At 42.7% G+C, this 57,671-nt stretch carries 52 protein-coding genes and 3 tRNA genes (2 of these 55 running past the window's edge); 14 read left to right on the top strand and 41 right to left on the bottom strand.

Translation table 11 applies throughout. The annotated features are described in order from the left end of the window. On the bottom strand, positions 1-11 hold the 5' end (the start) of the coding sequence (locus D3222_RS01955) for a DNA-binding protein (RefSeq protein ID WP_118984611.1). It extends 337 nt beyond the left edge of the window; the window shows 11 of its 348 coding nt (coding positions 1-11); its start codon is at positions 9-11; the stop codon falls past the left edge of the window. Between the two features lie 186 nt (positions 12-197). On the opposite strand from D3222_RS01955, the gene D3222_RS01960 reads away from it, so the two are divergent. Then, on the top strand, positions 198-464 hold the full coding sequence (locus tag D3222_RS01960) for a helix-turn-helix domain-containing protein (protein WP_118984612.1): 267 nt from the start codon (positions 198-200) through the stop codon (positions 462-464). A 101-nt stretch (positions 465-565) separates the two neighbouring features. On the opposite strand, the gene mdh is transcribed toward D3222_RS01960, so the two are convergent. Further along, on the bottom strand, positions 566-1,504 hold the full coding sequence (gene mdh / locus D3222_RS01965) for a malate dehydrogenase (RefSeq protein WP_118984613.1): 939 nt from the start codon (positions 1,502-1,504) through the stop codon (positions 566-568). Between the two features lie 455 nt (positions 1,505-1,959). Here mdh and argR point away from each other — a divergent pair, with 455 nt between their 5' ends. Further along, positions 1,960-2,430 (top strand): transcriptional regulator ArgR, encoded by a 471-nt coding sequence (gene argR / locus D3222_RS01970; RefSeq protein ID WP_011148624.1) that lies wholly within the window; start codon positions 1,960-1,962, stop codon positions 2,428-2,430. Between the two features lie 44 nt (positions 2,431-2,474). On the opposite strand, the gene mpl is transcribed toward argR, so the two are convergent. Next, on the bottom strand, positions 2,475-3,845 hold the full coding sequence (mpl, locus tag D3222_RS01975) for a UDP-N-acetylmuramate:L-alanyl-gamma-D-glutamyl-meso-diaminopimelate ligase (RefSeq protein WP_118984614.1): 1,371 nt from the start codon (positions 3,843-3,845) through the stop codon (positions 2,475-2,477). 165 nt (positions 3,846-4,010) lie between these two features. On the opposite strand from mpl, the gene fbp reads away from it, so the two are divergent. Then, positions 4,011-5,015: a class 1 fructose-bisphosphatase gene (gene fbp / locus D3222_RS01980; RefSeq protein WP_118984615.1), complete on the top strand. Its 1,005-nt coding sequence runs from the start codon at positions 4,011-4,013 to the stop codon at positions 5,013-5,015. Between the two features lie 13 nt (positions 5,016-5,028). Here the strand turns inward: fbp and D3222_RS24925 are convergent, their stop codons facing one another. From D3222_RS24925 to D3222_RS01990, 3 genes are all read right to left on the bottom strand, one after another. Next, positions 5,029-5,190 (bottom strand): hypothetical protein, encoded by a 162-nt coding sequence (locus D3222_RS24925; protein ID WP_157975271.1) that lies wholly within the window; start codon positions 5,188-5,190, stop codon positions 5,029-5,031. Positions 5,191-5,359: 169 nt separating this feature from the next. Then, on the bottom strand, positions 5,360-5,659 hold the full coding sequence (locus D3222_RS01985) for a helix-turn-helix domain-containing protein (RefSeq protein WP_118984616.1): 300 nt from the start codon (positions 5,657-5,659) through the stop codon (positions 5,360-5,362). Beyond that, on the bottom strand, positions 5,646-6,026 hold the full coding sequence (locus D3222_RS01990; protein WP_441339090.1) for a type II toxin-antitoxin system RelE/ParE family toxin: 381 nt from the start codon (positions 6,024-6,026) through the stop codon (positions 5,646-5,648). The genes D3222_RS01985 and D3222_RS01990 overlap by 14 nt, the downstream gene beginning before the upstream one ends. Positions 6,027-6,580: 554 nt before the next feature. Between D3222_RS01990 and ppa the strand changes: the two genes are divergently transcribed. Next, entirely contained in the window at positions 6,581-7,111 is a 531-nt protein-coding gene (gene ppa / locus D3222_RS01995) for an inorganic diphosphatase (protein ID WP_118984617.1), read from the top strand. Between the two features lie 100 nt (positions 7,112-7,211). Here the strand turns inward: ppa and D3222_RS02000 are convergent, their stop codons facing one another. From D3222_RS02000 to tamA, 3 genes are read right to left on the bottom strand one after another with little or no spacing between them, the layout of a single operon-like run. Further along, positions 7,212-7,559, bottom strand: coding sequence for a gamma-glutamylcyclotransferase family protein (locus D3222_RS02000; RefSeq protein ID WP_118984618.1), 348 nt, complete (start codon positions 7,557-7,559; stop codon positions 7,212-7,214). Between the two features lie 2 nt (positions 7,560-7,561). After that, a complete protein-coding gene (gene tamB / locus D3222_RS02005; RefSeq protein WP_118984619.1) occupies positions 7,562-11,335 on the bottom strand; it encodes an autotransporter assembly complex protein TamB in 3,774 nt (1,257 codons plus the stop codon). Further along, positions 11,332-13,074 (bottom strand): autotransporter assembly complex protein TamA, encoded by a 1,743-nt coding sequence (tamA, locus tag D3222_RS02010; protein WP_118984620.1) that lies wholly within the window; start codon positions 13,072-13,074, stop codon positions 11,332-11,334. The genes tamB and tamA overlap by 4 nt, the downstream gene beginning before the upstream one ends. Positions 13,075-13,189: 115 nt before the next feature. On the opposite strand from tamA, the gene msrA reads away from it, so the two are divergent. Continuing rightward, the gene (gene msrA / locus D3222_RS02015; RefSeq protein ID WP_118984621.1) at positions 13,190-13,837 is read left to right on the top strand and encodes a peptide-methionine (S)-S-oxide reductase MsrA; all 648 of its coding nucleotides are present in this window, start codon (positions 13,190-13,192) and stop codon (positions 13,835-13,837) included. 154 nt (positions 13,838-13,991) lie between these two features. Continuing rightward, positions 13,992-15,323, top strand: coding sequence for a hemolysin family protein (locus D3222_RS02020; RefSeq protein WP_118984622.1), 1,332 nt, complete (start codon positions 13,992-13,994; stop codon positions 15,321-15,323). 119 nt (positions 15,324-15,442) lie between these two features. On the opposite strand, the gene D3222_RS02025 is transcribed toward D3222_RS02020, so the two are convergent. Continuing rightward, a complete protein-coding gene (locus D3222_RS02025) occupies positions 15,443-15,649 on the bottom strand; it encodes a DUF1107 domain-containing protein (RefSeq protein WP_118984623.1) in 207 nt (68 codons plus the stop codon). Positions 15,650-15,939: 290 nt separating this feature from the next. Here D3222_RS02025 and D3222_RS02030 point away from each other — a divergent pair, with 290 nt between their 5' ends. Further along, positions 15,940-16,494, top strand: a complete 555-nt coding sequence (locus D3222_RS02030; protein ID WP_118984624.1) for a YtfJ family protein — start codon at positions 15,940-15,942, stop codon at positions 16,492-16,494. Positions 16,495-16,589: 95 nt separating this feature from the next. On the opposite strand, the gene cysQ is transcribed toward D3222_RS02030, so the two are convergent. The 4 genes from cysQ to D3222_RS02050 form a co-directional block, all read right to left on the bottom strand. Beyond that, positions 16,590-17,333: a 3'(2'),5'-bisphosphate nucleotidase CysQ gene (gene cysQ, locus D3222_RS02035; RefSeq protein ID WP_011148635.1), complete on the bottom strand. Its 744-nt coding sequence runs from the start codon at positions 17,331-17,333 to the stop codon at positions 16,590-16,592. A gap of 175 nt (positions 17,334-17,508) precedes the next feature. Further along, complete coding sequence (locus D3222_RS02040) at positions 17,509-18,882, bottom strand: MFS transporter (protein WP_118984625.1); 1,374 nt, start codon at positions 18,880-18,882, stop codon at positions 17,509-17,511. A 122-nt stretch (positions 18,883-19,004) separates the two neighbouring features. After that, positions 19,005-20,108, bottom strand: a complete 1,104-nt coding sequence (locus D3222_RS02045) for a hypothetical protein (protein WP_157975272.1) — start codon at positions 20,106-20,108, stop codon at positions 19,005-19,007. A 687-nt stretch (positions 20,109-20,795) separates the two neighbouring features. Further along, complete coding sequence (locus D3222_RS02050) at positions 20,796-21,416, bottom strand: peptidylprolyl isomerase (protein ID WP_118984627.1); 621 nt, start codon at positions 21,414-21,416, stop codon at positions 20,796-20,798. A gap of 269 nt (positions 21,417-21,685) precedes the next feature. On the opposite strand from D3222_RS02050, the gene D3222_RS02055 reads away from it, so the two are divergent. After that, positions 21,686-22,402 (top strand): helix-turn-helix transcriptional regulator, encoded by a 717-nt coding sequence (locus D3222_RS02055; protein ID WP_118984628.1) that lies wholly within the window; start codon positions 21,686-21,688, stop codon positions 22,400-22,402. 36 nt (positions 22,403-22,438) lie between these two features. Here the strand turns inward: D3222_RS02055 and D3222_RS02060 are convergent, their stop codons facing one another. The 22 genes from D3222_RS02060 to tsaE all read right to left on the bottom strand — a co-directional run bounded on the left by D3222_RS02060 (position 22,439) and on the right by tsaE (position 46,385). Continuing rightward, a complete protein-coding gene (locus D3222_RS02060) occupies positions 22,439-23,734 on the bottom strand; it encodes an ATP-grasp domain-containing protein (RefSeq protein ID WP_118984629.1) in 1,296 nt (431 codons plus the stop codon). Between the two features lie 10 nt (positions 23,735-23,744). Further along, positions 23,745-24,932: an MFS transporter gene (locus D3222_RS02065; protein ID WP_118984630.1), complete on the bottom strand. Its 1,188-nt coding sequence runs from the start codon at positions 24,930-24,932 to the stop codon at positions 23,745-23,747. Between the two features lie 124 nt (positions 24,933-25,056). Continuing rightward, the gene (locus tag D3222_RS02070) at positions 25,057-26,754 is read right to left on the bottom strand and encodes a carbamoyltransferase family protein (RefSeq protein WP_118984631.1); all 1,698 of its coding nucleotides are present in this window, start codon (positions 26,752-26,754) and stop codon (positions 25,057-25,059) included. 148 nt (positions 26,755-26,902) lie between these two features. After that, a complete protein-coding gene (locus D3222_RS02075; RefSeq protein WP_118984632.1) occupies positions 26,903-27,706 on the bottom strand; it encodes a dimethylarginine dimethylaminohydrolase family protein in 804 nt (267 codons plus the stop codon). Further along, positions 27,703-28,893 (bottom strand): argininosuccinate synthase, encoded by a 1,191-nt coding sequence (argG, locus tag D3222_RS02080; RefSeq protein ID WP_118984633.1) that lies wholly within the window; start codon positions 28,891-28,893, stop codon positions 27,703-27,705. The genes D3222_RS02075 and argG overlap by 4 nt, the downstream gene beginning before the upstream one ends. Next, entirely contained in the window at positions 28,883-29,911 is a 1,029-nt protein-coding gene (locus D3222_RS02085; RefSeq protein WP_118984634.1) for a PLP-dependent cysteine synthase family protein, read from the bottom strand. Before D3222_RS02085 ends, argG begins: the two co-directional genes overlap by 11 nt. 745 nt (positions 29,912-30,656) lie before the next feature. After that, positions 30,657-31,109: a 50S ribosomal protein L9 gene (rplI, locus tag D3222_RS02090; protein ID WP_118984635.1), complete on the bottom strand. Its 453-nt coding sequence runs from the start codon at positions 31,107-31,109 to the stop codon at positions 30,657-30,659. 38 nt (positions 31,110-31,147) lie between these two features. Then, complete coding sequence (gene rpsR, locus D3222_RS02095) at positions 31,148-31,375, bottom strand: 30S ribosomal protein S18 (RefSeq protein WP_000135199.1); 228 nt, start codon at positions 31,373-31,375, stop codon at positions 31,148-31,150. Between the two features lie 4 nt (positions 31,376-31,379). Beyond that, positions 31,380-31,697: a primosomal replication protein N gene (gene priB, locus D3222_RS02100; protein WP_021322928.1), complete on the bottom strand. Its 318-nt coding sequence runs from the start codon at positions 31,695-31,697 to the stop codon at positions 31,380-31,382. A 5-nt stretch (positions 31,698-31,702) separates the two neighbouring features. Next, complete coding sequence (gene rpsF, locus D3222_RS02105) at positions 31,703-32,098, bottom strand: 30S ribosomal protein S6 (RefSeq protein ID WP_118984636.1); 396 nt, start codon at positions 32,096-32,098, stop codon at positions 31,703-31,705. Between the two features lie 156 nt (positions 32,099-32,254). Beyond that, positions 32,255-32,992, bottom strand: a complete 738-nt coding sequence (gene rlmB / locus D3222_RS02110; RefSeq protein ID WP_118984720.1) for a 23S rRNA (guanosine(2251)-2'-O)-methyltransferase RlmB — start codon at positions 32,990-32,992, stop codon at positions 32,255-32,257. 118 nt (positions 32,993-33,110) lie between these two features. Beyond that, entirely contained in the window at positions 33,111-35,549 is a 2,439-nt protein-coding gene (rnr, locus tag D3222_RS02115; protein WP_118984721.1) for a ribonuclease R, read from the bottom strand. Between the two features lie 44 nt (positions 35,550-35,593). Further along, complete coding sequence (gene nsrR / locus D3222_RS02120; RefSeq protein ID WP_118984637.1) at positions 35,594-36,019, bottom strand: nitric oxide-sensing transcriptional repressor NsrR; 426 nt, start codon at positions 36,017-36,019, stop codon at positions 35,594-35,596. Positions 36,020-36,210: 191 nt separating this feature from the next. Continuing rightward, positions 36,211-37,509, bottom strand: coding sequence for an adenylosuccinate synthase (locus tag D3222_RS02125; protein WP_118984722.1), 1,299 nt, complete (start codon positions 37,507-37,509; stop codon positions 36,211-36,213). 148 nt (positions 37,510-37,657) lie between these two features. After that, complete coding sequence (hflC, locus tag D3222_RS02130; protein ID WP_118984638.1) at positions 37,658-38,668, bottom strand: protease modulator HflC; 1,011 nt, start codon at positions 38,666-38,668, stop codon at positions 37,658-37,660. A 2-nt stretch (positions 38,669-38,670) separates the two neighbouring features. Further along, on the bottom strand, positions 38,671-39,876 hold the full coding sequence (gene hflK, locus D3222_RS02135; protein ID WP_118984639.1) for an FtsH protease activity modulator HflK: 1,206 nt from the start codon (positions 39,874-39,876) through the stop codon (positions 38,671-38,673). Positions 39,877-39,981: 105 nt separating this feature from the next. Then, positions 39,982-41,262: a ribosome rescue GTPase HflX gene (hflX, locus tag D3222_RS02140; protein ID WP_118984640.1), complete on the bottom strand. Its 1,281-nt coding sequence runs from the start codon at positions 41,260-41,262 to the stop codon at positions 39,982-39,984. A 96-nt stretch (positions 41,263-41,358) separates the two neighbouring features. Continuing rightward, positions 41,359-41,667 (bottom strand): RNA chaperone Hfq, encoded by a 309-nt coding sequence (gene hfq, locus D3222_RS02145; RefSeq protein ID WP_011148654.1) that lies wholly within the window; start codon positions 41,665-41,667, stop codon positions 41,359-41,361. Between the two features lie 110 nt (positions 41,668-41,777). After that, the gene (gene miaA / locus D3222_RS02150; RefSeq protein WP_118984641.1) at positions 41,778-42,719 is read right to left on the bottom strand and encodes a tRNA (adenosine(37)-N6)-dimethylallyltransferase MiaA; all 942 of its coding nucleotides are present in this window, start codon (positions 42,717-42,719) and stop codon (positions 41,778-41,780) included. Beyond that, positions 42,712-44,613: a DNA mismatch repair endonuclease MutL gene (gene mutL, locus D3222_RS02155; RefSeq protein ID WP_118984642.1), complete on the bottom strand. Its 1,902-nt coding sequence runs from the start codon at positions 44,611-44,613 to the stop codon at positions 42,712-42,714. Before mutL ends, miaA begins: the two co-directional genes overlap by 8 nt. A gap of 9 nt (positions 44,614-44,622) precedes the next feature. Continuing rightward, positions 44,623-45,882, bottom strand: a complete 1,260-nt coding sequence (gene amiB / locus D3222_RS02160) for an N-acetylmuramoyl-L-alanine amidase AmiB (RefSeq protein ID WP_118984723.1) — start codon at positions 45,880-45,882, stop codon at positions 44,623-44,625. A 38-nt stretch (positions 45,883-45,920) separates the two neighbouring features. Further along, positions 45,921-46,385, bottom strand: a complete 465-nt coding sequence (gene tsaE / locus D3222_RS02165) for a tRNA (adenosine(37)-N6)-threonylcarbamoyltransferase complex ATPase subunit type 1 TsaE (protein ID WP_118984643.1) — start codon at positions 46,383-46,385, stop codon at positions 45,921-45,923. Positions 46,386-46,563: 178 nt separating this feature from the next. Here tsaE and queG point away from each other — a divergent pair, with 178 nt between their 5' ends. Continuing rightward, a complete protein-coding gene (queG, locus tag D3222_RS02170; protein WP_118984724.1) occupies positions 46,564-47,721 on the top strand; it encodes a tRNA epoxyqueuosine(34) reductase QueG in 1,158 nt (385 codons plus the stop codon). Positions 47,722-48,569: 848 nt separating this feature from the next. On the opposite strand, the gene D3222_RS02175 is transcribed toward queG, so the two are convergent. Then, complete coding sequence (locus D3222_RS02175) at positions 48,570-49,487, bottom strand: LysR family transcriptional regulator (RefSeq protein WP_118984644.1); 918 nt, start codon at positions 49,485-49,487, stop codon at positions 48,570-48,572. Between the two features lie 147 nt (positions 49,488-49,634). Here D3222_RS02175 and D3222_RS02180 point away from each other — a divergent pair, with 147 nt between their 5' ends. Together D3222_RS02180 and D3222_RS02185 are read left to right on the top strand one after the other, a co-directional pair. Further along, on the top strand, positions 49,635-50,825 hold the full coding sequence (locus D3222_RS02180; protein WP_118984645.1) for a tetratricopeptide repeat protein: 1,191 nt from the start codon (positions 49,635-49,637) through the stop codon (positions 50,823-50,825). A gap of 18 nt (positions 50,826-50,843) precedes the next feature. After that, complete coding sequence (locus D3222_RS02185; RefSeq protein WP_118984646.1) at positions 50,844-51,839, top strand: DMT family transporter; 996 nt, start codon at positions 50,844-50,846, stop codon at positions 51,837-51,839. 307 nt (positions 51,840-52,146) lie between these two features. On the opposite strand, the gene D3222_RS02195 is transcribed toward D3222_RS02185, so the two are convergent. The 4 genes from D3222_RS02195 to orn all read right to left on the bottom strand — a co-directional run bounded on the left by D3222_RS02195 (position 52,147) and on the right by orn (position 53,233). Continuing rightward, positions 52,147-52,222: transfer RNA gene (locus tag D3222_RS02195), tRNA-Gly, on the bottom strand. A 59-nt stretch (positions 52,223-52,281) separates the two neighbouring features. Next, positions 52,282-52,357 (bottom strand) — tRNA-Gly (locus D3222_RS02200). 55 nt (positions 52,358-52,412) lie between these two features. Then, positions 52,413-52,488, bottom strand: a tRNA-Gly gene (locus D3222_RS02205). Between the two features lie 199 nt (positions 52,489-52,687). After that, positions 52,688-53,233 carry an oligoribonuclease gene (gene orn / locus D3222_RS02210; RefSeq protein ID WP_118984647.1) on the bottom strand — a complete coding sequence of 182 codons (546 nt, stop codon included), beginning with the start codon at positions 53,231-53,233 and terminating at the stop codon, positions 52,688-52,690. A 219-nt stretch (positions 53,234-53,452) separates the two neighbouring features. Here orn and rsgA point away from each other — a divergent pair, with 219 nt between their 5' ends. The 3 genes from rsgA to mscM all read left to right on the top strand — a co-directional run. Then, a complete protein-coding gene (rsgA, locus tag D3222_RS02215) occupies positions 53,453-54,508 on the top strand; it encodes a small ribosomal subunit biogenesis GTPase RsgA (protein ID WP_118984648.1) in 1,056 nt (351 codons plus the stop codon). Between the two features lie 74 nt (positions 54,509-54,582). After that, positions 54,583-55,476: an archaetidylserine decarboxylase gene (gene asd, locus D3222_RS02220; RefSeq protein ID WP_198672725.1), complete on the top strand. Its 894-nt coding sequence runs from the start codon at positions 54,583-54,585 to the stop codon at positions 55,474-55,476. A gap of 26 nt (positions 55,477-55,502) precedes the next feature. Beyond that, a protein-coding gene (gene mscM / locus D3222_RS02225; protein ID WP_118984649.1) for a miniconductance mechanosensitive channel MscM crosses the window boundary here: on the top strand, positions 55,503-57,671 show its 5' portion. It continues 1,167 nt past the right edge of the window; only the first 2,169 of its 3,336 coding nucleotides appear in the window; the start codon lies at positions 55,503-55,505; its stop codon lies off the right edge, out of view.

Consider the following 57,671-nt stretch of genomic DNA (forward strand, 5'->3'; position numbering starts at 1 on the left):
TCTTTTTTCATCGCGTTTCTCTATTTTTGTAACCAAGTTCAAAAAAGAAGCTTTTAAGAAAAAAATTGGAAATATTTTTAGAAAAATAATGCTATTTTATTTCTCAATAACAGGTTTAAGTTCGTTATTACTCTCATGCGTACCTGTTATTTATACCACTAATATGGCATCAAATTTAATAAAAATAAGGATTAAAAATGATTTCAAGGAAATCTGATTGGCATCCTGCCGATATAATTGCAGCTTTACGCAAGCGGGGAACAACTTTAGCTGAAGTATCACGCAGAGCCGGGCTCAGCTCATCGACCTTAGCGAATGCACTATCTCGCCCGTGGCCAAAGGGAGAATGGATAATTGCAAATTATCTAGGAATACACCCTTCAGAAATTTGGCCAAGTCGTTATTTTGATCCAAATACTGGAGAATTATTAGAAAGGAAAGTACGTGAACAAACAAATAATTAGCTAACGAATTACATGAGTTAAATAAAAACCGCTGGTATAGCGAATTACCAGCGGTTTTATTGTTTCATAGATATATATTGTTTATTTATAAAATATATTAATTAGTTATTAATAAATTTTTCGCCTAATTCTATATCTTTTCTCAATACATCTAGCATGCCTTCCAGTGCTTTCTGTTCAAAATCACTCAGCTCACCAATATCCAAACGCTCTTCTACGCCATTTTTACCCAAACGAACCGGCTGAGCGAAGAAACGAGCATATTTGCCATCACCTTCAACATAAGCACATTCCACAACATCACTTTCACCTTGTAAGCCACGGACCAAAGAGAGACCCAAACGAGCCGCAGCTTGCCCCATGGACAGAGTTGCAGATCCTCCCCCCGCCTTAGCTTCAACGACTTCTGTACCGGCATTCTGAATACGATTAGTTAAGGCAGCCACCTCTTCATCAGTAAAGCTCACACCAGGGATCTGAGATAACAGGGGCAGGATTGTCACACCAGAATGACCACCGATAACGGACACTTCGATTTCCTGTGGTTTTTTACCTTTCAATTCAGCAACGAAAGTATTAGAACGGATAGCATCCAGGGTTGTGACACCAAACAGGCGGTTTTTGTCATATACACCCGCTTTTTTCAGCACTTCGGCTGCAATAGCTACAGTTGTGTTGACTGGGTTAGTAATAATCCCAATCAGTGCTTTCGGGCAAGTTTTAGCCACTTGTTCTACCAAGTTACGAACGATCCCCGCATTAACATTAAACAGATCTGAACGATCCATGCCTGGTTTACGGGCAACCCCCGCGGAAATCAATACAACATCTACTCCTTCCAACGCTGGAGTTGCATCTTCACCAGCAAAGCCTTTAATTTTCACTTCCGTTGGAATGTGGCTCAGATCAACAGCCACCCCAGGTGTTACTGGAGCGATATCATATAAAGAGAGTTCTGAACCTGAAGGAAGCTGGGTTTTTAGTAGAAGAGCAAGAGCCTGACCAATACCACCGGCTGCACCGAGAACTGCAACTTTCATCCTGATACTCCTTAAATCGTTTATACTTTAAAATACTGTAAATTCATCTAGTTAAGAACCATAGATTACTGCGTTTTTGAAAACAATCTGTTAACAGCCAAATTGTGGACTTACGCTCTAATAGTGGGACGCAAAAGTCGCCGTATTCTAGGCAAAATGCTTATCTGTTAATGAGATAACGGACACTATTTTGAGAATTTCCCTATGATTTTACGAAATAATCGGCTAAATACCTTACACCCAACAACAACGCCAAACAACATCATTTGATTAACAATATATTTACCTGATAACCAGCTAAAAAAAGCAAATTTCCATATTCATATTTTATGAATTTATATATAACATAAGACCAATTTTGCACGGTTCAAATTGGCTATAAAATCATTATTATTGCATAAAAATTCATTTATATGCATAATAAAAGCTTCATAGCTGATTGAATATGGTGAAATATGCGCACTCCCTCTAAACAGGAAGATTTAGTAAAAGCTTTCAAGGCGTTATTGAAAGAAGAAAAATTTAGTTCTCAAGGTGAAATTGTCACTGCTTTACTGGAAGAAGGTTTTGAGAACATTAACCAATCCAAAGTCTCTAGAATGCTCACTAAATTTGGTGCTGTTCGCACCCGTAATGCTAAAATGGAGATGGTTTACTGTCTGCCTGCCGAGCTTGGTGTTCCTACTGCTACTAGCCCACTAAAAAATCTAGTACTGGATGTTGATTACAACCATCCTATAGTTGTGATTCGCACAAGCCCTGGTGCTGCTCAACTTATTGCTCGTCTGCTAGATTCTCTTGGTAAATCAGAAGGTATACTCGGCAGTATCGCAGGTGATGACACCATCTTCGTTACACTCACCAGAGATTCCACAACAGAACAGCTGCGTGGAGCCATCCTTGGGTTGTTCGAGCAAGAGCTTTAAATGAACGCGCCAACATGGCGCGATTCATTTTCCTGCTGCCATTCTCAGGATTGATCAGCTTTTTTATTCAGCTTAGAGAGTAATTTTTCATGAATATCACCAAACTCTCCATTACTCATAACCAGAATATGATCCCCCTGCTGCGCCTTATCAACAATCATATGCACCAGTGAATCTATATCAGCACTCCAATACGCAGGCTGAACACAGTGATCTGCAATTTCTGATACGTGCCATTTAATATTAGCTGGCTGGAATAAGAATACTTCATCCGCACGCCCCAACGCTGGTGCGATCTCATTCTTACTCACACCCATTTTCATCGTATTTGAACGCGGTTCCAGTACGGTAATAATACGGGCTGTTCCTCCAACCTTACTACGCAGGGCCTCGAGTGTTGCCAGAATTGCTGTCGGGTGATGAGCAAAATCATCATAAACAGTAACGCCGTTTTCCTCACCACGTAGTTCAAGGCGACGACGGGCATTAATAAATTCACTTAAAGCACAACAGGCATCTGCTGGCTGGACACCAACATGATGTGCAGCGGCAATTGCAATCAGCCCATTGCGCATATTATGTTCACCCACCAGCGACCAGTTCACTTCTCCAACAACTTTACCACCATAAAACACCTGATAATTACGGCTGTCCGTACTGATCTTTTTTGCCTGCCAGTTACCGGTTTCACCCACTAGTTCCAACTCACTCCAACAGCCCATAGACAAAACCTGTTTCAGGTTAATATCGTTATCTGGGACAAGGATCTTACCACTACCCGGAACGATCCTGACAAGATGATGGAACTGTCTTTGAATAGCAGCCAGATCGCCAAAAATATCGCCATGATCGAATTCCAGATTGTTCATGATCAGCGTACGTGGGCTGTAATGCACAAACTTAGATCGTTTATCAAAAAAAGCACTGTCATACTCATCAGCTTCTATTACAAAAAACGGGCTTTCCCCGATCTGAGCTGATGTTTCAAAATTCCCCGGAACACCACCGATTAAGAAACCTGGTTTATAACCACAAGCTTCCAAAATCCAGGCTAACATACCTGCGGTTGTTGTCTTGCCATGCGTCCCTGCAACCGCCAGCACCCAACGTTCTGGTAAAACAGAATCATGCAGCCATTGTGGGCCAGAAGTATAAGGGAGCCCACGCTCCAGCACAGCTTCCACACAAGGATTCCCACGGCTCATAATGTTACCGATGATGACCATATCTGGCGCAGAATCCAACTGTGCCGGGTCATATCCCTGAATCAGATTAATCCCATGTTTTTCCAGTAAAGTACTCATTGGTGGATAAACATTGGCATCAGAACCAGTCACTTCATGACCAAGAGAACGAGCCAAAATTGCCAGTCCACCCATAAAAGTGCCGCAGATACCAAGAATATGAATACGCATTGATTTCCTATTCCATAGCATAAAGTTAGCCACTATTCTAACCATCAAAAGCAAGATAAGAAATGGAATAGCCTATGAATCATGCCTTTCTTTGGCTAAACTGCCCGCGTAAGAGTGCAATGGACACTCTAAAACCACTATCAAATCACATTCAGGACTTTCGTCATGAAAACATTAGGCGAATTCATCGTCGAAAAGCAGCATGATTTTTCTCACGCTACGGGTGAACTTACTGCATTACTTTCCGCTATTAAGCTCGGAGCAAAAATCATTCACCGTGATATCAACAAAGCCGGTTTAGTGGATATTTTAGGCACCAGCGGTGTGTCCAATGTCCAAGGCGAAGTGCAAATGAAACTGGACCTGTATGCTAATGAAAAACTCAAAGCAGCACTGAAAGCACGCGGTGAAGTTGCCGGTATCGCTTCCGAGGAAGAAGACGACATCGTTATTTTCGAAGGCGACCGCGCTGAAAATGCAAAATATGTTGTTTTGATGGACCCATTGGATGGTTCTTCAAATATTGATGTAAACGTTTCCGTTGGTACTATCTTCTCTATCTACCGCCGTATTACACCTGTTGGCAAACCCGTCACTGAAGAAGATTTCCTGCAACCGGGTAACCGCCAAGTCGCAGCCGGATATGTTGTTTATGGCTCTTCAACTATGCTGGTCTATACAACCGGCTGTGGTGTGCACGCCTTTACTTACGATCCATCTCTTGGGGTGTTCTGCTTGTCCCATGAAAAAGTACAGTTCCCTTCAAAAGGCAATATGTACTCCATCAACGAAGGGAACTACATCAAATTCCCTATGGGAGTAAAGAAATATATCAAATATTGTCAGGAACAGGATGAAGCGACTCAACGCCCGTATACTACTCGTTATATCGGTTCACTGGTTGCTGATTTCCACCGCAATTTACTGAAAGGCGGCATCTACATTTACCCAAGCACCGCCAGCCACCCATCAGGAAAATTACGCCTGCTGTATGAATGTAACCCAATGGCATTCCTAGCCGAACAAGCTGGTGGTAAAGCCAGTGATGGCGCCAACCGCATTCTGGATATCATTCCATCCAAACTGCATCAGCGCATACCTTTCTTTGTGGGTAGTAAATCGATGGTGGAAAAAGCAGAGAGTTTTATGGCTGAGTTCCCTGATGAATAATTTCATCGGTTAATTACGGATAAGCGGCGGGATTTTTCGTCGCTTTTTTAATTTTAACTAATGAGGCTAAAATATCCCAACTATCCTTTGTCATAAATCTCTCAACAACGTCATCCAAACATTCCACAAAAAACGCAAAATGTTCGTCAGATGATTCTTTAAAATCTATGGTCACCAACTGGTAACCCAAGCCACCTCGAAGAAGTGAACGATACTATTGTGTGATTTACGTTATAGTGATGAATTACTTTATTACTGATTGGTAACCACCTAACAGATCACCTTCAATAAAATGGCGACTACACAAAATCGTGCGCAGACTTGAGGAGTAGTCACCACTTCTGTTAGATATGAAAAATTCGCCCATCTCCAGTTGGGAGTTCTACGGTTAAGCTGAGTTTGCCTCCCATAGCTTCAACATAACGCTTTAACGTAGCTAGTTTTATATCATTACCCCGTTGCTCTATTTGCGTAATTGCAGGCTGACTAACACCTAAACTGTCCGCTAGTTTTTTCTGAGAGATATTCAACTCTTCTCTCATCAGTTGCAAACCAGTTTCTAAAATCACTTCATCAGCCATCTGTTTTATATCTGCTCGATCTTCAACAGAAAATTCTCGTATCTTATCTTTAAGAGTTTTCATTTTTACCCTCCAAACTCGCTAAGTGAGCTTCATACTCAGCATCAGCCACCGGGATCATTTCTTTGTAAAAATGCTTTTCGTTCCCTGTCTTATCACCAGCACATAGAACAATAGCCCGTCTTAATGGGTCAAAAGCAAAAAATGCTCTTATTGGCCTCCCCTTACACTGAATTCTTAACTCTTTCATATTGCTAAATTTTGAACCATACAAAGAGTCAACAGCAGGGCGGCCTAGTTGAGGACCAAACACTTCTAACACACTAAGATTTGCCAATATTTTTTTCTGGGTGCTGATATCTTGCTCATCAAGCCAATCTTCAAATCGACGAGTTAAAATTATAGTCCACACAACAACCTCATAAGTCATGACTTATAATAACATAATATAACCCACAACTTATATATCAATATGTAAATACAAAAAATGCCCCTATACAGGCTAACTGCACCTTTGTCATGTGTGGTAATGAGCATGTCACTGGTTATTATGCTCTCGCTAGTGGCAGTGTTAAACGACCTTTTGCTCTAGGTTTTATAGCAAGGAATGAATTATGGTTGAACCAACTCCTGTGATCGTGCCAGGTAGGGATAGTGATTACCAGAAACGTGGGTTAAGAGCAGCTTTATTAAAAGTTCCATCTCAATAGATTATCAATTGCACTTTTAAAAAAATTATCCTAAAAATTTCAGTATATACAGCAAGATTATATACCAGTCCAAATAGCAGGGAAAATCGGACCTTATCGAGAGCTAAGTGGACAACCTGTATTATCCGTTAGTGACTGCACTGCGGGACTATCATCAAACTCAGAAACTGCCTCAACCAACAAGCTACTTGTCAGAAAAATGGAGAGTACTTTAAAAAATGTTTTGGCTATAATACCCCCCACTCCATTCTGGTTTGAAATAAAGGAAACTTTCATGAGCCTGAACTTAGTACCGGCAGGAAAAGAACTGCCTGAAGATATCTATGTCATTATTGAGATCCCTGCCAACGCAGATCCCATTAAATATGAAGTTGATAAAGAATCCGGTGCGCTGTTTGTAGACCGTTTTATGTCTACCGCAATGTTCTATCCATGCAACTATGGTTACATCAACAATACTCTGTCTTTGGATGGTGACCCGGTTGATGTTCTGGTTCCCACGCCATACCCACTACAACCAGGTTCTGTGATCCGTTGCCGTCCGGTTGGCGTTCTGAAAATGACTGATGAATCAGGTGAAGATGCCAAACTGGTTGCAGTTCCGCACAGCAAATTGACCAAAGAATATGATCACATTAAAGATGTGAACGATCTGCCAGAATTGCTGCGCGCTCAGATCACTCACTTCTTTGAGCACTACAAAGATCTGGAAAAAGGTAAGTGGGTTAAAGTTGATGGTTGGGATAATATCGAAGCTGCTAAAGCAGAAATTATCTCCTCTTTCGAACGTGCCGCTAAGAAATAGCTTTTCTCTGTTCAAATAATTAAAAAACCTCTGGGGAACATCACCGGCAGAGGTTTTTTAATACCATACTCCCTTTTTATGACAAAAAAGGGATTTTTATTTACTCTTCCACATGGCGCTTCAACCAATCACCGCTTTTTATCCGCCGTAAACCGGTTATTGGAAGCTGATAAAGATATATCCATGCATTGCCATACGGTGTCTGAATCAATTCCCTTACATACTCCCGCGAATTATCTTTCAAATCGTCTAATTCTGTCAGGATAGTAGAATTGATTCGATATACCTCACATTCAATACTTCCGTCACCACGGATAACCGCAGGATAATGCCCAAGGTCATATAGCTCATAGCCTTCCAGCCAATGATCACCCAACCATTGAGCATCAGTCATCCAGTGATGATTGCCCTGTTTGCGCCGTAAGCTGCCATAAACAATAATTCGCATTTTTAAAACTCAAACTGATAGAGCAAATCCAATGTCTGATCAATACCAGACACCGCTTCCAGATACAATCTAGGCATTAACCTATAACGTAAGGTTAATGTTGCCAGTGAATCAAATATACCAACACCATACTTAACTTGCAGATCTTTTGTAATCTTTCCGCTAACAACTACCTGTGATTTATCACCAACTCCCTGAGTATCCAGTGCCAAGTCGGAAACACCAAATATTTCACCGATCTTACCCACCAACTGACCACTCTGTGCAATCCCCAAACCTATTAATATTGCCGTCATCTGTGAGTTGTCCGAGTTACTACTCTCTAATCCTTCACCACGCAACAAGTAAGAAAGCGCTTCTTGTTGTGATTTAGCAGGTTCTGAGAAAATTTCTACTTTTGGCTGATCCGCCAAACCGGTCACCCTTACCCCTGCAATAACCCGCCCATCGGTAGAATCTGGATTACGGATAGCCTCAATGTTAAGCAATGGCTGATCAGGTGGGCCTGAGAACATAATCAGCCCTTTGCGAACGATCAGATCCTGCCCATAAGTATGGAAACGACCATCAAGAATATCAACTTGACCATTCAAACCTAAACCTTGTTTATCTTGAACAACCATCAGATCGCCTTTAAGTTGTGCTTTAAGACCGAAAGCACTAAGACGAACATCATCTCCTATATGAATCGTCAAGTTACTTTGAATCGGGATAGACGCTTTTTTCTGTTGTAATGGCTGAAGATTCTCATTCAATATAACTTCATCCGATGAAGCCTCAACTGTCGATTCTGGTAGCTCCTTCACGGTAATACGCGCCCAAGGAATACCAACGCTACCATCCAATTTCAGCAACTGAGGAGAAGCCTCAAACACCAGAGCAGGGCTAACATCAATTTTCACCATTGGTGGAAAAACTACTCTTAACTTGTCACCGTTAGCCGTTACTCTTGCATGCCATGCATCCACATTACGCCAGTCCGCGTCACCATTTAGGTTAAGCTGCCCCTTCGGCGTTTTAATAACACCATCGAGAACGGAACGTATTCCATCAAAACTCACACCAATTTGCCCTTGAGTAATATCAAATGGGATCCAATGACCCGAAGCTTGCAGTGCACTCAAGTCTAACCGGCCAAACAATAATGGATTTTTGGCATTTCCTCCCAGACGCAGGTTAGCATGCAAATGACCATCAGCCTTATCACCTTTCCCAAGAATCGGCTTGATTAACGCCAGTGAAATATCCTGAATATCTACATTGCCCGATAGATTACGACGCCCTGCAAGATCAGCAATCTGTACGTCACCGTCAAACTGACCATTTCCCATAATCTTAAACAGCCAATTCAGCTTTGCTGTGCCATTATTCAAGCCTGCATTGAGTGTCAGGGTCTGGAAATCTACTGGTAATGCAGTGCCATCAACCATCTGCTTAACATGCACCCCATCACCACGCAGATTAACGTTGGCCTGAGGCAATCCATTTTCCGCGCTCCATTTAACGTCGGCATTGCCACTGAATACACCTTTCAAATGTGTTTCAGGCCCCAGCAATGGCTGAATCATAGCAAGGTCCAAACGTTCAAGCACAATGGACGCGCTACCACTGGCGCCAGCTTCAATGGATTTAGGTACGCAGAGCTGCGCATGTGGATTCAGCCAACAATGAGGGCCCACAGTGACTTTCTGCTGCTGATTAAGATAATCAAGAGTTATCGCTTTAGTTAAACGCCATTCTCCAACCGGGGTGTCAAAACGGGTATTGTTAATGCTACCTTTCCATCGCTGTTGCTTACGATCAAAACTACCATTCAGTGCAAGTTGACCAGCAATCGGCTCGCCATCAATCCTTAATTGCAAGTCGTGCTGTTTCTCATTGCCCTTGGCATCCAACGTAAAATTACGGACAATCAAATCCGCTTGTTTCAACTCACTGACTTTAACAGCAAGATTCCCTTGGATCTGTTCAGCAGAACGTACATCCCCTTTCACATTCACTCGATCAATGCGCAAATCCTGCCATTTCAACCCATTAGCATTAAGATCAGCCAAAAGCCGAGGCGTTTGCACATTACCACGTAATTTCAACGTTCCATTCACGACACCGCCAAGCCCCGGTAATATGCCATCCAGCTTCGGTGCACGGATATCGCCATCCAGTTTCCACTGTTTGGATAACTGTCCCTGGAGATTCATTTTATTACGCCCTAAAGCCAGCTCGAATTGAGGAATATTCCACTGACCAGCAGCATTACCAGAAATCTTACCTTTGGCTTTTACTAAGTTCTGTTTTACGTTACCGTCCAGCGCAATTTCCGGGATCTGAAGCTGCCAACTACCACCGTGTAAACTACCACGGGTCACTATTTTGCCCTCTATTTTGGCTGGCCATTCCGGCCACTGTTTAGCAGTATTAATCCCGGAGAGTGTCAACACCGCATTCCAACTTACCGCCTTACTCCAATCTGCTACACCTACCAGTTCACTCTTTCCCTGCAAAGCAGACAGGCGCAAGCGGGTCAACTTAAACTGTTCTTCATTACCTTTGGCATCTAATACAAGTAATGCTGGCGGGACTTCACTACCATTAATACCGGAACGCAATGACAAATCATAACCACTAGCCTTACCATTAAGACGCATTTTTACATTATCAAGCTGATATTCTGGCTTCCCCGTTAAAGGCCAACTCAGTTGCTGGCTTTCAAGCATCATCCGTACTGGTAAACCTACCTTAGCCAGCTCCGCTTGAGCATCAAGTTTAGCACTGACAGGACCAGACAAATTCAGCCCTAAGCTGAGTTGCTCCAGTAAAGCGCCATTAAGCGTTACATTAACCTTTTGCCCCAGGATCTCTTGTCGACTTAGCTCACCTTTTATGACCAGTTTTATTGGCCATTGCTGTGCCAGAGTCGCGGAACCATTAATGGCGAGAGAACCTTCCGGCATTTTAACATCCAATTTATTGAGCTGAATCTGCTGCCCCTGATTGCTAAGTTGCAGCAAAAACTCATTGATTGTGATATTGGTATCACCAGTCAGCCGTAATTGCTTGCCACTGATCCCTGCAATAGTCATATCCAGTGGAATAGGCACTTCTGGTAATGTTGCCAATAGCGGCTGAGAGAACAATTTTTTCAGAATCTCTCCCAACGATTTTTCCGGTTCAGCCCCTCGTTTCGCTTTCCCCTCTGCTTCCGCTATTTTCAGCCGTTCAGAGAGAGTTTTTGGCAGCCCCACCAGCAATCCATTAATTTTTGTTGGCTTAAGCGTTAATGATTTTTGCTGCCAGTGAGCAGCGGTCCTAAATTCATCAAGGGCAAATACCGTATCATTTACAGTGACAGTGATATCTTTAACGGATAGCAAATCAAGTGAGACGGGATATGGCGTCCTCAATTCAGTTAAAGGTTCTGACTTTGGCGATGGTTCTCCCGCAGGGGACAATTGTTTAGTATTAATCGCAACTTTTACGCCTTCCGTTGTCAATGCATTAACACATAATTGACTATTTTTCAGACAGGAAAGACGCAGTGAAAGGTGGAGTTGATTCACATTGACATTAACACCGGGCATTTGGTATTTAACGCCTTTCAGGGTCAAATCACGCCAACCGCCGCTGACACTGGCTATATCCAACCCCGGTACCCAACGGGCAGCACTGTTAATCATAAAATGCAGGCCAGATTGCGTTCCTACCAACCCGGCAACAGCAAGAACCAACAAAGTCACTATCAGCAGAAAAGCAATACTGACCTTTTTAATCCATCTCATAATTCAGATCCTAACCCGATGTAAAACTGGATGTTACGGGATTCTGAATCCCCTATTGGTCTGGCAAGGTCAAACTTAATGGGCCCGACAGGAGAGGCCCAACGCACACCAACACCTACGCCGGTTTTAAAATTGCTCTTTCTAACGTCATTAATGGCTTCGCCGGTATCAACAAAAACAGCACTCCACCAATTACCTGTTACGTTATATTGGTACTCAAGCGAACCCACAATCAGTGCGGATGCACCGGTCAATTTTCCTTTATCGTCTTTAGGAGAGATTTTCTGATATCTGTAACCACGAACACTGTGATCACCACCAGCGAAAAAACGTAAGTCGGGTGGAACCTTCTCGAATGCATTGGTTTCTATCCAACCCAAATTACCCCGAGCAACAAAACGGTGATTATCCCAATAAGTTCTGATCCAAACGTTTTGCGCCTGTAACACCAAGAAATCAACATCAGAACCCCAAAGGGTATCGGAGATATCAATAGAATAGCGCTGGCTATCGCCCCAATAAGGCATTGTCCCCCCACGCTGGCGGATACGGCTAACATTTGCTCCTGGGTACAATAACATTGCCGTATTGGTGACATTAGCCTGAGTAAAGTGGCTGAGACTCCAACGCATATTGATCCCATACTGCCAACCCGTGGAAAGATCCCAATTACGGGAAAGATTTACTGTCGCGGTATCTGATACGGTATCGTTGATATCTTTACGCTTATAACCCGTCTGCAATGCGTAATATTGCTCTAACGGATTCACCTTCAGCGGCATTTTATAGGTAGCATCAACGACCTGTTCAGGTGCAGAAAGGTTGATGCTGGTGCTAAGGCTGTGTCCACGGGAATTAAGCCACGGTTTTGTCCATTTAGCCTTTACCCGTGGCCCTACATCAGATCCATAACCTCCACCCAGTTCAACATAGTTTTTGGAACGTGGTGTTAAGACCGCTTCAAGAGGAAGCATTCCGTCACCATTTTTTCTAGCGGTATTAAAATCTGGTGAGACTACTGCTGAATTAAACCAGCCAGTTTCCGCCAGCCGCCGATTCAATTCGGCCAATTGTTCAGAGGCATAAAAATCCCCTTCTTTGAATGGAACCAGATGATTCAGATAATCTTCGCGGATCTGTGAACCACGATAACGTATCTGACCAAAGTGATAACGCTCACCGCTATTAAAAGCCAAGTCCCAAAATGCCTCATGTCGCTCTTTGGCAACCCCCAATTGGCTCTTTTTCATAACAGCATCAAAATAACCTTTCCTAATAGCGAGCCCGGTCAGAGAACCTTTAAGGTCTTCATATTCATCATGATTAAGAATCGTTCCTTTCTTTGGGCTTTTGCTTTTTACCAGTTTGGCATAATCTCCATCTTTCTTAGCCCCACCTTCCAAAACAACATTAACATCGGCAATTCTCACAGGTTCGCCTGCGGTAACTTTTGCCGTTAATACCGAGCGAGCGGGCGGTTTATTTTCCTGATAGGTAAATTCGATAATGGGTTCATAATAACCAAGTGGACGCAAGCCTTCACGAATCGCTTTATCTACACGAGAGCGGAAACGGCCATCTGGCGCAACTTCATCAGTGCTGATAGTGGAGAGATGAATTCGGGCATTTTTTTCTAAACTGCCTGTTAATCCTGCTATTTTCAGACGAAGATTAGCACTATGAGCAATGGGAGCTGCGATAGACACACAAAGAAAGCATAAAAAGGGGTATCTCGACACGCGGACTCCTAACCTGATCGTAATAATTTAATTATAATAAAATTTATCTTGAGTAACGTTTATAATATATACAATCTATTAGTATCTGAAAACTTAATAATTACGGGAGTGAATTGTGCCAACTTCAGCTAATAAAATCCTATCTATTGAGCCTCAAAGCGCATTACCAGGCAGAACCGAGCCACTTAAGGTTTCACCTAATCATGCTGTTACCGATCATGTGATAGAACCTGTTCCAGAAAATATGGAAGTTGCCTATTTTGGCATGGGATGCTTCTGGGGCGTAGAACGCCTATTCTGGCAACACCCCGATATCTACACCACCTCCGCAGGTTATAGTGGCGGTACAACAGAGAATCCAACTTACGAAGAAGTTTGTAGCGGCCTGACCGGACATGCTGAGGTTGTTAGAATTGTTTACGATCCAGCAAAAAACAGCTACGAAAACTTATTAAAACTTTTCTGGGAAAACCACGATCCAGCTCAAGGGATGCGCCAAGGCGGGGATATTGGCTCTCAGTATCGCTCCGCGATTTATACCGTGTCACCTCAGCAACATGAACTGGCATTAGCCAGCCGTGAACGTTTCCAAACAGCAATGCGACAACAAGGGGATAGCCGCCCTATTACAACGGAGATCACAGAAGCGGGGCCATTCTATTTCGCTGAAGACTATCATCAACAGTATCTATTTAAAAATCCTGAGGGGTATTGCGGACTAGGCGGTATTGGTGTTTGCCTACCACAAATGAACAAAAACTAGTCGTTATATTTTATTAATGTTATAATTACTACGCTAATCAATAGCTTTCCAAGTGTTTGTTGTCACTTTTTATTTTATATGATTTTTATTGTTTCCTCCGGTGCTTTTCTAATGACAATCTACCCTACCACCGGAGGTAAAACACGGATTCCTTATGCTAAATAGTCTTTTAATAGTATTTCTATTGTGCGCGATAAGCGCCTTTTTTTCGTTATCTGAAATCTCTCTTGCTGCTTCCAGGCGAATCAAACTCAAACTGATGGTAGATGAAGGTAATGTCAACGCAGCCCATGTCCTCAAATTACAAGAAACGCCGGGAATGTTTTTTACCGTGGTGCAAATCGGCCTAAATACAGTGGCAATTTTGGCAGGTGTTGTCGGTGAATCCGCATTTTCTCCTTCATTGAAAACGTTTTTCATGAAATTTATGCGCCCCGAATGGGCAGACCAGTTGGGCTTTATCTGCTCTTTTGCCATTGTGACCAGTATATTCATTCTGCTCGCTGACTTGACACCAAAACGTATCGGCATGATTAAGCCTGAAGCTGTCGCAGTGAAAATCGTTAACCCAATGCGCTTCTGTCTGACAGTTTGCCGCCCATTAGTTTGGCTATTTAATGGCCTGTCTGATCTTATCTTTAAGCTCTTTAAAATTCCGACAGCACGTAATGAAGACATCACATCTGATGATATTTTTGCGGTTGTGGAAGCCGGTGCTGTTGCTGGTGTGCTGCGTAAACAAGAGCATGAACTGATAGAAAACGTGTTCGAGCTCGAATCCCGCACAGTGCCTTCTGCCATGACCTCAAGAGAAAGTATCATTTACTTCAATAAGGATGAAAGTGAGGAAAGTATCAAACAACGGGTTTCTAGCCAGCCACATTCCAAATACCTAATATGTGATGGAGATATTGATCACGTCATCGGTTATGTGGATTCCAAAGATCTGCTTAACCGTGTCCTAAGTGGTCAAAACCTAAGCTTCAATAAAGGTGTCCAAATCCGCAACGCGCTGATCATTCCAGATACCTTGACACTTTCAGATGCGCTGGAAAGTTTTAAAGCGGCAGGTGAAGATTTCGCTATTATCCTGAATGAATATGCACTGGTAATGGGTGTGATTACCCTTAATGATGTTATGACCACACTGATGGGTGATTTAGTCGACCAAGGACAAGAAGAGCAGATCATCATCCGTGACGAAAACTCATGGTTAGTAGAAGGAGGAACACCTATTGATGATGTACAGCGTGTACTGGATATTGATGATTTTCCTGATTCAAGTAACTATGAAACCATTGCAGGTTTCATGATGTTTCGGTTACGTAAAATTCCAAAGCGTACTGATTCAGTCAAGTTTGCTGGTTACAAATTTGAAGTTGTCGATATTGATAACTACAAAATCGATCAGCTATTAGTTACAAAAATCACTGATACTCTCACCACGACGCCAACGCAAAACCTGCCTATCAGTGATGATAAATAAAAACGGCCTCTTCTTGAGCTAAGGCCGTTTAGTATTCTCGTGTTAAGCGCCACTTATTGTTATTTTGTGGCGCAGATTACATAAGTATGCAACCATGCAACCCGATTCTTTTTCGTTATCTATCCTATTTCGGACTGCAAACGTAGCACTTGCTGATTGACTTCGCTCATTACACTAAAATGGCGCTTATCTCTCACCTTCGGCAGTAAAATTTTGCCGCAGTCGAATTCAAAAGCCCCCATATCTTTAATGTATAAACGTCCACGGAATAAAGTTTTAACGTAGAGAGCAATTTTCAGTGGGTTATATCGGTGAAAAATTTTCATCTCTGCTTTTTTCCTCCTAAATACTTCTTACGGTTACGTTTGGTGAACCAACTCCACACACCATACCGTTATGTAGAATAATAGACTGAATTTATCCGATTTTGTTCCCTCCATTTTTAGTTTTATGCACTGACTTTACATAAAATGACAGATATTTAGATATACATAACTATGTAACTTTATCTCTTACTTAATGTTAAAAATTTGATCTTCTTTAAAGAGATAAATCAGTTAATACCCGCTATGCTAGAGATCCATGTATTGTCACATTAACCTACAAAGGAAAAATTATGATAAAGAACTTTATGCTATATGCTGCGCTACTTTGTTCTCCTGCTCTGGCATTCGCTCACAACATCACTCTGGAACAACAGGTTCCTGCGATCAGTGTTTCTGATAAAGGTGAGCTGTTACTCAACAATAACAAGTTTAGCTACCAAAATTGGGATAGTGGAAAACTGATTGGCAAAGTGAGAGTCATACAACATATTGCAGGTCGTAGTGCAGCTAAAGAGATGAATGCTCCACTGATAGAAGAAATAAAACGCGCTGATTTTTCAAAAGAAAAATACCAAACAACCACCATCATCAATGTCAATGATGCCATATTTGGCACTGGGCCATTTGTCCGCAGCAGTATTGAAGATAGCAAAAGAGAGTTTCCGTGGTCTCAGTTTATCGCTGACAGCAACGGTGTGGTCAAAAAAGCTTGGCAGTTGGAAGCTAAAAATTCCGCCATTATTGTCCTGGACAAAAATGGCGTAGCGAAGTTTACCAAAGAAGGTGCGCTAAACGGTAGTGAAATCAAGCAGGTCATTGAATTAGTTCGTAAGGAACTACAGTAAAAACATCCGTGGTGATAACGACTTGCAGGTATGTTTTCGTTGGCCCTTATCACCACAATTCCGCTGAAAAACAGCCATGCTCAAAAGAACCATAATTAAAAAATCGTTACTCTAAATCCCGGATTCAGGAATGATTCACGAGGCGTATAATCTAGCGTCTGACCTTTCCAGTTCGTCACGTGAGCACCAGCAGCAATGGCTATAGCGTGACCCGCCGCAGTATCCCAGATATGAGTGGGTCCAAAACGAGGATAAAGTTGCGCTTTTCCTTCAGCCACCAGACAGAACTTCAGTGAAGACCCCACAGAAACCGTCTGATGTTCACCTAACTGATTGAGATAATCTTCTAATTCTGTATCCATATGAGAGCGGCTAACAACGACCATTGGTGGATTAGCATCACGAATCTTAATCGGCAAGCATTGACCTCCACAGGCTTTTTTCCATGCCTGCCGACCTTGCCCGGAATAAAGCGTATCCTGCACAGGAGCATATATCACTCCCATCACGGGAACGCCCTCATCAATCAAAGCGATATTAACCGTAAATTCACCATTACGATTAATAAATTCCTTGGTACCATCCAGAGGATCAACTAACCAATAGCGCTTCCAATCACGCCTCTCTTCCCAAGTAGGAAGCTCTTCTTCCGACAACAGTGGAATTTCCGGAGCGATACGGGATAATCCGGCTTTAATTATTTTATGAGCCACAATATCAGCCATAGTAACCGGTGAATCATCTTGCTTATGATCAACTTTCAGGGGATGTTCATCCTGATAAATTGTCATAATAGCCGCACCAGCTTCCTGAGCCAGTTGGCAGATTTGTTCTAGCATCACACACCTCTGCGGTTAGTCATCTGTTATCATTTTAGACTATATTACCAATTGATCTTTTTATTGGAACGGTAAGAATTTTATTACCATTCCTAAAATAAAAACAGCCGGATATACCTGCTCAAATTATTGACAATCTGATGCAATCATTATGATCTTCATTAAAAACTTTACATTAATACCCGCGACTTCGTTGTAAACCCTGACACACCGCAAGCGCCACTAAAGACAACATAGCCGCTATCAGTAACGCCATAGCTTCCGAGATATGGATGACAGAATCCCCGCTGTGTTGCGTCAGCAATGAAAAAAAAGCGACTCCTGCGGCAAACCCGGTTTGACGCAACGTGCTAGTGAGGGCTGCCGCCAGTCCTGAGTTTTCAGAAGCAACATTGTCCATCACCAACCTTGCCATTAATGGATTAAGTACTGCCGCCCCCGTACCTAACAGTAACAATCCAATCGCTAATAACCAGATATTCCCATCAGCAATCGGACTGAAGATACCCGCGAGCAACACCAGTCCAGCCGTTAACATCAGGAATCCTGCGGTAGCCTGAAAGTTGAAACGTTCGGCAATCCTCAATAAAGGTACCAAGGTTAATGGCAGAGAAAGTAACAGCATGGTCATAGCCAGATACAACGCATCAAAACCCAACTTCACGGCGAAATATTGCGGCAGCACCACAAATAGGCTCCAGTAGGCGATAGAGAAAATAATCGGCAGAACCAATGAGATAAGAAAGGTACCATTTTTCAGCTCAGGCAAACGTGTGAAGCTACGTGCAGAAAAATGATGACACAACCAAATGCTTGCACTCCCCAAGATAAGCAGCGTTGCCTTGACAATTGTGCCATTTTGGCCCGGAAGCACTTGCTCGAGGTATTGATACATGGTGACCAACAGCAGAATCACCGTCACCGGTAAGGTGCTAAACAACGAAACACGGCTTAACGCCCCATTGGCAGACAAGGTGCTACCTTTTCTTTTCAACATCAAGAATATAACCAGGCCCCCCAAGGGAAGGTTAAGCAACAATATCCATGACCAGTCTAGCATCCTGATTATCAAGCCCCCCAGAGGTGGCCCCAAAGAAAAACTCAGCCCAAGTATCATTGACCAAATTTTAAAAGCCTGTGATCGGTTACTACTTCCCACTGGAAACAGGAGATTCAACAACGCCATCGCAGCCGTATTCAAAAAGGCAGCAGCAATTCCTTGCATTAAACGAACAAAGATAAAGCTGCTAAGAGAGACACAACTAACGGAAATATAAGAAGCAACAACGAACACCAATAGGGCAGAAATCAGTGTCTTCATGGCTCCCAGACGATCAGTAATTATTCCGGCAGGTAATAAGAAAGCGGCAAAACCCGCTGTATAAGAAATACTAAGCCATGCTCCTTCTTTAACACCGAAACCAAGTTCAGTCGCAATCACCGGGATAGCAACCCCTAAGCCTGTGGTATCAAAACCAATCATGAAAGTAACGATCATGATGGCAATAAATAGGGCTCTGTATTTCATATCTTGATTAGAAGAATTCATATAGTCCTATGCTTAAGAGGATGAATATAGCCATGCTTTTCCATACATAATTAATGTTTCAGACAACAATAATTCAGAGATCATTATTATCTGAAACACCTGACAATATCGTATTAATTTACCTAAGCAAGAATTGAACCTTCAAGATATTTGACCACATTGCGATCAATCAGGCATTCGCACTGTTCATCCATCACACCAAGCGCCGTTATCCACATTTCCTCCATACGTGCCCTTGCCATCTCAGGGCCTTTCTCATGCGCCAATAGTGCTAGCATGTAAGTTGTGCCAGAGACCGTATAACCAGCCATTTTGATTCGGGAGCACTTCTGTGATAGCTCAAGAGGAGATGCATTCATTTCCGCCAGGCTTTTGGCAACAAAGGCGTTTTTCTGGGCCATATTCTTAACATCAGGAGAATTCAAAAATTGTTTGCGGGCAGTTTCATTCTCAATCAGGTAACGTAATGAGCTCATCAGATGGAAACTTTCCATCGGTTTAATCACCGAGACATCGGTACCATGCCAAATATCGAGTAGTGCCCACAGATCCATCTCTTTAACATTACCTGGCATAATTTTCTGGCCAGTATTATGGCCTACAGTATCCAAATAAACATAGGCAGTGCTGGTCTCACTATTTTGGGAGAACGAATAAACTTTCGTATAATCCCCTGCCTCACTAATCCCCTTTTTCGTCAACATCACTTCCTCAGGTAAACGCCCCAACGTAACCACTCCATGAATATGATTGCACGAAAGGATGAAACCCACTTTTTCCAGCAGATTATGAGTCTGTTTCGTATCAAAATTACCGTCATTATCCCGCACACCCCATTGCCCATCTTCCGTTAATGCCAGACCAAAAGGATCGACAATCATCTTTACTGGCACGGAACCAATCGAAGCCAATATATTTTTCAGGGTTTCTTCAAATAATATTAAACCTGCCTCAATATTATTATTTCTATTTGCCGACGAGATAAATCTCAGAGAAATATATTCTACTCCGAGTGTATTAGCGTGAATTATTCGGTCAGCAGCGCTGCGCCAACCATAAGCAAAATAGCCAGGTATCCCCTTTGTTGGCTTACGTTCGCTTTCTCCTAGATCAATACTCACATCAATAGCCTGTGCCATTCTTTTCGGAGAAATTCGGTAAAGACTTTCAGAATTAATACGGCGAGAAAAATAGGGTATTAATGATGATATTTCAATTGCATTCACTGCCATTTCCTTTATATCAAGATAATATTCCTGGCTTATTAATCCACCAGACCTTTCATAATTGTTGATGCAATGTGAAGTACCCACACTATTATTCAATATATTTAATAAATCAATATTATCTTTATAATAAAAACAAACAAAATACTATTTATTTGTCACTAACGTTATTAAAAAAATAAAAGATGCTCGAAAGACTGAAACTCAAACAAGTGGTAACAAGCGAAAGGAGACGGTGAAACCTAACCTTGCCAATGCGAAACGGCATTATGAACACGGTTAAGATTAGAAAGAACCCAAATGCTGGTGGCAATGGCACATAATACCTAGGAAGATAGCGTTACCGATAGCATTCCTGCCTATTTTTCAGATAAATGGCAAAAGCTAGCGGGCCAAAGACCCTATTTAAAGAAATAACTAGGAAACTGAGGGAAAGCCAGTTCATCGGCAACATACTAGCTGAAATTTTCGATGGTTTGAAAACACCCCATTTTTTAAATGGGTTTTTCAGTAGTCTGAGACGGATATACCGGCTATTTTTAATCCTACTTTTATACCCGTTATCTTTCAAGTTGCCTCTTTGTTGGCTGCACTCACTCACCCCGGTCACATCGTTATCTATGCTCCCAGGGATTCGCTCCCTTGCCGTCGCGATGCATCTTGAAATCCATTGGGTATAGATAAAACTTACAGAATATCCAACAATTCCACCTCGAAAATCAAAGTGCTATATGGAGGAATCGATGCACCAGCACCACGCTCGCCATAAGCCAAATTATAAGGGATATAAAGTTCCCATTTAGAACCGACAGGCATCAACGTCAATGCTTCAATCCATCCAGCAATCACCCCATTCACAGGAAATTCAGCAGGTTCGCCACGCTGTACTGAGCTGTCAAACACGGTGCCATCAATCAGACGACCCGTATAATGAACACGCACGTGGTCAGTATGGGCAGGAATTGCACCATCACCCTGTTTTAGTACAGAGAACTGTAAACCAGATTCTGTCGTGCTTATACCGTCACGCTGAGCGTTTTCCACCAGAAACTTCTGACCCTCTTCTGCCATAGCTTGCTGACGTTCAAGACGCACACCATCTGCACGTTCGTGCATTTCACGTAAGGCACGATGCAATATATCGACCGGCACCGCTGGAGAATGATTTTCCAGCGCATCGCATAACCCCGCTAACAGTGCTTCAGGTTCCAGACCTTGCAGGCCAGACTCCAGTAATTGCTGACCAACTTGCAAGCCAACCCCATAACTTGCTTGTGCTTCGATAGAGTCAAAAGAAAGTTTTGCCATGAAAATACCTGTGATCAAATTAAATTAGACCTCTAAGCATAACAGCGCTATGCAGCAGGGTAAACCGAAGATGTCACCAGGAAAATACATGTCGCCCAAATATATAGGCGCTAATAATCGATATAATCTAAGTAGCATATTCATTTCTTAAAGGTTACAATATAAACATTCAATTTTTAAAAATTTTTACTTATAATTGATTATATGAATAAAATATTTTTTATATAAAATTAATTTTATTGCAAATATTATATAATGAGGAAAATCTTATGAATACATCATTTAATGAGATTTTATCAGAAATAAAAAAGTCCAAAACCATGCCTGAATTAGAAAAGAGGCTGTTAAACGCGATAAACTATCTGGGTTTTGAATTCTACTCAATTTATCAGGAAGAAAAATATCCATTCACGACAAAAAAATATGTTCTAATAACCAACCTAAATATAGAAACTGCAAGCAATTATAATCAAGATAATAATCATGACAGCGATCAATTAATGAATGGTGATTACACTTTCTCTATCCCGTCAGTTTGTAATGATAAAATATCAAAAAACGCTGACTTTATGATTGAAAAATCAAATTTAAATAAAAATGAAGTTAAAAATAGTCTTTCAATCAAAATTAAAGGTTATCATGGAGAAAGGTCAATTTTTTCAGTTGCCAGAAAAGAAGGCGCTATTTCCCACAATGAAATACTTAATAAAGCAGGAGTATTAGGCATATTGGCAAATGAATGCATAAAAACATTTAATAACCTAAAAAATAAAAAGGATAAAATCATTGTTCCAACACTCTCTACCAGAGAAGTTGAAGTCATAAGATGGACTTGTGAAGGAAAAACTTCTGCTGAAATAGCCGACATACTGGATATTTCAACAAGAACAGTTAATTTCCACATTAACAATGTTATGGAGAAATTAGTGGTTCCTAATAAAGTTGCAGCAGTTGCTAAAGCAATAGCATATAATCTAATTATCTAATAATTAGAGCCAAAATAAGGCTCTAACCATACGAAATTATAAAATATAATTAGACAATATACCCTTCCATGCATCATTAATTTCATTCATCAGGGATTCACATTTGACGTGCTCATCATTAATATGCACACAAACGTAACCACAGAAATCATTATTGCTTTTTGGTGTTTCGTAAACCAGTGAACTCTTATCTAAATTAATTTTTATTGCAATAATTTCGTAACATAATTTACTCAAAACATTATCAACAGATGCTAATAATACTTCATTAACTTCTGTTTTATCGAATTTATCATTAATCTTTCCATCTTTACCCGCCAGCAAATTAATCAAAAAGGCTCTTCCCTTCGCTTCAGGCAATATCATTCGATCACTAAATCCTTTGACTAAATGGTCAACCCAAATTTCCTGCAAGCTTATACCATATACCCGGTTAGCCATATCCCAAATACGCATACCCGCTGGTCTACGATTAGTTTCAACCAGAAAAGTTTCTCCCGTTTTACTATCTTGCTTAATCTCATTATGGAATGCGCCAAGAGTCTGCCCTGAAATCAAATTCATTGCCTGCCCTGCTTTATGTAGTGCAACCGTATTTCTGCTATCACATTGCGCCGGAACTATTTGCCCTATTTCAACAGGATATTCCCCTTTCTGGGAAACTTTTTGCGTTAAAAATGCCATACAACCAATACCATCATACGAATATTCTGTATCGAAAATAATAAGTTCTTCTGCAAGAGTTTGATTACCACCAGATTGCTCAACAGATTGAGCAAAAGCCATTGGGATTTTACTTCTATCTTTAACTGCTACCACGCCGACATTTGCCCGACCACAATTAGGCTTAATAATCACACCATACGGAACAGCGTCATAAAACTCTTCCAGTTCTTTAATCTCATTAATGAAAGTATATCGAGGCGTCTTAACATGTTGTGCCGCAAGTAACGGTAATATCCGAGTTTCTTGTTGACGGAATTGATACTTCTCAATACCTGCGAAACTTAATTCAGGATCATCACCATAAACGTTTAATTTCTTCGCGAGAACAGCAGCATACCCAGATACCGCATCCATAAAAGGAAGAATACCAGCACATGTCATATTAAGTTCAGCAAGAACTGCCATCACACTATCAACATAATTTTCTGTTCGTACAGGAATATGATAGACAAATGGTGTGATATCTTTTTCCTCACCGGACAACATATCGCTAATAATCACCAACTCAAGGGAGTAATTATATCGAATATAGTCACGAATATTAACAATTTCACTCAGCCTTGCCGGAAGATAATCAAGCACTAACAAATATTTTTTCGAACTCATATTTCCTCCATTATTGACTATTACGCAGATTAAATTTAAGCGAACGATAAGGATTAATAATGATAAACATCAATAAAACAAATGCAGAGAATATCAGATAAATACTATTGTAAGAAAAATAGTTCAGCAAATTAGCACAAATGAAACTGGTTAAAGGTGTCGCTAACTGATTCAAAACCAGCACCACACCAAGATACTGAGAAAAACGCTGCTTCGGAATAAGACTTGCTCGATAAGAGCGGGAAAAAAGATTAAAACAACCTTCCGAGCCAATAACCAGTAAGAAACCTAATGTGTAAACCACAAATAACGGCCCAGTAGCAAATAGTGTCAGGCCACATAACGCAATCAGAAAAGCCGTTACACCAACGATACGCACATCAAAAATCCGACACAATTTTGGCGCAATAAAAAAAACACAACAATTCACCAGCCCCGCATAAGCCAAAAGCTTAGCATAACTCCCTTCCGGTTGTGAAAAAACGCTAGTGATAACATAAACTGCCGTTGACAAAATAGCACCTTGCATCACATTCATCAGGAATGTCAGACTAATGACGCGTAACAAAGGTGGGTTTTCCATCAGGAACTTAAAAATGGCCGGCAGATTATACCCTTCTCCATTAACGCGTTCTTCAATCCGGTTTTTCCTTTGTAGCTGAAACCATATCAAACTACTAATCAGGAAAGGAAAAAACGCAAATGCAAATACCGCATAAACACTGAATTTATAAACCAGCACGCCGACAACCGCCGGGGCTGCAATATAGGTAAACTGTTCAACAAATTGTAAGCGAGAGTTAACAGAAGGTAATTCTATTGCACTCATGTTTTTAGAGATAAAACCTTCAAGGTTGACATATCCCGCTCCACTAAAAAAGGATAAAACACATGAGAGAGGAATAATGATATATACGATATTATTATCAGAGTATATAAATGAAAGAATAAAAAGAAATAAGCAAACTAATGATCGAAGAATATCACTCAGGAATAACATAACCAGAGTATGCATCCTGTCCCCCATCCAACCAGAAATGGGGAGAGAAATCACTCTGAATAGCCGTTCAAGCCCAAAAGCAAAAGATGAAAGTGAGGCGCTATTAGTTGAGGTATATACTAATACAGGCACAGCGAACATAACAAATGCCTCTGAAAAAACAGAAAAAAAACGAGCCAGTATGATCCTATGTATCATTAATATTACCTCAACCTTATTATCTATCCCATTAGACTATTTTATTTATCAATTTGAAACTGAGCAATGCCCAAATTGACTTTATCAATTACACCTACTGGGATAGACGTTTACTATGCAATAATTAATGAATCGATTTAATCAAATAATTCCCCAAAACTAAATAATCAATATTAGTTTTCATGAAAGTTTTAATAGCATCTTCCGGTGAACAAACAATCGGTTCGCTATCATTATAAGAAGTGTTCAGCAACAAAGGCACACCGGTTTTCCGATAAAATGCCTCAATCAACTGGGCATAATCTGGATTTGACGCACTATCTACCACCTGAACTCTGGCAGTACCATCTTCATGAACCACTGCCGGAATTTTCGATGCTTTATCCACTTTAGCATCCATCGCTAACAACATATATTTTGCAGCTTCCGGTAATTCTTTTCGAACGTGGAACCAATCAGCAACGTGTTGACGCAATACACTCGGCGCAAATGGCCTAAACATTTCACGATGTTTAACTTTACGATTCATTAAATCGCGAATATCTTTATTTCTTGGATCGGCCAACAAACTACGATTACCTAATGCCCGCGGCCCAAATTCCATCCTCCCCTGGAACCAGCCAACGACATTATTTTCAGCCAGCAAGTCTGCGACAACTTCATGAATATTCTCTTCATATGTCCAGTCCAAACCATGGGCCTTCAAACTACGCTGGTAATCATCTTCACTATATTCCAGACCCCAATAGGTATGAGTCAGAGGATAGCGTTGATTATTTTCAAGAATATGATGCCAAATAAATAGCGCGGCACCTGTGGCAGTCCCGGCATCATGTGCAGCAGGCTGAACAAAGATATCTTCGATATCCAACTCTTCATATAATCGTTTATTCGTTATGCAATTCAATGCGACGCCACCCGCAAGGCAGAGTTTATTCGTTGCTGTTTCCTGCAAATAATGATGAGCCATATTTAACACTATTTCATCAGTTATTTGCTGGAGAGAAGCAGCAATATCATAATATTCCCGCGCAACCTCTCCACCAGGGACTCTTTTCACAATACCAAACAAAGATTCTAATTTAGAAAAGTCTTGGCTGCGGAAATTGAGAATGGTGTTATCGATAGTAAACTCACCTTTCTCATAGATTTTGACGAATTGCTGGAACGCCGGCATAAAACCTTCAGGCTTACCATAAGCAGACATTCCCATCACCTTACAGGCATCGTATACAGAGAAGCCCAGGAATTCTGCCAATTTCTCCCACATAAAACCGATTGAATTTGGGTATTCAATGGTTTTAATTTTTTTCAGACTATTACCATCGCCCAGATATACCCCTGCGGTATTATCCTCTCCCACACCATCAAGTGATAAGGTTAACGCTTTATCAAATGGCGAAACAAAATAAGCAGATGCCGCATGAGCTGTGTGATGAGGAACCCAATGAAATTGACCACGGAATCCCATTGATTGCAAAATCTCTGGTACTGAAGTGGTCTTGCGATAAAAGATGGACTCACCCGATACACTTCCCCAATTTCCCTCACTGGTGAGTTCATCAATAAAGACTGATTTTCTTCGTTCTATCGGATCAATAGAAAACCCGATATGACTCACATCTTCCAAGCGAATACCCGCAAAGTCTAATGCAACTTCAATGGAAGCCAATGGCAGTTCATCAGGATTATCAATATTTGCTGGTTTTCCGTGTTTTCTTCTATTTAGGCGCTCTTCTTCAATGGCAAAAATAGTTTCTCCATCTTTTAATAAGCAAACTGCTGACTCATGGTAAACTGAATTTATACCTAAAATATACATGACTTATTATCCTCCCATTATATACTCGTTATCTTTCAAGCTGCCTCTTTGTTGGCTGCACTCACTCACCCCGGTCACATAGTTATCTATGCTCCCGGGGATTCGCTCCCTTGCCGTCGCGATGCAACTTGAAATCCATAGGGTATAATTATTTGATTTTTAATACTAAGCAGCGCAGACTACCACCACTCTTTAAGAATTCACTCATATCGCATTTAATGACATTATAACCATAATTATTTAATTGACGTTCAACCTCTATAGAACAATCATGCATGAGAATATCTTTACCTATTGGGATATTATTACAGACAAATAATTCCTTAGCATCATGTTCTGATATTGAAATCCGGCGTTCAAATGTTTCAACAATATAACTCTGACTCTCTTTAGTAAATGCTTCTGGATAGTAAATAACCGTATCTTTGTCAATAAATGAGAATGCCAGAGCCACATGAAAGAAAGTCTTATCCTGAATATGTAGTCCACCTTTAATTTTAAGTTCTGGATAGACTTTCTGAATGGTATTTATTGCTTCTTTATCTGAGCGAGGTCCATAACCAAATATGATGTCATTATCCCAATAGATAACATCTCCAAGCCCTTCAAAATAGATACCTTCATCAACACGATGTATCTCAAAACCTAGATTTTCCAAATAATCGATATAGTACTGGCTTTCCCCCTGGCGTTCAGCGTGCCGGAAATTACTAGCAAGGAATTTATTATTATGCACCATGCCACAATCACCTGAGAAAGTCATATCAGGCAAACCATTAACAGGATCGATAGTGCGAATAGTGATGCCACGTTCAGTCAACCGTTCATAAAGAAAATCCCATTGTTGCCGTGCTAATTCTTTATTGACTCTATTATTAGGATCCATCCAATCATTAATAACGTATTCAATATCATAAAAATCCGGTTTACACATTAATAATTCTTTAATCATAACTTTTGCCTCATCTTAGATTTAGCACTTTGCTTAGTATGGATATTAAATATTTTTGCAAATCCCTCTGCATCGTTTTGACTATATAAATGCCCACAATTATATATTGCTAAATTATCATCATAGATAGTCGTCTTTGAAATACGGGAACAAACATTGGCATATTTATAGCCTAATTCAAGCTTAATCTCACCATTGACATGTTGATTCATGCTATCAATAAAGTGGTTTAAATGAGTTAATAAGGGATCATACCAAAGCCCAGAATAAACTAATTCAACCCATTTTTTATCAATTATCTCTTTAAACCAATTTTCGTGACGATTACTACAATAACATTCTAAATCACGATGTGCGGTAATTAAGATATGTGCAGCAGGTGATTGATAAATTGCGCGTGTTTTCAAACCGACAATGCCATCTTCAACAATATCAAAAATACCAATTGATAGTTTTTTACCAATCTCATTTAATATTTCAATAATTTCATATAATGATTTCTTTTCGCCGTCAATCGATATCGGTATACCATTCTCAAAACCTAATGACAAAAATATTGGCTCAGTGGCTGATAGTGCATGCTCAAATAATTTCTCTCTGGCATCTTCAGGAATTAATGTTTCCGGTTCTGCCAACGGGCCACATTCGACACTTAATCCCCATATATTTTCACTAGTAGAATAAGGGTTATTACAACCAAATTCTTGGGGAATACCATACTTCATAGCATAACTATTTACGATATTTTCGTCATATTTAAAATCTCTCAACGAAGCAATAGGTATTTTATTCAGAATTTCTATATTCATATCCATTCTGACTTGATCATTACCTCTGAATTGATGGGCAATATAATCAATATTGAGCTCATTAGCTACTTCAACTGCCGCCTCAGCAATCGCAGGCCGGGAAAGTGCAGCACTGAGAAAATAACCATTTTGATAAATAGCATTCGCTTTTATCGCTTTTGTAAGGAAGTGTTCAGCATATTGCGTTCGATAATCTTTATAGATAAATTTATCAGCACCTGCAACCATGCATTCCAATTCAATATCTTCAATGTCTCTTACCTGCCCTTCATCAATATAAAGAGCAATTACCTCTCTATATTCAGATTTAAGACTTCTTATGATAAGAGGATTATAGAGGCGATTATAGTAAATCACCAAAATACGATCAGAACTCATTTAATACACACCCCATGTTTATAATAATTTCTTCTAGTTGAGGTTCTATTTTACTTTCCTCAACTAATTCTGAGAAATTATTTTCAAATAACCAAGTATCATTATAAATTGTGTCGATATAACGTTCTCCACTATCAGGAATAATGACAACAATATTATCTCCAGGTTTAAAATCATCCAAGTGATTTAATGCTGCGCTTACCGCACAACCTCCCGTTCCACCAATTAAAATACCTTCATTTCTGGCTAACTTTCTTGCTACTCGGAATGCATCAATATCCGCAACCTTCAAGGTAATATCGATGTTGGTACAATCCAGAATAGAAGGTATAAACGTCAATCCCGCGCCTTGTACCAAATATTTTCCTGGTTCCCCACCGAAAATAATTGACCCCACAGGTTCAACACCATAAATTCGCACCTGTGGATTTTTCTCTTTCAAATAATGGGAAATTCCAGTAAGTGTTCCACAACTGCCTGCCGTCGCAAAACAAGCCGTCAAATTATTGCCAAAGATTTCATACAACTCACGCCCCGTGGAACGATAATGCTCATCAGGATTAACCTGATTTTCAAATTGCATAGGGCTAAACGCATTCGGATAAGCTTTTATAATCTCTTTAGTTAAATCAATGCGATATTTGACAGTATCCGTTCCCGCTTCAAATTCTGGCAGGAAAATAATTTCCGCCCCAAATGCTTTTATTTTATCGCGTTTCGCTGCCGGCACCATGCGATCCAAAACTGCAATAAATCGATAACCTTTAACAGCACACGCCATTGCCAGACCAATTGCCGTATTACCCGATGATGGCTCAATCACCACCATTCCCGGTCTTAATTCTCCCTGAGCCTCAGCCGTTTCCAACATAGCAACTGCAATACGATCTTTAATACTCCCACTGGGGTTAATATTCTCCATTTTGAGAAAAACATTAATACCTTTAGTATATCTACCATTCAACATAACTACTGGAGTATTACCTATAGTTTGTAATATGTTTTTACCAAGATTCATACCAGCTTTATCCCTTATGTCTGGGTTAATATGAAGAATATATAATGATGACAAGGTATTTTTATTAACAAATAAATAAATAAATCAATTCAACATATAATATACCTATTAATTTATCAATGAAACCATTCACTTTATTAATAACTATGGAGAATAAACTCATGCCTATTAACAATAAGAGCATTCATTTGTGTTTTCACACAAGGGTTAATTAACAAAAATTATAATCATAAAATTACACTTAAAAGTCTACTGTCAACTCTGACAGTTATGTCAATAAAATCCCATATAAATTTTTGACATTATTAAATATTCTTATATGAAATCATATAAAATAAATTATCATTATAAAGAAAAATAACCGTGACTATATAAAAATATTAGATAAAAATTCCCACATCACAACAGAATTAACAATACCGATATTATCTAATAATAAAGAATACGAATCCGATTATTTATAGATAATAATCTAATAATGAATAATATTTTCAATATAAAAAACGAAAAATCAATAATAATAAAAACCAACCAAAAGACAATATTACAGAAGAACAGACAAGAGAAACCACAATTCTATAAACGACAAATAAGATAGTAAATATAAAATAAATCAGATTAATGCTCAGTTACTGGGAATTACCGGCAAAAACCTTATAGACGACCAAGAGAATAGTAAGTTGAGGCAATAAAAAACGCTGGAATTGCCAGCGTTTTTTACTTGTTAGCATCAGTTAATCAGAGATTAAGCTTCAGCAACAATGTTAACGTTCAATTTAGCGAATACATCGCTGTGTACCTGGAAGTTAACTTCGTGTTCACCAGTAGTACGCAGAACACCGTTAGGCAGACGAACTTCACTTTTAGATACTTCAACACCTGCGGCAGTCACTGCATCAGCAATATCGCGAGTACCGATAGAACCGAACAGTTTACCTTCGTCACCCGCTTTAGAAGCGATAGTAACGGAACCCAGTGCGCTGATTTTCTCAGCACGAGCTTGCGCTGCTGTCAGAACGTCAGCCAGTTTGGCTTCCAGTTCAGCACGGCGAGCTTCGAAGAATTCGATGTTTTTCTTAGTCGCAGGAACAGCTTTGCCCTGTGGTACTAAGTAGTTACGGGCATAACCCGGTTTAACGTTAACTTGATCACCCAGGCTACCCAGGTTTGCTACTTTATCAAGCAGAATAATTTGCATTACCTTATCCTCTCAGAGTCGTTAATGGACTGTGCCAATTACTGATGACGATCAGTGTAAGGCAACAAAGACAGGTAGCGCGCGCGCTTGATAGCACGAGCGAGCTGACGCTGGTATTTTGCACGGGTGCCAGTAATACGGCTTGGTACAATTTTACCGCTCTCGGTGATGTAGTTTTTCAGCGTAGCGATGTCTTTATAATCAATCTCTTGAACACCTTCCGCGGTGAAACGGCAGAACTTGCGACGACGGAAATAACGTGCCATTTGGCTAGTCTCCAGAATCTATCAATTCAATCTGCTCGGCATGAAGAACCAGTTTATTAAGACCATTGCGACCTTGATGGCAACTAATGAATCCTGAAACGGTTAATCGACTGCCGACCGTTATACTGTGAGTTAAAACTTGTAACAATTGTCCGCTGGCAATAACGGGCATTCTGCACCATGCTTGCCTGCTCAGACCGGCTTCCTGCTGCTGTGAGCGATGCTCAAGCACGAACTGGCAATGAGGAATGCCGGCAGGACTGACTTTTCGAATGGGGGCTTTGCACACTGTGCCAGAAAGCACCAAACGATTAGTTGTCACAGTTATTACTCTTCAGAATCCCCAGCTTCTTCAGCATCAACGCCGGCGTCTTCCATAGAGTAATCGCGGCCGCGACGCTCATCTTTGGCTTTAACCATTGGAGATGCTTCAGTTACCGCGTGCTTAACGCGCATAATCATGCTGCGGATAACGGCATCGTTGAAGCGGAAGTTAGTTTCCAGCTCATCAATCGCTTCCTGCGGCGCTTCAACGTTCAGCAGAACGTAATGAGCTTTGTGCAGTTTGTTGATTGGATAAGCCAGTTGACGGCGGCCCCAGTCTTCCAGACGGTGAATCTGACCTTGCGCGTTAGTGATAGTCGCACTGTAACGCTCGATCATGCCCGGAACCTGTTCGCTTTGGTCAGGATGGACCATAAAAACGATTTCGTAATGACGCATTAGAATTGCTCCTTACGGATTATTCAGCCTCCTGTCAGGGTCAACCGCGGCCCGTGGAGGCAAGGAACTTGTTTAAGTGCGGCTGAAAAATTGACGCGTAACTATACCCGCCCCACATAAAAAACTCAAGGAGCGGGTAACGCTTTATGTTATGGGTTACTGCGAACTCCGCTGACGCACGGCTTCAAACAGGCAAATACCCGTTGCAACAGACACGTTCAGGGATGAAACCGAACCCGCCATTGGAATACTAATCAATTCATCACAGTGTTCACGGGTCAGACGACGCATACCTTCCCCTTCAGCCCCCATCACCAACGCCATAGGGCCGGTTAGTTTGCTCTGATGTAGCGTATGGTCGGCCTCTCCTGCTGTACCCACCACCCAAATATTGTGTTCCTGCAACAAACGCAAAGTACGCGCGAGGTTGGTGACACGAACAAGCGGTACATTCTCCGCGGCTCCACATGCAACTTTCTTCGCAGTGGCATTAAGCTGGGCGGAACGGTCACGGGGCACAATAACAGCATGTACACCTGCTGCATCCGCACTGCGCAGGCAAGCCCCCAGATTATGTGGATCTGTCACACCATCAAGCACTAGCAAGAAAGGGATTTCCATTTGTGCCAGCAAATCTGGCAGGTCATTTTCCTGATACTGACGCCCTGGCTTCACCTTAGCAATAATCCCTTGATGCACAGCACCTTCCGTTTGATTATCCAGCCACTGACGATTTGCCAGTTGGATCGCCATGCCGAAACTTTCCAGCTCATTAATCAGCGGGGTCAGACGGCGGTCTTCGCGCCCTTTCAGTACATAAACTTCCATAAAACGTTGAGGATCACGCTCCAGTAAAGCTTTAACGGCATGAATACCGTAGATAATTTCACTCATAATCTTCTTATTTTCACTGTCATACAGCACTGACGTACCTGAACCTATCCATCAAGCTCAATGTATTCAAGAGACTAAAATATTCAGGCTATCCTAAAGAAACAGGATAGCCCTTTGATTATTTATCCGCGCTTTTCTTAGCCCGTTTGGCTTTGAATTTAGCAGCAATTTTCTGTGTCTTAGCTGAAAGGCTCTTACCCTTTTTCTTATCTCCTTTAGGCTTATCCACAGATTTCTTTTTACGGAAAGCACCCTCGGGCTCAAAGTTAGCCTCTTTGCCATGACTACGCCCTTTCTTACTGTTACTACGGCCAGGTTCTGCTTTTTTCGCCCTGTCACGCGCTGTCTTACCCACGTTTCGGGCTTCCCGGCTAACGGAGAGCAGTTTAAAATCAATGTTACGCTCATCCATATGGACAGCTTCCACACGAATTTCAACTTCATCCCCTAACCGGAAAGTTTTACCAGAGTATTCACCAACTAAACGCTGACCAACATTATCGAAATGATAATAATCATTATTCAGTGTGGAAACATGTACCAGACCGTCAATAAACAGATCATTTAGGCGAACAAAGAAGCCAAAACCGGTCACACTGGTGATAATGCCGGTAAAGGTATTGCCCACCTGATCCTGCATAAAGTCACACTTAAGCCAATCAGCGACGTCTCTTGTTGCTTCATCGGCACGGCGCTCTGCCATAGAACAATGTTGTCCCAGTTGCAGCATATGCTCCATATCGCTGTGCCATCCACCGGTCGGTGTCCCACATTGCTCAACGACACCTTGCTGTTTCGCCAGCAGATATTTAATCGCCCGATGCAGCACCAAATCAGGATAACGACGGATAGGTGAGGTAAAGTGCGCATAAGAATTCAAAGAAAGACCGAAATGACCACGGTTTTCTGGATCATAAATTGCCTGTTTCATTGAACGCAGCAACATGGTTTGCAATAACTCATGATCCGGACGTTCAGCCACTTGATGCATCAGTTGCGCATAATCCTTTGGTGTTGGTTGCATACCACCAGGCAGAGTTAACCCCAATTCGCCGAAAACAGAGCGCAGATTAACAATACTCTCTTCTCTTGGCCGATCATGAATGCGGTAAAGCACCGGCTCGCTGTTTTTTTCCACGAAACGCGCAGCAGCAATGTTCGCCAGGATCATGCACTCTTCAATCAGTTTATGGGCATCATTGCGGGCAACCGGCTCAATTCGCTCAATACGGCGTTCAGCGTTAAAAATAAACTTAGCCTCCTCTGACTCAAAGGAGATGGCACCCCGCTGTTCGCGGGCATTTTCTAACGCCTGATAAAGCCCATGTAAATGTTCAATATGCTGAACCAGCGGTTTATAGTGCTCACGCAGTTCTTCATCACCCTGCAACATACGCCATACTTTGGTATATGTCAGGCGTGCGTGGGAATTCATGACGGCTTCGTAAAATTTATAGGATGACAATTTTCCCTGCTCTGAAACCGTCATCTCACACACCATACAAAGGCGGTCAACCTGCGGATTCAGAGAACAGAGACCATTGGAAAGCACTTCCGGCAACATGGGAATAACCTGAGAAGGAAAGTAAACTGAGTTACTCCGGTTGCGTGCTTCTGTATCCAATGCCGTTTGTGGGCGGACATAGTAACTGACATCAGCAATAGCAACCCATAAACGCCAGCCGCCGCTGCGCTTTCTTTCACAATAAACGGCATCATCAAAGTCACGGGCATCTTCACCATCGATTGTCACCAACGGCAAATCACGCAGATCAACGCGGCCTTCTTTCGCGGAGTCCGGCACCTGCTCATTCAGGATAGCCACTTGGCTTTCCACCTGTGGTGGCCAACTGTGCGGAATTTCATGAGTACGTAGGGCAATTTCCACTGCCATGTTCGTTCCCATCTTTTCACCCAGTACTTCAACTATTTTACCGACAGCTTTTATACGGCGCGCTGGACGTGTAGTCAACTCAACGACAACAACGTTCCCCATGCGGGCACCACTATTTTCATCTTTCGGGATCAGGATATCAAAGCTCAAACGACTATCATCCGGCACAACAAAACCCATACCGGAATCAATAAAATAGCGGCCAACAATCTGGCTGGTCTTGGGTTCCAACACACGGACAATACGCGCTTCACTACGCCCTTTGCGATCTGAAAGCAATGGCTGTGCCAGCACAACATCACCATGAATAGCCATTTTTAACTGCTCGGCAGAGAGATAAAAATCATCTTTGTGGCCTTCTACCCGTAGAAAACCATAACCATCTCTGTGACCAATGACGGTGCCTTTCAATAAATCCAGTTTTTCCGGCAAGGCGTAACATTGACGGCGCGTGAAAACCAGTTGACCATCACGTTCCATAGCCCGTAAACGACGACGTAACGCTTCAAGCTCCTCATCGTTAACCAGATTCAGCTCTCGTGCCAGTTCCTGGCGACTTACCGGTACAGTACGTTTAGAAATAATGTCTAAGATATATTCGCGGCTTGGAATAGGAGATTCGTATTTTTCTGCTTCGCGTCCCAAAAAAGGATCTTGTGACATGGCGGTTCCTCCGTTGTCATCAGCAGGCTGTTTGCGCCATTTCTTCATTCGGTCAGAAGCAGCTTATAAAGGGGGATATTATCTTCAATCATATCAGCTAAAGTATGCTTATCCAGTTCATTCAAAAATGTTTCTATTGCCTGATTTAATACCACTTTCAGGCGACATGCAGAGGTAATATGGCAAGACTCCTGACTACAATTAACCAATGATAATGGTTCGAGAGCACGAACGACATCACCAATTCTAATATCCTTTGCTGGCTTACCCAGACGAATGCCACCGTTTTTACCACGAACAGCATCCACTAATCCTAAGTGGCTCAACTGGTTAATAATTTTCACCATGTGATTACGAGAAACACCATAAACACGAGTGACTTCAGAAATACTGGTCATCCGATTTTGCGGTAAAGCAGCCATATAAATTAGCGCGCGCAAGCCATAATCTGTAAAACTCGTTAACTGCACATCAACCTCTGGATAATGAGATATAAGCTAATATATCCGAGAACAAATTAAAAAAATAAGTATTTGTTCAAATTATATACTTTAAATTGGCCGAAATCATGTTAATCATCTGGTAGTTACGCAAAAAAGACCATAATAAATAGCAAAAAACCGGGCTGAAAAGCCCGGCTTTACCTGATTATGTGACACAATCAAGCATCAAACGGATCACGCAGAATCATAGTTTCTGAACGATCCGGGCCTGTAGAAATAATATCAACCGGAACACCGGTCAGCTCTTCTACACGTTTGATATAGTTCAATGCTGCCTGAGGCAATTTGCTATGCTCTTTCACACCGAAAGTGCTTTCATTCCAGCCAGGCATGGTGTCATAAACAGGTTCAATACCTTCCCAGTCATCCGCAGCCAGAGGCGTTGTTTCAACCACGCGACCATCAGGCATACGGTAACCAACACAAATTTTAACTTCTTTCAAACCATCCAGTACGTCCAGTTTGGTCATACAGAAACCTGACAGTGAGTTGATCTGTACTGCACGACGGATAGCAATGATATCCAGCCAACCAGTACGGCGGCTACGCCCCGTAGTCGCGCCAAACTCTTGGCCTTTTTCTCGCAAGTAACTGCCAGTTTCATCAAACAGTTCAGTTGGGAATGGACCAGCACCGACACGAGTAGAGTAAGCCTTGATGATCCCCAAGACATAATCAACATAGCGTGGACCTAAACCGGAACCTGTTGCAACGCCACCAGCCGTGGTGTTGGAAGAGGTCACGTATGGATAGGTACCGTGGTCGATATCCAACAGCGTGCCTTGTGCGCCTTCGAACATAACCAGCTCACCTTTCTGAGTTGCTTTATACAACAGGTCAGAAACGTCAACAACCATATCCGTCAGAATATCGGCAACAGCCATGATCTCATCCAGAGTTTTCTGGTAATCAACCGCCGGCTCTTGGTAATAATTCACCAGTTGGAAGTTATGATATTCGATAATTTCTTTCAGCTTGGCCGCAAAGACTTCTTTATCAAACAAATCACCAACGCGCAGACCACGACGTGCAACTTTGTCTTCATACGCAGGGCCGATACCGCGGCCGGTTGTACCAATTGCTTTTGCGCCACGCGCTTTCTCGCGGGCATTATCTAATGCAACATGGTATGGAAGAATAAGTGGACAGGCTTCTGAAATGAGCAGACGCTCGCGAACAGGAATACCACGGGATTCTAATGCGTTCATCTCTTTCATCAGCGCATCTGGCGCTAATACGACGCCATTTGCAATAATACTGATAACATTTTCACGCAGGATCCCTGATGGGATTAAGTGGAGAACGGTTTTTTCACCGTTGATAACCAGTGTATGACCAGCATTATGGCCCCCTTGATAACGAACAACATACCTAGCTCGTTCAGTCAGCAAGTCGACGATCTTGCCCTTGCCCTCGTCACCCCATTGGGTGCCCAATACGACAACGTTCTTACCCATTTCAAAATTCACTCGGTTGCTTAAAAATGGATTCTAACATCTCATCCCACACCTTTCAGTAATTTTTATCACATCCGTTATTTTTGTTGACCACCAGACATGACAAGGCCCGCATGACGCGGGCCTTACTTAGATATTCAAAAATCTATCAATGCTGAACTGCACGTTTTTCAGGTGCTTTCATATAACGGAAGAAATCAGTATCGGGGCTTAACACCAGAACATCTTTCCCATCTTCACTGAAGCTCTTCTCGTAAGCACGTAAGCTACGGATAAAGGCATAGAAGTCAGGATCTTTGCTGAATGCATCAGCAAACAGTTTAGCGGCTTCCGCATCACCGGAACCACGCAAAGTACGGGCTTCACGTTCCGCTCTTGCCAATGTTTCAGTCACTTGTTTATCCGATGTTGCGCGCAATTTCTCTGCCTCTTCCTGACCCTGAGAACGGTGACGACGGGCTACCGCTTCACGCTCTGCACGCATACGCTGGAAGATAGCTTCTGAAACTTCCAATGGCAGGTTAATCTGTTTGATACGCACATCAACAACCTCAATCCCCAGAGCAGCCATACTGTTCGGGTTAATAGCCTGTTGTTTACCCGCAGTTTCTTTCGCTACACGAGCCGCCGCTGATGCAATAGCGTCATCGGCTTCACTGGTAGCCACTGCTTCGCCGTCAGTTGTACCCTTGTTCAGCGCGTCACGAACATCGGTAGTCAATTTACCACGGGAATCGGTCACAATGCCGCGAACATCCAGACGACCAATTTCAGAACGCAAACGGTCACTGAACTTACGTTTCAGCAGAACTTCAGCCTGAGAAATATCACCACTACCAGTAGCCAAATAGTAACGGCTGAAGTCGATAATGCGCCATTTCAGGTAAGAATCGACAATCAGGTCTTTGTTTTCACTGGTCAGGAAACGGTCTGCCTGAATATCCATAGTCTGGATACGGGCATCAAGTGTTTTTACTGTTTCAATGAATGGCACTTTAAAGTGCAAACCCGGTGCATAAACGATCGGTTTGTTTTCCGCGTCACGGACAACCTTACTGAAACGCAGAACAATACCGCGCTGTCCTTCATGCACAACAAACACTGAGGTATACAAAGCCACCAGTACAGCGACAATAATAACGATGAATGACTTACGCATGATTATTGTCTCCCCACTCTGATAGTATCGTTACGCAGATTATCTGTCCGGTTTGAACTTAAGGGTGCTGTCGGACGAGTAACGCGCGGGCTGGAAACCGTTGTATTACCAAGCTGACTTTCCACGGCCGTTTTACCACTGGCTGCATCGCTACGGAACATTTGCTCTAATGGCAGAACCATCAGATTATTACTGTTCTCATTAGCAATAACTTTACGGGTATTACTCAGTACTTTTTCCATAGTTTCAATATACAGACGTTCACGGGTAATTTCCGGTGCTGCTTTATATTCAGGCAACATCTTGGCAAAACTCGCCACTTCACCCTGCGCTTCCAGTACCACACGCGCTTTATAAGCCTTAGCATCTTCGATTAATCGTTGAGCCTGACCGTTTGCACGAGGCTGAACTTCATTAGCGTAAGCTTCCGCCTCACGAATGTACTGCTGCTCATTTTCACGGGCAGCAATCGCATCATCAAATGAAGCTTTTACTTCTTCCGGTGGACGGGCAGTCTGGAAGTTGACATCCAGCAGCGTAATACCCATTTTGTATGGACGAATCGTTTCTTCCAGTACCCGCTGGGTATCACTACGTACAATGGTACGACCTTCAGTCAAAATTTTATCCATAGTGTATTTGCCGATAACACCACGAACTGCGCTGTCTGTTGCCTGACGCAGGCTGTTATCAGGGCTTGTTACGCTATACAGGTAAGCAGCTGGATTAGTCACACGGTACTGAACGTTCATTTCCACGCGAACAACGTTTTCATCGGAAGTCAACATCACACCGGATGCCGCCAGTTCACGAACAGATTCCACGTTGACCGGAACAACTTCATCAATGAACGTTGGTTTCCAGTTCAAACCTGGCTGCACAATATGGCTCAATTTACCCAAACGGGTAACAACACCACGTTCTGTTTCTTTAATCGTATAGAAACCACTGGCGGCCCAGATCACGACGACCGCGACAACAGCAAGGCTAACAATCCGCCCGCCAAATTTTGCCCCCTGATCAGAGCCATTACTGCCCTTGTTCCCACCGAAACCCCCGAGTTTACTGCTCAGCTTACGGAACAGATCGTCGAGATCAGATGCCCCACGGTTTCGACCACTTTTGTTCCCGCCGGAATTGCCGCTTTTATTGCTGCTTCCCCACGGGTCGCGGTCTTGTCCGTTGTTCCCGGGCTGATTCCACGCCATGTTTTAGCTCCATTCTTTTATGATTGGTTTTTCAGGCCAAGAGCCGCTTATAAACAAGCCGACTCTCAATCACATAAGTTTTCTGATATTCACCTAACAGGCACATCAGACAACATAATCAAACAAATCTTGTTCTTGTTTGCATAGACGGCGCCAGTCAACAATCGGCATTCTCACTTCGATACCAACTTTACCGTCCTCTTCTATCCACTCTTTCTCTATTGCTTGCAATTGATAGAAGCGGCTGCGTAAACGGCCTGCTTCAGGCGGTAAACGCAATTCGTAGTGCGCAATTTCACCTGAAAGACGCTCCGTTAACGCTTGTAACAATAACGGGATACCTTCACCGGTTTGCGCAGACAACCAAACTCTAACCGGTAAGTTATCTTCGTTGCGATCAATACGCGGCGTGAAGCTGTCCAGCATATCAATCTTATTCATCACCAACAGCACCGGAATTTGATGCGCTTCAATTTCTTCCAGTACGCTGTCAACAGCAGCAATATTTTCGTCGATGCGGCTATCCGCAGCATCAACAATATGCAGCAACAATGTTGCTTGCCGGGTTTCTTGCAATGTCGCTTTAAATGCCGCCACCAGATCATGAGGCAGATGACGGATAAAACCAACCGTATCAGCCAGTACCACCGTACCAACATCATTAACTGCAATCCGTCGCAACGTTGGGTCCAGCGTAGCAAACAATTGATCAGCCGCATAAACCTCAGCAGCCGTCATACGGTTAAACAAACTCGATTTACCGGCGTTGGTATATCCCACCAATGAAACCGTCGGTATATCCGCTTTATTTCGCGCTTGACGCCCCTGTTCACGCTGTTTCTCAACCCGGCTCAGACGACTCAGGATCTGACGGATTTTATCCCGTAATAAACGCCGGTCCGTCTCAAGCTGCGTTTCCCCCGGCCCTCTCAAACCAATCCCACCTTTCTGACGTTCAAGGTGAGTCCATCCCCGGACAAGACGGGTAGAAAGATGACGTAACTGCGCCAACTCTACCTGTAACTTCCCTTCGTGAGTCCGCGCCCGTTGGGCAAAAATATCCAGAATCACGCCGGTGCGGTCGATAACTCGACACTGACAGAGCCGCTCAAGATTGCGTTCCTGTGCAGGACTGAGTGCATGATTAAACAACACAACATCAGCACCACTAGCCTGTACCGCCTCAGCAATCTCTTCCGCCTTACCTTCTCCAACAAAATATTTCGGATGAGGGGCTTTCCTGCTCCCCGTGACAATTTGCACAGGAATTACACCAGCAGAAGTTACCAGTGATTCAAACTCACTGAGATTATCTGTGTCTTTATCCTGCGAGAAAAAAACATGCACCACAACGGCTTGTTCGCCGCCTTCATAACGTTCAAACAAAGGTGCGACCTCTCAGGCTGAGTAAAAAACTACAGGAAAAAACATAGGTAAAACCCCCTACCTATGTTTTTCTTCATTCTATTACTGCTCTCAAACTTATTCAGTGCCATCACTTTCCTGTTGTGCTGCCGGAGCAGAAACGCCACCAGAATGATAATTACCTACGCTCGCCCCTACACTCGTATTGCTACTGTGATGAGAAACTGGGCGGGAAGGTACAACAGTAGAGATGGCATGTTTATAAACCATCTGGCTAACCGTATTTTTCAGTAAAATGACAAACTGGTCAAAAGATTCAATCTGACCCTGCAATTTGATGCCGTTGACCAAATAAATAGAAACCGGGACCCTTTCACGCCGCAATGCGTTCAGGAACGGATCTTGCAAAGATTGCCCCTTAGCCATTCTATATTTTCCTTATTTTGTTGTTTTTAACTAAGAACCTAAAGGTTCGAAAAAATGAACTACTCAAAAATTGCGCTTTGGTACTCATCAATTGTACACAATCAATAAACCTATGCACTAACAACCTGCATAACTGTGCTTAAAGCTTGCCCTGGTTGAGAACTATCCAACCAATGAACCGGCTTCCAACCTCTGAGCCAAGTTATCTGACGCTTTGCCAACTGGCGCGTCGCACAAATACCGCGATAAATCATTTCATCGTAGTCAATTTCGCCAGAAAGATAAGACCACATCTGACGATAACCAACACAACGAATAGAAGGTAAATCCACATGCAAATCATGACGAGCATAAAGTGCTTTAACTTCCTCTTCAAACCCTGATTCAAGCATTTGATGAAAACGCGCTTCAATGCGTTGATGAAGGAGCTCACGTTTTGCCGGTGCAATAGCAAATTGATGAACACGATAAGGCAGCGATTCTCCTGACAATTTAGTCAGTTCAGTGAGAGTTTTACCTGAAATAAGAAAAATTTCCAGTGCCCGAGAAAGTCTCTGTGGATCATTAGGATGAATTCTTAACGCCGCCACAGGATCAATCTTCTGTAGTTGCTGATGCAATGCATCCCATCCTTGCTCTGCCGCCTGTTGTTCTATTTGTGCCCGAATAACCGGATTAGCAGAAGGTAAAGGCGACAAACCTTCAAGTAACGCCTTGAAATAGAGCATCGTTCCCCCCACCAGCAGAGGAATACGGCCAGAAGCGGTAATTTCCGCCATTTCCTTCAATGCATCGTGACAAAAATCAGCAGCAGAATAAGGTTGAGAAGGGTCCAGAATATTGATTAAACGATGAGGTGCCAACGCTTGCTCTTCGGTTGTTGGTTTGGCGGTACCAATATCCATTCCACGATAAATTAGCGCAGAATCAACACTGATCAGTTCCACAGGAAGATGCTGGCGTAAAGCGATAGATAAAGCTGTTTTGCCTGAGGCCGTCGGACCCATAACAAAAATTGCCGTTGGTAGATATTGAGTTTTCTGATCACTCATGAGTAAGAGATGCCACCACTGCTTGTAAATCAATTAATTGTAATAACCCATCTGGTGGAGATTTTACCAGTTGTGGGCAAAGACGCTCAACATCAGCTAATAACTGTACCGCCTGAGCAACGTTCCACGTCTCATGCTCACTGCCGATATGACGAGCAAGCCAAGTTACAACCTGTTCTGCCGATATTGATGACTGTTGGGCCAAATAACCTAGCAACCCAGGAATTAATTTAGGCAGATTTTGTTGACGTAATGGTAACGATACCGCACATAGTGTCGCTTTTCCATGAGATACAGATGCGTCAATACCAAAAGAGCCCAATAAGTCACTATAACGATTTAAAGCATCAGCTTCCTCTTTACTAAGAGCTAGTTTCAGCGGTATCAATAATGGCTGTGATTTCAGCCCTTGCTCTGTTGGTGCTAACTGTGCTTGTCTTAACCAACGTTCAGCTACCGGCAAAGATAACAACCCAATTCCCAATGGAGATTCAATCAGAGCGTAGCATGGCGGATATATGCTCAGTACTTTACCAAAACTATGACTGTTATTTTTAACCTGAACAGGAACAGGTGTCACTTTTGCTGCCATAACAGGAGCGATTCTTGCCGGGAACAGCTCTCTTTTCTCTTCGGGTTCCGGTACAGATTGCATCAGCTTCTGATACAACTCACCCTGAGGTTTTTGATAATTGTCCCCATGATACTGACGGTTTTCACCACCGCGGGAAAAACCTGTGCTACTTTTGCCTGACAAAACCTCTTTTGGTGATGAAGTTGCCGCAGATGCGGCATTATTTTGCCGGGAAAAATGATTTTCTCCTGCTGATGGGCGATTTTCCGGCTCCCAGACCGGCGCAGGTTCACAACATGCTATATCCAGCTCAACACCGCTTCCGCGCTGTTTTAATACGGCGGTTACCCCCTGATAAATAAAATCATGTACCAAACGGGCTTGATGGAAGCGAACTTCATGCTTCGCAGGATGCACATTCACATCCACTTGATGTGGATCAACCTCCAGATATAAAACATAAGCAGGCTGTTGCTCTCCTCGGAGCAAATCTTGATAAGCCTGACGGATAGCATGATTAATTAAGCGATCACGCATCATACGTCCGTTAACATAGCAATATTGAATATCTCCACTCGCCGTCGCATTCATCGGATCCGCAACCCATCCCTTGATGGATAAATCTCCATGCTGCCAGGAAAGAGCAAGCGCCTGCTGCATAAAAGTGGTACCACAAATGGAAGCCAAACGTCGTTCATACTGTGATTCTTCTTTTGCCGGCCGGTACTGACGAACCAACTTGCCGTTATGATGCAAATTGATTGATACATCCAGACGCGCCAGCGCAATACGTCTGACAACTTCATCAATATGACCAAATTCCGTTTTTTCTGTTCGCAGAAATTTACGCCGCGCGGGCGTGTTATAAAACAGATCTAACACTTCAACAGTACTGCCTACCGGATGGGCAGCCGGTTTCACTGTGACTTCCATATCCCGTCCTTCCGCGTAGGCTTGCCAAGCTTCATGCTGTTCTTCAGTACGAGAAGTCAATGTCAGACGCGAAACTGAGCTGATACTAGCTAGCGCCTCCCCACGGAATCCCATACTGATAATGGCTTCCAAATCATCAAGGGTAGCAATCTTACTGGTAGCATGACGAGCCAACGCTAGCGCAAGATCCTGATGGTTAATGCCACAGCCATTATCACGGATACGAATAAGTTTTACTCCACCGCGCTCAATTTCAATATCAATACGGCTAGCGCCAGCATCAAGGCTATTCTCCATCAACTCTTTTACTACTGATGCAGGGCGTTCTACGACTTCGCCAGCCGCAATTTGGTTTGCTAATTGAGGAGGTAGGATCTTAATAGCCATATTCAACCTTTACTTCTTGGCTGTTTTAGGTGCAGCCTGTAATGGATTCGCTAGAAAATAGTTACGCAATCCCCGATGGATAGCACTTGCCAGCTTATCCTGAAAATCATTGGAACCAAGTAATGCTTCTTCAGCTGAGTTACTGATAAATCCTGTCTCCACCAAAATTGAAGGGATATCCGGTGAGCGTAACACACCTAAGCTGGCATGCTCTGGTGAGCGTTTATGTAGTAAACCAACTTTGCGCAACTCACTTAAAACCTGTACTGCAACGTTATAGCCCACCCGCTGGGAGTGGCCGAATTGCAGATCCAACACCGCCTGGCTTAGATAAGGATCCGCACCATTTGCCAAAGCATTACCCGCACCACCCAGTAACTCAGACTGTTTCTCATGCTGCTCAAGCCAATTACCCAATTCACTATTTGCACGCTTGTTTGACAGCACCCAGACAGAAGCACCACGCGCACTGCGATTAGGAGCGGCATCCGCATGAATAGAAATCAGCATATTTGCGCTATGTTTACGCGCAACCTCAGAACGACCAGCAACAGAAATAAAATAGTCTCCGTTACGGGTTAGAACAGGTTTGAACATAGGGTCATTGCGTAACAATGCTTCAAGTTTGCGCGCTACACTGATAGTCACATTCTTCTCTTTCAATCCACGTTGCCCAATCGCACCGGGATCTTGACCACCATGTCCTGCATCAATAGCGACAACTACCCGCTGACCGCCCTTAGAAGTTGCTTGCAAAGCAGCCTGTTTTGTCGTCTGCAATTTGCTGTTAGTAAGTGATAGCTTACTTGTAGCGGCTTGTGAACTCTCTCTAAAAACAGACTTGCCAGTAGATACCCCAGAAGCCCGTAGGGTGAAAATAACCCCATATTCACTACCCGACTGCTGCACTATAGAGTTGACTTTAACTTTATTATTTAGTTCAAATACAATGCGTTTTTTTTGTCGATCAGGCGCCTGGCTGGAACGGATTTTCCTCACTAAATCCTGCCCCGGTAGATTCATGGGTAAGCCAATAATTTTTTCTGGCTGATGGATATCTACCACTAAACGCTCTGGCGAATGCAATGGGAAAAAACTGTAATTAGGGCGACCACCTGAAAAAACCATCGTCACTTTAGATTCATTTATGCTGTTACTGACGTGAATATTGGATAAAGTCGCCGCAGTTGCGGTTGTTACCACTAAACTGCTCATCATAATAAACAACCAGCACATTATCATAAAACTGATTTGCCATTTCTTTATCATTTTTGCGACTAAAAGACGCGTCATGGTCGGGTGATCCCTTATAAATATTTCAAATTATCCAACAGGCTCTCACCATATTTAGACAAAGCAATAAAATGTGCCTGTCTCCCTTCGGATTGGTAACTCAAATGTAATTCAATATCTGCATCCGGTAATACACCCTCTCCTTGCTGAGGCCATTCCACCAGACAAATAGCATCTTGATGGAAATAATCACGTATTCCCATAAATTCCAGCTCTTCCGGATCTGCCAATCGGTAAAGATCAAAATGGTAAACCGATCTTGGTGTTAAAGCATAAGGCTCAACCAAAGTATAAGTTGGGCTTTTCACATGCCCTTTATGACCTAAGGATTGCAAGAAACCACGGCTGAATGTCGTCTTACCCGCACCTAAATCACCATATAAATAAATTACACTGCCATGATTACAGGCAGCAGCAACCGCGCTTCCGAGGGAAACCGTCGCTTCTTCATCTTGAAGTGATAAAACAAGTTCTTTCATCGAATAATATCTGCTGTTTTATTAATTCGTCAGCTAAAACGATAACCCTAACACACTTCTATTATCTATTATCAACATTTAACATCTTCTGCTCAGTCTCATTATCAAACCCACTATTTTCGGGCTGAAACAAATTATGCTACACTGCAACGCCTTGCAGTATAAACCGATTTCCGCCATGACAACGCCTCTCGATCTTAATCTTCTGGTCACCAACATCAAACAATGGGGTCTCTCTCTTGGTTTTCAACAAGTTGGCATTTGTGATACTGATTTATCAGTAGAAGAGCCAAAACTTCAGGAATGGCTGGATAAACAGTATCACGGGGAGATGGCATGGATGAAACGCCACGGCATGATGCGTGCTCGCCCGGATGAACTTTTCCCAGGGACATTGAGAGTTATTAGTGTAAGAATGAATTACCTCCCTGCTAAAGCTTCTTTTGCTAGCACGCTAAACGACGCTGAACTCGGTTATATCAGCCGTTATGCCCTGGGAAGAGATTATCACAAACTGCTGCGCCAACGTCTTAAGAAACTCGGGGAGCAAATCCAAAATTATTGCCATGACTTCGAATATCAGGGAGTCCTTAATTTTCGACCTTTTGTTGATTCAGCACCCATAATGGAACGTCCACTCGCCTCTAAGGCCGGATTAGGCTGGGTCGGTAAACACTCACTTATCCTTAATAGAGAAGCTGGTTCATGGTTTTTCCTCGGTGAGTTGCTGATTAACCTTCCCCTACCTATAGATCCTCCACAAGAAGAGCAATGTGGACGCTGTGTCGCCTGCATGACAACCTGCCCAACCGATGCAATTATCGCCCCTTATACCATTGATGCCCGCCGTTGTATTTCCTACCTCACAATTGAATTGGAAGGCATTATTCCTGAGGAATTTCGTCCACTGATGGGAAACCGTATTTACGGTTGTGATGATTGCCAGATTATCTGTCCTTGGAACCGCTTTTCCCAATTGACAGATGAAGATGATTTCAGCCCCCGTGCAACATTACATACACCAAAGCTATTAGATTTATTCAATTGGAGTGAAGAAAAATTCTTACGGATAACGGAAGGTTCTGCAATTCGCCGCATCGGCTATTTACGCTGGCTACGCAATATCACTGTTGCATTAGGAAACGCACCCTATCAGTACGATATCATTCTGGCTTTGCAACAGAGATTAGGATTAAACACTATGCTAGATGAACATATTCATTGGGCTATTGAACAGCAAATCATTCGCCGCAAAACGAATACTCTTAGTGTACAAACACCACAACAGAAACGACTTATTAGAGCGATAACCAAGGGCTTGCCCAGAGATGCTTAATTATTAGCCATCTTTATAACGTATAAAAAGATTCAGATAATTTTCCTGTGAATAAAATAAAAACCCCTTGTTGATCAATGCTCAAAAAAAGCGCAAGTGATCAATGTGATATTTCTTAACAAAGGATCATTCCGAAAAATTATCAACAAGTTACAAAATAAATACTCATTTTGTAACATTCAAAGTCAGAAAAATTCAAACGCAGCAGCCTGTGGATAAGTCTGTGTGATAATTTTAAAGTATCGTACTTATTTGCCGGGAAACCAACTTCCGGACTGTGGATAAAAAATAGAAATCTGTACTACGAGGATATAACCCAAAAATCAAATCAAAGTAAGTGAGTACAACCATTGAGGAAGAAACTTGGAGCGGGAAGTAAATCCTTTGAATATCAGCTAATTCATTGATTCAACAGAGATTTTACCCATACCTCATTGACGAAAGGAGTGCATTATGTACTACCTCAAAAAGTTTGGCAAGCAGAAGTTAAAAAAATATTTTGCAATTATAAGGATAATACTTTCTTTATCCCCCTATAAATACCACCAGCGGAACTAAGTACAATCGGAATATAAGGCTGCCTTAAATGGCATCACAAATGCCTTTAGCGGCCAGGATGCCAAAGGTTCCTTTAGAATTAGTGGGATTCTGACCGGAGGCACTTACCCCGTTTACCCGTCCCATTACAATACGATCAGAGTCGACTATCAGTATTGAGCAACCCGACCTGAAGCCTCACGGCTTCGGGTCATCGATAGGAAAGCATAATAACAGAAGAAAATAACACCATCACTGACGATTCTTTCGCGTCTTAACCGTAATATACATAGCAGAAGGAAAGACTGAGATCATTCACTGACGAGCTCCTTGTAAACCCGGGAGACAGATGAACTCACCCTTCGGAATTTTTTAGCCGTCAATGCGATAAATGCTTTAGCGGCCGGTGACGATTGGCGTTCATCAAACACGGCTAATCCGACATGTCGTTTTACCTTTGGATTCAGCACTTTCTTAACATAGTGAACTTCACGAGTCCGCGGCAGAGATGATTCAGCAACAATCGTTACCGCATCCCCACGCTCAACCGCAGCCAAAGTACTTAACAATTGAGACGTCCGATAACGAATATTAGGTTGCAACCTTGCCGATAAAAAAAGCCTGGAAACCAGTTCAGCCGATCCAGCTTCTGTCAACGCGAATGGTCCAACACACAGATCCTTCAACGTCACCGTATCCTGCAACACCAAAGGATGATCTACCGGCAACAAAGCCACCATTTGGTCTTCAAGAATCGGATAAGTGTCGAATTGGTCTTCCGGCAGGGTCACAAATCCCACATCCACTCGCCTATCCATAAGCCATTGCACAACCTGCCTGTCTGGTCCCTCATCAACATGGACCTCAATGCCGGGGTAAAGCCTACGATAATCGGCCAGTACCGTTGGCAACAGCCACAGGGATGAAGTCGGGCCAAATGATCCGATTCGCAGCGTACCTCGTTTCATCCCTCGTGCATCCGCTGCTTCTTGCCGCATAGTTTCAGCCAGACCAAGAATGGCCTGGGCTTTTTGTAGCAAGCTTTCTCCTATATCTGTCAGTTCGACAACTCCCTGATGCCGATGAAGTAGCTCTACGCCAAGCTCCTGTTCAAGGACTCTGATAGCATGGGAAACCCCAGACTGAGAGATCTTGAGCTGGGCCGCAGCTAAGGTAAAGCCCTTCCGTTCAGCAACAACAGCAAAAATTTCGAGCTGGGTTAAAGTCATTATCTCCCCCTTGAGTAATCACTCATTTCCGCATGATCATACATCTGAATAAGTATATGCAATGCGGATATAAAACAATAGGCGAGTCATGCTCGCCGAGCGCTCAACCGAGTTTCCAAACCATAATTAATTAAAAAAGGGGATTTTATGAGTTACCAATGGCCTTCAGATGGCTCATCTTCTATATGGCCGGAAATAAACAGCATGTTCTTATCCCTCCGTGGAGTTTCAGACGAATTCATTCCAATGAATGAAACTCAGCGAACTTACAAAAAACTCCTGATGGGATTTGATGCCATCACCTCTTGCGAGATGAAAGAGCTTTATAAATTCAAAATCACATTAACTCAAATGAACGAGCACGACCTCTCTCTCCCTGAGCTTTGCCTTATCCATAAGGCATTCAGTGCATGGGTGCAATTTGATTACGAGAACGCGAGATTGCTTTTGACCCAACATATTCGAGCATACCCTTCGGATATTATCGCGCTCTTCTTTATTCACATGCTTGATTTCTGCACAGGAAAAACAACCAACCTGAAGTCCCTTCTGCTTTATTGTGACGAACACATTTCTAAAACTCACTACCTTTACCCATATTATCTTTCCATAAAATCGTTCGTCCTTTGTGAAGCTCAATGTTTTGATGATGCCTTAACGGTGGGTTTTAAATCTGTTAAATTAATGCCGGACAACATCTATGGCATTCATGCTGTTGCACATGCCTTGCATGAGCTAGGTCGCTGGAAAGAACTTTGCCACTTTCTGACCAACTGTAAAGAACATTGGATAACCAACACCGGAATGGGAATGCATGTATACTGGCATCTCGCCATTGCGTATGAACGATCCGATGAGATCACGCTTGCATTGCAAGCTTTTGATGAATTATATGCTCTAAAAGACAATCCATTCGCTAAACAGGACTTGGACGCTGTAGGATTCTTGTGGCAGCTTAGGCTCAAATCTGCTGACACCAAATTCCAACCAATTTGGGAACGTCTCGCCGTCCTTTGGACAGGCAGCATCAGCGCCTCCACCTCTTATTTCCACAAAATACATGCAGCACTTGCTTTTTCTGCAACAAATCAGTCTTTTCTTATTGAAAAGCTAATCGCGGAAAGCGATGGATTTGGCATCGAACCAGACACTCATTCCACAGGGATAGACGTCCTTAAAGCAATCTTACTATTCACATCTAGACACTACGAGGAGTGTTTAAGCAAACTCCGTCTCAGCTATGAGAAATGGCCATTATTGGGAGGTAGCCGTGCTCAACGTGAAATATTGGAACAGACCATGGAATACGCCGCCTTGAAAGCATCCTCCACCCTATAAATTACGATATCGACAAACATGAAAAGCAACCGCACATTAACGCAGCCAATCAACAACTACTCAACCTATATCAAACTGTCTCTTGTGGCTATTATCTGGGGCGGGACATTTGTTGCAGGTCGATACATTTCTGTCGAGACATCACCCTTGTTATCAGCAAGCCTCAGATTCATTCTTGCGGGCATAACATTAATTATCTTCCTCATTTTATCAGGAAAGATGTTCGTCAAGATTAGTCTATCTCAGTTATTGAAAATCACTGGACTTGGCCTCTGCGGAATATACACCTACAACCTGTTCTTCTTTTATGGTCTGCATCACACAACCGCATCCAGAGCTTCACTTATCGTGGCACTGAATCCAGCAGTCATGGCGATTTTTTCATATCTCTTTTATAAGGAAAGGCAATCACCATTGAAAATACTGGGAATTATTCTTTGTTTGCTTGGTGCAATGATCGTGATTTTTAGCAAAACACCGCAACTGACTATTGGAGAAGAGGGTAACTGGTTGGGTGACACCTTGATCTTTGGCTGTGTTTTAAGCTGGGTTGCTTACAGCGTTTTCTGCAAGAACATTGTGAACCAAATCGGCCCACTACACACCGTCACATATTCCATCCTGGCGGGTGCTATCATGTTGGCCGCAACGGCCATTTTCACAGGGCAAATGAGTTTATCTGCAATACATACATTACCCATAACTGATCTCTACAGCTTACTTTATCTCGGCGCAGTAGGTTCAGCGATGGCCTACATCTGGTATTACGACGGAATCCAAAAAATTGGTTCCACTCGTTCTGGCGTATTCATTGCGCTTAACCCTTTAACCGCTGTATTACTTGGCGCAGTACTATTAGATGAGAGTTTAACGTTCCCAATGTTCATCGGAGGCGCTCTCGTAATCGGAGGTATCCTGATCTGCAACAAGAGATCAACTGGTAAAAAACTTATTCCACACAAATCCAAACCTGGAATCAACCATATGGAGAAAACAAAGAGTTACAGGAGATAAGCCAAAAAATAATAATAAATGAAAACGATAAAAAGGCCGCATCACTTTCATGGTGTGGCCACGATGGCATTAATTATTCTAAATCATTAAAGAAACAGATCTGGCCTTATGTTGAAGCGCTCAGAAAGCGCTTTAATGTGCGCAATCGTCAATGAACGTGTACCGGCCAGTGGATATTGAACTCATAAAGTTAGAGACAAGAATTTAAATAGCCCAGACGATGTTTAAAACACCGAGCAACGGGTTATTGATGAAAATAGATTTAGTAAAAAGGGAGTTTCCAGGCGATCGGCATGAAAGGAAGACTTGGAGCGGGAAACGAGACTCGAACTCGCGACCCCGACCTTGGCAAGGTCGTGCTCTACCAACTGAGCTATTCCCGCATTACTGACTGGTGATAACCTGAAACAATATATTAATCTCAAGATATCAATTTCAAGTTTGGAGCGGGAAACGAGACTCGAACTCGCGACCCCAACCTTGGCAAGGTTGTGCTCTACCAACTGAGCTATTCCCGCGTCACTGACTGGCTAATGATAACCAGAAATAACATACTGATTCCAAATAAAAATTTGGAGCGGGAAACGAGACTCGAACTCGCGACCCCGACCTTGGCAAGGTCGTGCTCTACCAACTGAGCTATTCCCGCATATTTTTTAATACGCTATCCATACCTTATGAAATTCTTCATCAGTATGGGGAGCGCATTATACGAGAAATCGTTGCGCCCGCAAGTCCTTCAACACAAAAAAACAAACTTTTTGGCAAAATGACGATTTAAACACCAACACAGATTAATTAATCGTCATATTAAACTTGCGTTATCAAACCAGCGAAAACTTTCTGGCTTACAGTTGAATAAAATGTTCCCGATAATAGGCTAATTCAGCAACTGATTCACGGATATCATCCAGCGCCTGATGCGTATTCTGTTTCTTAAATCCAGTAAGGATTTCCGGCTTCCAGCGACGGGCTAATTCTTTAAGCGTGCTGACATCCAAGTAGCGGTAATGAAAATAAGCCTCCAATTCTGGCATATAACGGAACAAAAAACGCCGATCCTGACTCACGCTGTTACCACAAATGGGGGAAGCACCTGCCGGAACCCATTCTTCCAAAAATTCAATCGTCGCCTTCTCTGCCTCACGATCATCAATTTTACTTGCTTTAACACGTTCAACTAGCCCACTGCCCGTATGGGTACGCACATTCCATTTATCCATCAAAGCAAGTTGTTCATCAGATTGATGAACCGCAATGACTGGCCCTTCCGCCAGGATATTCAGATTTGCATCGGTGACAATTGTCGCAATTTCAATAATGCGATCCCGCTCTGGATCTAAACCCGTCATTTCCAGATCTATCCAGATAAGATTGTGCTCACTTTTTGACATGTTATATCCTAGATTGGAGAGATAGTTCTTATTAATGATGTATCATAGCGCTTTTAAGCAATAACAGCGATATACCCTATGGATTTCAAGATGCATCGCGACGGCAAGGGAGTGAATCCCCGGGAGCATAGATAACGATGTGACCGGGGTGAGTGAGTGCAGCCAACAAAGAGGCAACTTGAAAGATGACGGGTATAAATGTGGAACAAGTGAGGTTCGGTGTCTAAGCATAAACTATCCAAAGGCCAGCAACGGCGGGTACAGGAAAATCATCAGCGTAGGTTGAAAAAACAGGATAATAAACCTGAAATGGATGATAGTCAGTTAGGTGAACCTCAAGAAGGGCTAGTTATCAGCCGTTTCGGCCAACATGCTGATGTCGAGGCAGAAGATGGTTCTATACAACGTTGTAATATTCGCAGAACTATCCGCTCATTGGTAACTGGCGATCAGGTGGTATGGCGACCTTCACTGCAAACCCAAGCAGATGTTAAAGTGAATGGTATTGTTGAAGCCGTTCACGAACGGACTTCCGTACTTACGCGGCCTGACTATTATGACGGCATTAAACCTATCGCCTCCAATATTGATCAGATAGTGATTGTGTCAGCCATTCTTCCTGAATTGTCACTCAATATTATCGATCGCTACCTTGTTGCCTGTGAAACACTGGGCATTGAACCGTTGATTGTATTGAATAAAATTGATCTTTTGGACGAAGAAAGCCGTGAATGGGTCAGCGAAATCATGTCCACATACCACAACATTGGTTACAGAGTATTGAAACTATCAAGCCATACCGGCGAAGGTATGGAAGAATTAACGAAGATGCTCGCAGGTCGAATCAGTATTTTTGCCGGTCAGTCTGGTGTGGGTAAATCAAGTTTACTCAATACACTCCTACCAGAAGATGAAGACAAGATTCTGGTCAATCAGGTTTCAAATGTTTCCGGTTTAGGTCAGCACACCACAACGGCATCTCGTCTTTATCATTTCCCACATGGCGGTGATGTTATTGATTCTCCCGGTGTTCGGGAGTTTGGCCTGTGGCATTTAACACCTGAGCAGATAACTCAGGGTTTTATCGAATTCCGTGACTATCTGGGTAGTTGTAAATTCCGTGATTGTAAACATCGGGACGATCCAGCGTGTGCGCTACGGAAGGCAGTGGAAGATAATGAAATAAATCAAGAACGTTTTGAGAATTATCACCGTATTCTCGATAGCATGGATCAAATTAAACCACGCAAGACTTTTACAGATAACGAGAGCTAACTGACATCAAATGAAAGGACGGGTACAATAACCCCCTTTTGTCTAATTTTGCCAATAGAATCCAAGAGGTTGACGTGCTGGATAACATTAAAATCAGGTTGCAATATTTACTACCTAAACAGGGGATAACTCATCTGGCAGGCTGGTTTGCTAACAAAAAAGCTGGCTGGTTGACTCAACTGGCAATCAAGACGTTTGCCCGTATTTATAAAGTGGACATGAATGAAGCGAAACCATCTGAGTTTTCAGCATATTCGACATTTAACGAATTCTTTATCCGTCCACTAAAAGATGATATTCGCCCAGTTGTCAGCAATGAACACCAATTAGCGCTACCTGCCGATGGCACTATCAGCCAGTTAGGCAACATCCGAACCTATCAGATCCTTCAGGCCAAAGGACATCACTACACACTTGAAGCTCTACTCGCCGGCAACCATCAGTTGGCAGAGATATTCCGTGATGGACAGTTTGTAACGACTTACTTATCACCTAAAGATTATCATCGCGTACATATGCCTTGCGACGGATTACTGAAAGAGATGATCTATGTCCCTGGTGATCTGTTCTCTGTCAATCCATTGACTGCCGCCAACGTGCCAAACCTGTTCGCGCGTAATGAAAGAGTCCTCTGTCTATTTGAGACTCAATTTGGGCCCATGATACAGATTCTGGTTGGTGCAACTATCGTCGGCAGTATCGAAATGGCTTGGTGTGGTACGGTTACACCACCACGGGAAGGCATTATCAAACGCTGGACTTACCCGGAAGCCGCTACAACTGGCGCGATTTCTTTCAAGAAAGGTGAAGAAATGGGGCGTTTCAAATTGGGTTCTACCGTTATTAACCTGTTTGCACCAAATCAGATACAGTTAGCCGGACATTTGAGCAGTGGCTCAACAACCCGCATGGGTGAACTGTTAGCTCAAGCTATCATTCTTGAAGAACCCACTGACAACATAAGTTAATCCCTTGCCAAGGAGAGCCCTCTATCGTGCACCTGATTATCAGCTTATTGCTTAGCCTGCTCATTATTAACCCGGTTCTTGCTGCGATTTCACTTGACGAAAACCAGCTCAAACAAGAGCTGAAACAAATTGAATCCAGTAAAAATCCGCAGGACGCAGAAGTGGCTCAGGCGCTACAAGGCGCACTCAATTGGATTGCAGATACGAAATCCGCCAATGACAGAACGCAGAAATACCAAACTGCCATTGATGATTTCCCTAAAATAACCAAAGAACTTCGTCAAAAATTACTTACTGAAAGTGATACTCCCCGCCCAACGCCTGCTAACCAATCCATTGCGAACATTGAGCAACAGATTATTCAGGTCAGCAGTCGGTTGCTAGAACAAGGGGGACAATTACAGCAAGAGCAGGACAAAGGACGGGAAATCAGCGACTCTTTAGTACTATTACCGCAACAACAATCAGAAGCACGACGCTTGCTAACTGAAGCATCTTCTCGCCTGCAATCATTAGGAACACCATCCACCCCATTAGGAGAGGCTCAATTTGCCTTAGCTCAAGCCGAAGTCAATGCCCACAAAGCGACAGTCAATGAACTCGAAATTGCGCAACTTTCTGCGAATAATCGGCAGGAAATTTCCCGTATGCGGGTTGAACTGTTCAAAAAACGATATCATCGACTTGATCTTGAGCTGCAACAACTCCGTAGCCAACTTAATGCACAACGCCAGCAAAAAGCAGAATTAGCCCTGGAACATACCGAGATGCTGGCGGAACAAAGTGATCAGCTCCCAAAATTTCTGCTCGATGAATTACAACTGAACCGGAATTTATCTCAGGAATTAAATCAGCAAGCACAACGAATGAATGTCATCGGCTCAAAGCAACGCCAGGCCGCCAGTGATATTATTCAAGTCCGGCAAGCACTGAATACCATTCGTGAACAGGCACAATGGCTCGGTGGCTCCACAACACTCGGAGAAGCACTCCAAACTCAACTTGCCCGTTTACCTGACATGTCTAAACCACAGCAACTTGATCGGAATATTGTCAAATTCAGGGTCGATCGGCTGAAATACGAAGACATGCTGGAGCAGTTACAAAAAGACATAAAACCCGTACAGAAAAGCAACATTGCGTTAACGACTGAACAAGAGCGGATTTATGATTCTCTTACCCGCACCCGCAAAGAACTACTTAATTCATTATTATCTGGTTACGACAGTGAAATCCTTGAATTGACCAAATTGAAAGTCGCTACCAGCCAGCTAAATGATGCACTAACAGAAGTCAAAGAGGCCACACACCGTTATCTATTTTGGGTCGCAGATGTTAATCCCGTTTCGCTCAATTACCCAATCAATGTTGTGCAGGATCTGACCCGTCTATTATCGCTGGACACTTTTTCTCAGTTAAGCGGAGCCCTGATAGTCATGCTGACCACTCAGGATACGCTTCTATATCTGTTTGGCACGCTATTCCTGGTTATATTCAGCATCGGTTCTCTTCGCCATTATCATTCATTCCTTGAACGCGCGAGTAACCGTATCGGCAAAGTAACCCATGATCACTTTTCCCTCACTTTACGTACCGTATTCTGGTCGGTTGTTGTCGCATTACCTTTGCCCATGCTCTGGTCCGCCATTGGTTATGGGCTACAAAGCGCCTGGCAGTACCCTATGGCGACAGCTATTGGTTATGGTGTCAATGCTACGACGCCCGTATTATGGATCTTCATGCTGAGTGCGACTTTCGCCCATCCAAATGGGTTATTCATTGCCCATTTCCGTTGGCCGGAAGAACGTGTTAAACGGGCTTTACGATTCTACCAGCTATCCATCTTTGCCATTGTGCCATTGGTCATGGCATTAATAACTTTTGAACATTACAGTGATCGAGAATTTGCTTCCACACTTGGCAGGCTCTGCTTCCTAATCCTGTGCGTCTCCTTAAGCCTGATCACTAACAGCCTGAAACGGGCAAAAATTCCGCTCTATCTGGATAAAAATGGCTCCGGTGAAAATGTTATCAATACTGCTCTCTGGTGGATTTTACTCTCTGCGCCGATAGTCGCAGCGCTAGCTTCCATACTGGGATATTTCAGCACATCACAAGCATTGCTAGGGCGTTTAGAAACTTCTGTTGCTATCTGGTTCTTCCTGCTGGTTATTTACCATATTATCCGTCGTTGG

The sequence above is a fragment of the Photorhabdus sp. CRCIA-P01 genome (assembly GCF_003545805.1).
GTDB lineage: Bacteria > Pseudomonadota > Gammaproteobacteria > Enterobacterales > Enterobacteriaceae > Photorhabdus > Photorhabdus antumapuensis.

Coding starts and splice junctions, on each gene's coding strand:
- D3222_RS01960 (WP_118984612.1), top strand. CDS start 198: ATGATTTCAAGGAAATCTGATTGGCATCCTGCCGATATAATTGCAGCT.
- mdh (WP_118984613.1), bottom strand. CDS start 1,504: ATGAAAGTTGCAGTTCTCGGTGCAGCCGGTGGTATTGGTCAGGCTCTT.
- argR (WP_011148624.1), top strand. CDS start 1,960: ATGCGCACTCCCTCTAAACAGGAAGATTTAGTAAAAGCTTTCAAGGCG.
- mpl (WP_118984614.1), bottom strand. CDS start 3,845: ATGCGTATTCATATTCTTGGTATCTGCGGCACTTTTATGGGTGGACTG.
- fbp (WP_118984615.1), top strand. CDS start 4,011: ATGAAAACATTAGGCGAATTCATCGTCGAAAAGCAGCATGATTTTTCT.
- D3222_RS01985 (WP_118984616.1), bottom strand. CDS start 5,659: ATGAAAACTCTTAAAGATAAGATACGAGAATTTTCTGTTGAAGATCGA.
- D3222_RS01990 (WP_441339090.1), bottom strand. CDS start 6,026: ATGACTTATGAGGTTGTTGTGTGGACTATAATTTTAACTCGTCGATTT.
- ppa (WP_118984617.1), top strand. CDS start 6,581: ATGAGCCTGAACTTAGTACCGGCAGGAAAAGAACTGCCTGAAGATATC.
- D3222_RS02000 (WP_118984618.1), bottom strand. CDS start 7,559: ATGCGAATTATTGTTTATGGCAGCTTACGGCGCAAACAGGGCAATCAT.
- tamB (WP_118984619.1), bottom strand. CDS start 11,335: ATGAGATGGATTAAAAAGGTCAGTATTGCTTTTCTGCTGATAGTGACT.
- D3222_RS02020 (WP_118984622.1), top strand. CDS start 13,992: ATGCTAAATAGTCTTTTAATAGTATTTCTATTGTGCGCGATAAGCGCC.
- D3222_RS02025 (WP_118984623.1), bottom strand. CDS start 15,649: ATGAAAATTTTTCACCGATATAACCCACTGAAAATTGCTCTCTACGTT.
- D3222_RS02030 (WP_118984624.1), top strand. CDS start 15,940: ATGATAAAGAACTTTATGCTATATGCTGCGCTACTTTGTTCTCCTGCT.
- cysQ (WP_011148635.1), bottom strand. CDS start 17,333: ATGCTAGAACAAATCTGCCAACTGGCTCAGGAAGCTGGTGCGGCTATT.
- D3222_RS02040 (WP_118984625.1), bottom strand. CDS start 18,882: ATGAATTCTTCTAATCAAGATATGAAATACAGAGCCCTATTTATTGCC.
- D3222_RS02050 (WP_118984627.1), bottom strand. CDS start 21,416: ATGGCAAAACTTTCTTTTGACTCTATCGAAGCACAAGCAAGTTATGGG.
- D3222_RS02055 (WP_118984628.1), top strand. CDS start 21,686: ATGAATACATCATTTAATGAGATTTTATCAGAAATAAAAAAGTCCAAA.
- D3222_RS02060 (WP_118984629.1), bottom strand. CDS start 23,734: ATGAGTTCGAAAAAATATTTGTTAGTGCTTGATTATCTTCCGGCAAGG.
- D3222_RS02065 (WP_118984630.1), bottom strand. CDS start 24,932: ATGATACATAGGATCATACTGGCTCGTTTTTTTTCTGTTTTTTCAGAG.
- D3222_RS02070 (WP_118984631.1), bottom strand. CDS start 26,754: ATGTATATTTTAGGTATAAATTCAGTTTACCATGAGTCAGCAGTTTGC.
- D3222_RS02075 (WP_118984632.1), bottom strand. CDS start 27,706: ATGATTAAAGAATTATTAATGTGTAAACCGGATTTTTATGATATTGAA.
- argG (WP_118984633.1), bottom strand. CDS start 28,893: ATGAGTTCTGATCGTATTTTGGTGATTTACTATAATCGCCTCTATAAT.
- D3222_RS02085 (WP_118984634.1), bottom strand. CDS start 29,911: ATGAATCTTGGTAAAAACATATTACAAACTATAGGTAATACTCCAGTA.
- rplI (WP_118984635.1), bottom strand. CDS start 31,109: ATGCAAATTATTCTGCTTGATAAAGTAGCAAACCTGGGTAGCCTGGGT.
- rpsR (WP_000135199.1), bottom strand. CDS start 31,375: ATGGCACGTTATTTCCGTCGTCGCAAGTTCTGCCGTTTCACCGCGGAA.
- rpsF (WP_118984636.1), bottom strand. CDS start 32,098: ATGCGTCATTACGAAATCGTTTTTATGGTCCATCCTGACCAAAGCGAA.
- rlmB (WP_118984720.1), bottom strand. CDS start 32,992: ATGAGTGAAATTATCTACGGTATTCATGCCGTTAAAGCTTTACTGGAG.
- rnr (WP_118984721.1), bottom strand. CDS start 35,549: ATGTCACAAGATCCTTTTTTGGGACGCGAAGCAGAAAAATACGAATCT.
- D3222_RS02125 (WP_118984722.1), bottom strand. CDS start 37,509: ATGGGTAAGAACGTTGTCGTATTGGGCACCCAATGGGGTGACGAGGGC.
- hflC (WP_118984638.1), bottom strand. CDS start 38,668: ATGCGTAAGTCATTCATCGTTATTATTGTCGCTGTACTGGTGGCTTTG.
- hflK (WP_118984639.1), bottom strand. CDS start 39,876: ATGGCGTGGAATCAGCCCGGGAACAACGGACAAGACCGCGACCCGTGG.
- hfq (WP_011148654.1), bottom strand. CDS start 41,667: ATGGCTAAGGGGCAATCTTTGCAAGATCCGTTCCTGAACGCATTGCGG.
- miaA (WP_118984641.1), bottom strand. CDS start 42,719: ATGAGTGATCAGAAAACTCAATATCTACCAACGGCAATTTTTGTTATG.
- mutL (WP_118984642.1), bottom strand. CDS start 44,613: ATGGCTATTAAGATCCTACCTCCTCAATTAGCAAACCAAATTGCGGCT.
- amiB (WP_118984723.1), bottom strand. CDS start 45,882: ATGATAAAGAAATGGCAAATCAGTTTTATGATAATGTGCTGGTTGTTT.
- tsaE (WP_118984643.1), bottom strand. CDS start 46,385: ATGAAAGAACTTGTTTTATCACTTCAAGATGAAGAAGCGACGGTTTCC.
- queG (WP_118984724.1), top strand. CDS start 46,564: ATGACAACGCCTCTCGATCTTAATCTTCTGGTCACCAACATCAAACAA.
- D3222_RS02175 (WP_118984644.1), bottom strand. CDS start 49,487: ATGACTTTAACCCAGCTCGAAATTTTTGCTGTTGTTGCTGAACGGAAG.
- D3222_RS02180 (WP_118984645.1), top strand. CDS start 49,635: ATGAGTTACCAATGGCCTTCAGATGGCTCATCTTCTATATGGCCGGAA.
- D3222_RS02185 (WP_118984646.1), top strand. CDS start 50,844: ATGAAAAGCAACCGCACATTAACGCAGCCAATCAACAACTACTCAACC.
- orn (WP_118984647.1), bottom strand. CDS start 53,233: ATGTCAAAAAGTGAGCACAATCTTATCTGGATAGATCTGGAAATGACG.